The organism is Duganella sp. Dugasp78 (assembly GCF_059491455.1).
This window is the reverse complement of sequence record NZ_CP168506.1, coordinates 797,831-855,501: the sequence shown is the minus strand read 5'-3', so window position 1 is coordinate 855,501 and position 57,671 is coordinate 797,831. Positions and strand designations below refer to the sequence as shown.

The following is a 57,671-nucleotide window of genomic DNA, read 5'->3' as shown; positions in this document are numbered from 1 at the left end:
TGCATCCCATCGTTTTATAACCAAGAGAGAAAAACATGAAGCACTTCAAAGTGTCTTTCCTCGTCACGTTCCTCTGCCTGGCCGCAGCGGGCTGGTGGGGCTACGAACTGACAGGATGGAGCGGCGCCTTGTCCGCCGTGGGTATCGCCGCGATCCTGGCCGCGATGGAAGTGTCGCTGTCGTTCGATAACGCGGTGGTCAACGCCTCCGTGCTGAAGACCTGGGACGCCTACTGGCAGAAGCTGTTCCTCGGCGTCGGCATCATCATCGCGGTGTTCGGCATGCGCTTGCTGTTCCCGCTGGTGATCGTGGCGGTGGCTGCGGACATCGGCATCATGGACGTGTGGCACCTGGCGCTGAACGATCCGAAAACGTATTCGATGCACCTGACGAATCACCACGCGGAAGTGGCGGCATTCGGCGGCATGTTCCTGCTGCTGGTATTCCTGAACTTCCTGTTCGATGACGAGAAAGAAGTCCACTGGCTGGGCAACGTCGAGAAGAAACTCGGCTCGCTGGGCAAGGTCTCCTCGATCTCGGTAATGATTGCGCTGGCTGTCCTACTGGGCTCTATGGGCCTGGTAGGCGAAGCGCAAAAGCTGGTGGTGCTGGTGTCTGGCCTGTGGGGCATCCTGATCTACGTCGGCGTCGACGCGGTCAGCAACCTGCTGGAGAAGGAAGAAGAAGGCAGCAATGTCGGTGACCTGGTCAAGAAGGGCGGTATCGGCGGCTTCCTGTACCTGGAAGTGCTGGATGCTTCGTTCAGCTTCGATGGCGTGATCGGCGCGTTCGCCATCACCACCGACGTCGTGATCATCATGCTGGGCCTGGCGATTGGCGCGATGTTCGTCCGCTCGCTGACGGTGTACCTGGTGAAGAAGGGCACGCTCGACGAATTCGTCTTCCTGGAGCACGGTGCGCACTATGCGATCGGTATCCTTGCCGCGATCATGTTGGCGAGTATGAAGTACCACATCCCGGAGCTGTTCACCGGTCTGATTGGTGTGGCCTTCATCGGCGCCTCGCTGTGGTCCTCGGTGCGTCATCGCCGCCAAAAGGAAGCCGCTGTCGCCATCGCAGCATAAACATATTCAAGAATTCGGCGGGCCGTTAATTACGGACACGGCCCGCCGCCTGTAGTACGGAAGTAAGCAATAAAGTCCGGTTCTCTTTTTAGGAGCATCACATCATGGCAATCAGTCTGCAAAAAGGCGGCAACGTTAATCTGAGCAAGGAAGCTCCAGGCCTGTCGAAAATCGTGGTTGGCCTGGGTTGGGACGTACGCAACACCGACGGCAAGGACTTCGACCTGGACGGCTCGGCCTTCCTGCTGAAAGTGGACGGCAAGGTCCGCGCCGACAACGACTTCATCTTCTACAACAACCTGAAATCGTCGGATCAATCGGTGAGCCACTCCGGCGACAACCGCACCGGTGCCGGCGAGGGCGACGACGAAACCGTCACCATCGACCTGACCAAGGTCCCGGCCGACGTGGAACGCATCGCCATCTGCGCGACGATCCATGAAGGCGACGAGCGCCGCCAGAACTTCGGCATGGTGCAGAAGGCCTTCATCCGCTGCGTCAACGGCGCCGGCAACGACGAGATCGCCCGCTACGACTTGTCCGAAGACGGCTCGACCGAATCGGCGATGATCTTCGGCGAGGTGTATCGCAACGGTGGCGATTGGAAGTTCAAGGCCGTTGGCCAGGGCTTCAAGGGCGGCCTTGGTCCGCTGGCCACGTCGTTCGGTGTGCGCGTTTAATTTTTAACCCGAAGAAGAGAGGACTCAATCATGCCTAAATTTTCGATCACCGGCGACATCGATCCCTTCCTGCACGTCTCGCTGGCTCACGGTGAAAAAATCTACTGCGAGTCGGATGCGATGGTGATGATGGAAGCGGCGCTCGATTTGAAGGGCAAGGTCACCGGCGGCATCGGCGCGGCCATCATGCGCCGCTTCGCCAACGGCGAGTCCTTCTTCCAGCAGCACATCGAGGCAGTGCGCGGCGAGGGCGATTGCCTGCTGGCGCCGCGCCTGCCGGGAGCGATGCAGGTGCTCGACGTCGGCCAGCGGCAGTACATGCTGAGCGACGGCGCCTTCGTCGCCGCCACCTCCAGCGTCGAGCTGAAGGTGCGTACCCAAAGCCTGGGCAATGCGCTGTTCGCGCAGAGCGGCGGCTTTTTCATCACCGAGACCGCTGGCGTGGGCCAGGTGGCGGTATCGGGCTTCGGCTCGATGTCGCAGCTGGACGTCACGCCGGGTCGCGATGTGATTATCGATAACTCGCACGTGGTGGCATGGGATAGCGCGCTGCGCTACGAAATCTCGGTCACCACCGGCGGCAGCAGCGGCTTTCTGAGCAATCTGGTCAACAGCCAGACCAGCGGTGAAGGCATGGTGCTGCGCTTTTCCGGTCACGGAAAAATCCTGATCTGCTCGCGCAACGGCGCGGCATTCCAGGCTTGGGCGCAGCGCGGCGTTGCGCAGTAAATTTAAAGGAGTACCACGATGACAGTCAGTTTAAGCAAGGGCCAGAAAATCTCGCTGGCCAAGGAATCGGGCGGCGCATTGGGCCGCGTGACCATGGGCCTGGGGTGGGATGCGATCAAGACCAAGGGCTTTTTGGGCTTCGGCTCGAAGACCGAGCCGGTTGACCTGGACGCCTCGTGCGTGATGTTCAACGAGTCCGGCGCGCCGGTCGACGTGATCTGGTTCCGCCAGCTGAAGAGCAGGGACGGCAGCATCCAGCACACCGGCGACAACCGCACCGGCGCCGGCGATGGCGACGATGAGCAGATCAACGTCGACCTGAACGCCGTGCCGTCTACGGTCAAGAGCCTGGTGTTCACGGTGAACAGCTTCACCGGCCAGACCTTCGCGCAGGTGGAAAACGCCTATTGCCGCCTGCTGGACGCCAGCGGCGGCCAGGAAGTGGCGCGCTTCAACCTGTCCGTGCAGGGGCCGCACTCGGCGCAGATCATGGCCAAGTTGTATCGCCACAACGGTGAATGGAAGATGCACGCCATCGGCGAAAACGGCAAAGGCCGCACCTTTGACGAGCTGCTGCCGCAGATCGCCGCGCATTTGTAACCCGCACCCCCAGGCGGGGTCGGACCCCGTACGGGGTCCGACCCCTAAGCCGACCCCTAAGCGGCGTGGCTGGCGTATCGTTTGGGTACACGGGGTGGCGGCGTTAGCGCTATAATGTTTCCATGGAAAAACTAAAAGACTACGCCGAGATTGTTGCCCAGGCTTCGAAAGGGGAGCTGGTTTTTCCTACGAGCGTCAATGCCGCGCTGCGGCTGCAATTGGCGCTGGCCGATCCCGATTGCGATACCGAGGACGTGATCCGCAAGGTGCTGGGCGAGCCGCTGCTGGCTGCACGCACCGTGGCGCTGGCCAATGCGGTGGTGTTCAACCGCAACGGCGGGCCGGTCACCAGCGTGCGCGCGGCGGTGCAGCGCGTCGGCTTCCGTAACCTGTACACGATGGCGGCGGCGATGGTGGTGCGCCAGTTCGGCAGCCGCATCCGCGACGCCGCCCTGCGCGCCCAGGCCGAGCAACTGTGGCGCCACTCGGCCCACGTGGCCGCGCTGTCCCACGTGATCGCCCGCAAGCTGACCCGCACCGACGCCGATACCGCGCTGTTCGCTGGCATCGTGCACGAGGCAGGGGGCTTCTACCTGTTGTCGCGGGCCGACGATATCCCCGGCCTGCTCGACGATCCGGAAGACTGGATGGGCGCGGCGCAGGAAATCATCACCCGCGAAATCATGAAGAAGATGGCGATCCCGGAGCCGGTCAGCCAGGCCATCGTCTCGCTGCGCGGCGCCACGCTGACGCCGCCCCCGCTGGGCCTGCGCGATACCCTGCTGATCGCCAAGCACCTGGCCCCCGTGCCGTCGCCGCTGGCGCCGGAGCGCGAACACGCCAGCCTGGCCGGCTTCTTCGACGACAACGCCGCGCTGGAGCAAATCCTGTTCGAATCGGCCGACGAGGCCGCCTCCATGAGCGCCGCGCTGCTGGCCTGACTGTTCTGAGTGTTGTTTAAGGTTTGGTTCGAACTAGGCTATACCCACTAATTGTGTCGAAAATAGTGTCTAAGGCACAATTGTTGCCAAAAGTCTGGCAATATGCGGATCGTGCGACACGCCAGAAGCGTGTATGCTTACAGTCGTCATACAACAGTAAAAGACCATGAACCAGACCGCTGCAGCTCCCATGTCCGCTCCTACCGTCCTCGTGCCGAAGAAGAAGCATCGCAACCTCGCCCAGGGCGTGGTCGAGGCGTTCACCAACAGCATCCAGGCTGGCGCCCTGAAGCCGGGCGAAAAGCTGCCGACCGAGTCGGTCATCATGGAGATGCACGGCGTCAGCCGCACCGTGGTGCGCGAGGCCATCTCGCACCTGCAGGCGGCAGGGCTGGTGCAGACCCGCCACGGCATCGGCACCTTTGTGCTGGAGCCGCAGCCGGCCAACCTGCGCATCTCGGCCGACACCATCCGCACCATCGGCGACGTGCTGGCCATCCTGGAGCTGCGCATCAGCCTGGAGACCGAGGCGGCCTGGCTGGCGGCCACCCGTCGCACGGAAGAGCAGGTGCAGGAGATGGGTGCGGTGCTCAAGCGCATCCAGCACGCGCAGGGCCGTCCCGGCTCGGTCGAATCGGACGTGGCCTTCCATTTGCTGATCGCGCAGGCCACCGGCAACCGCTATTTCGTCGACATCCTCAGTGACCTGGGCAACGCCATCATCCCGCGCGCGCGCGTCAATTCGGCGGAGCTGGCAAATGACGATCCGGCCGTGTACCTGGAGCGCCTCAACCGCGAACATGACGATATCTACAACGCCATCCTGCGCAAGGACGCCGAGGCGGCCCGCGCCGCCATGCGCACCCACCTGAGCAACAGCCGCGAGCGCCTGCGCCGCGCGCAAGAAGGCATCGCCGCCGGCGCGACGGCCTAAGCCCCACCCCTCAACCTAAGCGAGACGCATGCGCACCACTTAGGGGTCAGACCCCGTACGGGGTCTGACCCCGGCGGGCCCCTTAACCTTAGCGAGACGCATGCGTACCACGTAAGGGTCTGACCCCGTACGGGGTCAGACCCTGGCGGGCCGTGCGGGGTAAAAATAAATCGCTTGCCCACAATCGCTTATGGTTGTACGATGTCATACAACAGATGGCGCCAAGCTGTCGAATTCCCCGTCCTGAGCTGTCGATTATTGGAGACCTTATGCAACCGAATGACCTGAAAAAAATCCTTTCCTCCGGCCTGCTGTCGTTCCCGGTCACCGACTTCGACGCCGAAGGCAACTTCCGCAAGTCGACCTACATCAAGCGCCTGGAATGGCTGGCTCCCTACGGCGCCAGCGCGCTGTTCGCCGCCGGCGGCACGGGCGAATTCTTCTCGCTGACGGCCAACGAATACACCGACATCATCAAGACCGCCGTCGACACCTGCGCCGGTCAAGTGCCTATCCTGGCCGGCGTCGGCGGTCCGACCCGCGTTGCTGCGGCCTACGCCAAGGAAGCCGAGCGCGTTGGCGCGCAAGGCCTGCTGCTGCTGCCGCACTACCTGACCGAAGCGAGCCAGGACGGCCTGATCGAGCACGTAGCCCAGGTCTGCAAGGCCACCAACCTGGGCGTGGTGGTCTACAACCGCGCCAACTGCCGCCTGACGCCGGACTCGCTGGCCAAGCTGGCCGACCGTTGCCCGAACCTGATCGGCTTCAAGGACGGCGTCGGCGACATCGAGCTGATGGTCTCGATCTGGCGCAAGATGGGCGACCGCTTCAGCTACCTGGGCGGCCTGCCGACCGCCGAAGTTTACGCCGCCGCGTACAAGGCTTTGGGTACTCCGGTATACTCATCGGCGGTATTCAACTTCATGCCGAAACTGGCGATGGACTTCTACCATGCGGTGGCCTCGGATAATCACGCCGAACAAAACCGCATGCTGGACGAGTTCTTCCTGCCATACCTGGAGATACGTAACCGCAAGGCCGGCTACGCAGTGAGTATCGTGAAAGCGGGTGCACGCCTGGTGGGCCATGATGCAGGCCCGGTGCGCGCACCGCTGACCGACCTGACTGCGGAAGAATGCGACATGCTGGATAAACTGATCCGCAAGCAAGGCGCTCAGTAATCCCTGCGGCAGCGAACAATATAAAACAAGCGCGGCTCGTCCGCGCTTTTCACACATTGAGGAGTCATTATGCAAGTTGCTGGTGAAATGGTTATCGGCCGCAGCGCGGTCTTGGGTAAAGAAGGTACGACGAAGGCGATCGATCCATCGCGTAACGTGGAAATCGAACCGGCCTTCGGCCTGGCCGGCGCCGCCGACCTGCAACGTGCCTGCGAACTGGCTGACCAGGCTTTCGACATCTACCGCGCCACCGGCCTGGAAGCGCGCGCCAAGTTCCTGGAAACCATCGCCGACCGCATCATGGACATCGGCCCCGCGCTGATCGAACGCGCGATGCAGGAAAGCGGCTTGCCGCAAGCCCGCCTGGAAGGTGAGCGTGGCCGCACCTGCAACCAGCTGCGTTTGTTCGCGAAGGTGGTACGCGATGGTCGCTTCCAGTCGGCCACGCTGGACAGCGCGCTGCCGGAACGCACGCCGCCGCGCAGCGATCTGCGCCTGCGCAAGATCGGCCTGGGTCCGGTCGCCGTGTTCGGCGCGTCGAACTTCCCGCTGGCGTTCTCGGTGGCCGGCGGCGATACCGCATCGGCACTGGCAGCCGGCTGCCCGGTCGTGGTCAAGGCCCACTCGGCCCACCTGGGTACTTCTGAACTGGTCGGCAAGGCCGTCGCCAAGGCCGCCGCGGAATGCGGCATGCCGGAAGGCGTGTTCTCGATGCTGATCGGCTCCGGCCAGACCATCGGCCAGAACCTGGTCAGCCATCCGGCGATCAAGGCCGTGGGCTTCACCGGTTCGCGTTCCGGCGGCATGGCGCTGATGCGCACCGCCGCCGCGCGTAAAGAACCGATTCCGGTCTACGCCGAAATGAGCTCGATCAATCCGGTGTTCCTGCTGCCGGGCGCCCTGGATAACGCCAAGCTGCCGCAAGCCTTCGCCGATTCGCTGACGCTGGGCTCCGGCCAGTTCTGCACCAACCCGGGCCTGCTGGTCGCCCTGAAGAGCGACAAGCTGCAAGCCTTCGTCGCCGCCGTGTCGGGCACGCTGGGCGCGAAGAACGCCACCACCATGCTGACTCCTGGCATCTACAAGGCCTATGTCACCGGCGTCAGCGGCCTGGCCGCCGTCGACGGCGTGCAGCAGGTAGCCGCAGGCCAGGGCACCGACGCACCATGCGCGGCGCAAGCCTTCCTGTACCAGGTGGACGCGAAGTCCTTCCTGACCAACACCGCGCTGGAAGGCGAGATCTTCGGACCGACCTCGTTGCTGGTGGTCTGCGACGATGAAGCGCAGATGCTGGCCGTGGCCGAGCACGTGGAAGGCCAGCTGACCGCGGCCGTCCACGCCACCGCCGACGACCGCGAACTGGCCGCGCGCCTGATGCCGACGCTGGAACGCAAAGTGGGCCGTATCCTGTTCAACGGCTTCGGCACCGGCGTGGAAGTGTCGCATGCGATGGTGCACGGCGGCCCGTTCCCGTCGACCTCCGACAGCCGCACGACGTCGGTTGGCGCATCGGCCATCGACCGCTTCCTGCGTCCGGTGTGCTACCAGGACGTGCCTTCGTACCTGCTGCCCGAGTCGCTGGCCGACGCCAATCCGCAAAACATTCCGCGCGTTGTCAACGGCGACCTGGCGTGGAACGCGTAAGCGACATTCGCTGCACGGTGGGCGAAAGCCCAACGTGGAGCGCGGCGGAATCGGCCTGGTACTGGGTCGATATTCCCGCCAAACGCGTCTGGCGCCTGGACGGTGCCAGCGGCGCGGCGCGCTTCTGGACCACCACCGAAATGGTCGCCTGCGTGGCGGCCAAGGCGGGCGGTGGCCTGATCGCCGGCATGGAGACGGGCATCTTCAGCCTGGAGCTGGGCGAGGCGCAAGCCGCCGTCCAGATCAAGCTGGCGACACCTGCCACCGGCCTGGGCGAAGGCATGCGCTTCAACGACGGCCGCTGCGACCGTCAGGGGCGCTTCTGGAGCGGCACCATGTTCATGGATATGTCGGCCGCGCGCGCGGTCGGCGAGCTGTATCGCTATGATGCGGCGCGTGGGATTTCGGCGCCGGTGGTGTCGGAGCTGATCACGCAGAACGGCCTGGCGTTCTCGCCGGATGGCCGCACCATGTACCTGTCGGACTCGCATCCGGCGCGGCGCATGGTGTGGGCCTTCGACTACGACATCGACGACGGCATGCCGTCGGGCCGCCGCGTGTTTGCGGATATGTCGACGTATGTGGGCCGTCCCGACGGCGCCGCCATCGACAGCGACGGCTGCTACTGGATCTGCGGTAACGATGGCGGCTGCGTGCTGCGCTTCACGCCGGACGGCAAGCTGGATCGCCGCGTCGACGTGCCGATGCTCAAGCCAGCCATGTGCGCGTTCGGCGGCAAGGATCTGGATACGCTGATGGTGACTTCCATCGTCTCCGGCAAGCCGGAGGATGCGGAGTGGGGCGGCGCCGTGGTGCTGCTGCGGCCGGGCGTGCAAGGCGTTGCGGAAACGCCGTTCGGACTGTAATGACGGGGCGGATGCTGAACAGGCTTCTGCCCTTGTTGTTTGTGGCCTTGCTGGCCGCATGTGGCGCCGCGCCGGTGGCGTCGCCGTGGATGCCCGACCTGGGCAACGGCCAGTATCAAAACCCGGTGCTGCACGCCGACTATTCCGATCCCGATGCGATACGCGTCGGCGACATGTACTACCTGACTTCCTCCAGCTTCAACAACGCGCCCGGCCTGCCGCTGCTGCAATCGCCGGACATGGTGAACTGGACGCTGGTCGGCCACGCCTTGCCGCAGCAGGTGCCGTTGGACGTCTTCGCATCGCCGCAACATGGCAAGGGCGTGTGGGCGCCTTGCCTGCGCTACCACGACGGCAAGTTCTGGATCTTCTACCCCGATCCTGATTTCGGCGTCTACGTGATGACGGCGACCGAATTCGCGGGGCCTTGGAGCGCGCCGCGGCTTCTGCTGGCGGGCAAAGGGATCATCGATCCCGCGCCGCTGTGGGACGACGACGGCCAGGCTTACCTGCTGCACGCGTGGGCCAAGAGCCGTGCCGGCATCGCCAACCAGTTGACCCTGCGCCGTATGGCGCCGGACGCTACCCGCATGCTGGACGACGCGGGCAAGGTCGTCATCGACGGCAACCGGCTGCCCAACTACACCACGCTGGAAGGCCCCAAGCTGTACAAGCATGATGGCTACTACTATGTTTTCGCGCCGGCGGGCGGCGTCGAATTCGGCTGGCAGTCGGTGTTCCGCTCTCGCAGTATCGATGGGCCTTATGAAGACAGGATCGTGATGGCGCAAGGGCGCACGCCGGTCAACGGTCCGCATCAGGGTGCGTGGGTACGCACGCAGGCGGGGGAGGATTGGTTCATTCACTTCCAGGACAAGCGCGCATATGGCCGCGTGGTGCATCTGCAGCCGATGCGCTGGCGCGACGGTTGGCCGGTGATCGGTGAGGACATGGACGGCAAAGGCACCGGACAGCCGGTCCTGCGATATCGCAAGCCGGTGCCGGGTCATACCGCTGCGGCGCCGGCCACCAGCGATGAATTCGATGGCGCGTCGCTCGGCCTGCAATGGCAGTGGAATGCGAACTGGAAGCCGGAGTGGTATTCGCTGTCCGCGCGCACGGGATATCTGCGGCTGTACGGCCAGCCGGCGGGGCGCAATCTGTGGGAGACTCCATCGCTGCTGCTACAAAAACTGCCGGCCGAGTCGTTCACCGTCACGACGCGGATGGACGTGAGCGCGTTGGGCGAAGGCGGCAAGGCGGGCCTGATCATGTACGGCGCCGATTACGCGTGGCTGGGTGCGCGCCGCGAGGGCGGGGAGACCAGGCTGGCGCTGGTCAGCTGCTACAAGACCGAAGCCGCATGCGCTGAGCGAGAGGAGGCCAGCGCCGGGCTGGCGGGAGCGCAAGTCTGGCTGCGCATGCAGGTGCGGCCGGGTGGTGTAACGACCTTCTCATACAGCGGCGATGGGCAGAGTTATTCCGAGATCGGCCATCCGTTTGTCGCCCGCATGGGCCGTTGGGTAGGCGCGCAAATGGGCCTGTTCGCCACCAACAGCGGCCATGCCGACATCGACTATTTCCACCTCACACCATAGTTACTGCTTCTTCAGCACCAGCTTGAACTGCGTAACCCATTTTTCCTTGATGTACATTTCACTGAAGGCCTCGTAGGCGTCGGCGCCGGAGGGCGTCCAGCGGACGCGGTAGGTGAGGGACTGTCCGTCGGCCACATATTGCGTCGCGGGGAATTCCAGGCCGGTGGCGCTGGGCGTCATCGTGCCGCGGCTGTAGCCGCCGCCGTTTTCCACGTACAGGAAAGCCACCTGTTTGGCCGCCGAATCGTAGTAGTAGATCGTCTCGCCAACATAGTCCGGCTTGCCCGGCGTGCGCACCGTATGCACGTCGCGCAGCACATTGCCTTCGTACTGCCACTGGAAGCAATGCTCGTCGCTCTGCTTCCCCTCCGGGAAATCACCCTTCCAGCAATGCCCGGCCAGGAAGGCCATCGGCTTGAGCGCTTCAACGGGCGCCGCCTGCACGGCGGTGGCAGACAACAACAGCAGCATGAACAGTGGACGCATGGCGGACTCCGAACGTGTAAGTCGCGCCAGTATATGCGAATCTCAGGCGGACAGCGTCGTGTTGTGGACCTTGCCGCCGATGGCGACGTTCTTCAGCGTCAGCCCCTGCACGTTGTAGAGGTACCAGGGCTGCGCCATGTTGGCCGGCGTGCCGAAGTCGCAGTCGGTGATGGTGACGTCGGTGACGGGAAGGACCGCCGGCATCGGCAGCGGTCCATTATAGTCCGACGCCACCGGGCCGAGGATCACGATGGCCTGATAACACGACACGATCTTGTCATCCCTGGTCTTCACGTTGCCGACCTTGACGTTGGAGATGTGGACGTTGCCGACCACCGGCGGCCGCGTGCGGACGTTGTCGCTGAGCGGCGTGTAGTCGCAATCGAAGGTGACGATGGCGCCGGCCGCCGTGGCGACAGTCTTCGATTGAATCGGCGATCCTGGCAGCGATGCGTAGAACGAAGGGCTGGTCTGCACGCCGTTCGGTATCGAGATGTCGCGCACGTGGAAGTTGCGCAGGTAGCCGCCGCGATTGAGGTTGGTCTTCAGGCGGATCGCCGTGTTGAGCGGATTGGTGGCCCAGTTGATGTTCTGGAAAACCAGCTTCTGCGCGTACACGTTCTGGATGCCGCCCGCCATCTCGCTGCCCAGCGTGACGGCGCCGTGGCCGCTCTGCATGGTGCAGTTCTGGATCACGATGTTCTGCGACGGCCCGTATTGCGTATCGAGATCCTTGCCGGCCTTGATGGCGATGCAATCGTCGCCGGTGTCGAAGGTGCAGCCGTCGATCAGCACATGGTCGCAGGCTTCCGGATCGAAGCCGTCGCTGTTCGGTCCCAGGCTTTCGCAGTGCACCTTGCGGATGACGATGTTGCGGCAATGGACAGGATGGTGCTGCCAGAACGGTGTGTGCGTGACGTGGTAGCCCTCCAGCAGCACGTTGGTGCAGCCGATCAGCTGTATCATCGGCGGCCGCAGGAAGTGGCCCAGGCCGAACACGCGCCGGGACAGCGGCACGCCAGCCTCCGACAACGCCGGCAGATACTGCGCGTCCGCGCGCCAGCGGGCGTCTTCGCCTTGTATCAGCTGGCGTTCCGCCTCGGTCAGTTGCGGCGCGATGGCGGACAGCGACTCGGCGTTCAACGGGTTCTCGGTATTCTCCGACATCTTCCCCTTGGCGAAATTGGGCGTTGAACCTTGAGCCACCGCGTTCAACGTTTTGAGTTTGCCTTTCCAGGTCCACCAGCAATCGCCTTGCTCGTTGAATGGCACGCCGCCCTGGCCGTTCAGGGTGCTGGTCCAGTCGTCGCCGGTCAGGGCGATGTTGTCCTGGCCGTAGGCGTAGATCATCGACGAGAAGTTCAGGCAGTCGTTGCTCTGCCAGCGCGAGATCGACAGCTTGCCTTGTTTGCCGCAATCGATGTCGCCGTATTTGGCGTAGTCGGCCGGGTTGTTGCTGAAGTAGATGTGCGCGCCCGCGCTCAGGTGCAGGTTCACATTCGACAGCAGTACTATGGGGCCGGCGCAGTACCAGTTCCCGGCCGGGACCAGCACGCGGCCGCCTCCCGCTTCGTGGCAGGCTTTGATGGCGGCCTTGATGGCGGCGTAGCAATCGGGCGCGCCGGCAGCCGGGGTATCGACGGTATCCTGTTCTTCGAACGAGATCCAGGCTTTGACCTTGACCAGCTTGCAGGTCCGCGCGCCGTAGGCGGTGATGACGAAGTCCTGCTTGCGGAAGGTGAGCGGCCGCGAAACGCGGTCGACGATGGCCTGCGCTTGCAGCCACGGATCGGGCGCGGTGGCTGCACGCGCCGGCATGCCGAGCGACAGGCCGGCGGCGGCCGGCAGTGCTTTCATCAGGCTGCGGCGCTGGGTGTTGATAGTCATGCGGTGTTCCTTATTCGTCCGAATTGTTGAACTCACCGAGGAAGACTTCCGCCGGCGATGGTTTTGCGGTGTAGCCGAGATCCGCGACGGGATCGATGCCGGCTTTAATCAGGTTGTACCAATGGTCGTCGGAGTTGTATTGGACCGGGCGGTAGGCCAGCGTGCCTTTCTTGTTCCAGTCCGACCATGGCGATGTGCGGTTGATATGCGCCCCGATGCGCGAATTCATGACCACCATCTTGCCGACCGCTTCCAGCGAGTTCCTGGCGACGGTGCCTTTTGGCGCCTGGTAGACGTTGGCGGGACCGAAGGTGCAGGCATAGCCATCGACCGCGACTTTGTCGTACGGTGTACAGCGCGAGTTGTGGAACCATTGGCGCAGCAGGTAGAACGCGCCCGCGTTGGCGTTGGGCGAGCCATCGCGCGTGAAGCGGCAGTTGTCGAAGACGAAGCCGTATCTGGTTTTGACATGGGTATCCGGCGCGGCCGCGTAGGACAGGCCACGGTCGCCCAGCGATTTGATTTCGGTCTGGTGGAAGTAGGCGGTGCTGTCGCCGAAGATGAAATCGACGTCGCCTTCGATGTAGGACTTGTTGAAGAAGCTGCGCGAGGTGCTGGCTACCCGCGGGGCCTTAAGGTACAGCGTATCCTGGAAGCCGATCAGGCGGATGTTTTCGAATTGCGCCTTGTCGGCGCCATCCACTTGCAGCGCCAGCGCCTGGTGGTGGATATTGTTGACGTTGGGGAGTGCCTCGGCACGGGCATTGCCGGTGGCTTTGTTGTAGGCGTTTTCAAACGTCAGGTTGCGAGCCTGGAAGCCGTTGTCCTGCACCCAGACGGTGGCGGTGCCGAATGTGCCGATCTGGGCGCGGTCCTTGATGGTCGCGTACATGGCCTGCACTGCCGGAACTGCCCTGGCGAATTGCGCGTCGTACTGCCGGGCGTAGTCTGCGCCGGTGTTGGAGGCGTCCAGTTTTGCGGTGATCTGCGTGACGCTTGCATCCTTGCCTTCACCGTACATCGTAATCGGCGCGGCGGAGGCGGGGATGTAGACCAGTTCCTGATAGGTCCCGGGCTTGAGCAGCATGTAAAGCCGTTTGGCAGGATTGTTTTTACTGTCGATGACCGCGCGGCTGACGGCTTCCTGCACGGTATGGAACCACTTTACGCCATCGGCCTTAGAGGTTTTGTCGACGATGTAGTCGGGAGCGAAGACCGCACCTTTTGCCAGCGGGTCGGCCAGCGGGTCCCACGGATCGATGGATTCGTTGCCGGCGGCGCCCACGTACTTCAGCACTTCGCTGTAAGCGTACTGTCTGGATTGTTCGATGCTGAGTTGCGGGCGCGTGGCCATCGTTGCGGCGGCAGGGAATGCGGCAAAACGATCGACGCAGGCGGCTGCCGGCACGGTGGCGACGTCGCCGGTCAGCGCCGCGAACTCCATCCGCCTGTCGGCCTTGCCGGCAATGCCGACGTCGTGCAGCGTGGCCTGCAGCTGGTGCTGTGCGTCGTAGCCCTGCATGATCACGCGGCCCGGCGTCACGCTATGCACGCCGTCGAAAGCGATATTGGTGTAGACCGGAATCTGCGTACCTTCGGCGTTGGGATTGTAGTGGGTACTGATGTCGATCGGGGTTTTGACGTCGCGCATGCAGACGTTCCGGTAGCTGATCTGGTCCACCTCGCCGCCTCGCGAGACGTCGCTCTTGATGCGCAGGCCGGAGGTGGTGCTGTCCATGCTCAGGTCCTCCACCAGCACGCGCCGCACGCCGCCGTTGGTCTCGCTGCCGATGGACATGCCGTGGCCGCTGTAGAAGTGGTTGTGCAGGATGGAGATGTTCTCCGTCGGCCCGTTGTTGCCGGCCTTGATGGCGACGTTGTCATCACCGGTGCGGATGTAGCTGTAAGCGATGGTGACGTTGCGCGACGAGATAGGATCGATGCCATCGGTATTGCGCGCGGTAGCTGGCGTGTCGATGCGCATGCCCCATGCGGTGAAACCGTCCACGTTGTTCAACGTGACGTGAAAGTTGGGGGAATTGCGCAGCGTGATTTTGTGCAGCGTGAAATCCTGCGAGCCGGTGACTTCGATCAGGCGCGGCACGTTCTGGCGTGCGTCTTCCTTCTGCGCGCGGCGGGCCAGCTGCCACCACGATTCGCTGATACCGTCGACCACGTGGCCACCCTGGCCGTCGATGCTGCCCTCGCCGAAGATGCCGCTGCCCTTGGTCTTGTCGACCGTGACGAAGGGCTTGCAGCCTTTACCCAGCTTGTCGACAGTGCCGCAGGTGCCGGCGCCGCGATCGAATAGTTTGGGATTGGTGCTGGCGTACAGCGTGGTCGCGGCGTCGATCAGCAGGCTGACGCCATTGTGCAGCGTCAGCGGGCCGGCGACGAAACCGCGTTTCTCATTTTGAGCGGACAGTCGCACCGCCTGGCCGGGAGCGCAGTGGTCGATGGCGTGCTGGATGCGGGCGGTATCGTTCTTGTCGGGTGTGTCGCCGGCGGCCGTCAGCACCGTGCAGGAAGCCGGTGCGACAGGTTCGACGACCTTGCGCAGGTCCTGCGCCTGGGCCGCACCGACGCCGGAAGCGGCCAGCAAAAAGGCGATACCTGCGGGCGATAGCTGTTTCGTCATTGCTCGCTCTCCGGCTTGAATTGGCTGGCCGTCTCCGGCAAGGCGCGCTTCATTTCTTCCATCACCATGCGCGAGAAGTAGGCTGCGCCTTTGGCGCCGACGTGGGTGCGGTCGAAGGCGGATTTGGCGGCGCCCGCCACTTCCACCTTGCCGGCCGCCAGTGCGGCCTCGGTGAGCTTTTCGGGACGCGGCGCCACCGCCAGCGTATCTGCTTCGTCTTCGCCCATTGCTTGTACTGCGGCGTAGCTGTCGGCGTTCAGGTCCAGCAGCGTTGTGTGTTGCGCGGTGGCGACGGCGCGGATCGCATCGGCCCACGGCAGCAGATTGTTTTCCAGGACCTTGTTGGTGAAGCTGCGGCGCGTCAGCGGCGTGACCAGGACCGGAATGCCGCCCAGTGCCTTCACCTCCTGCACGTAGCGCGTCATATTGACGGGGAATTCGGTTTTCAGGTCGGTCGAGCGGCCAGGCTTGCCCGGCTGGTCGTTGTGGCCGAACTGGATCAGCACATAGGTGGCGCGGTAAGCGGCCGAGCCGCGCAGCAGGCCTTCCACTTCGTCCCAGCGGCCTTCGGCGCGGAAGCTGCCGGAGCTGCGGCCGCCCTTGGCCAGGTTGAGGCAGGTGTTGGCGCGGTTGACGCGTGCGCAGAAGGCATCGCCGTAGCCGCTGCTGTTGGCCATCGTGGAATCGCCGACCAGGATCATGCGGATTGGCTTGGCGGGCGTTTCGGCGGCGCAGCAGGCGGTGGTCAGGGCGAGGGCGATGGCAAGGGTCTGAAATTTCATGGCGATAGGCGCGAGTGAAAGGGCGATTCGAATTCCGACCCCGTGTCCCTAAGCGAGACGCCGGCTGTACCACTTAGGGGTCGGACCCCGTACGGGGTCCGACCCCGCCTGGCTGTGCGGGGTAGCGGTCGCGTCTCAGGCGGAGAAGCTTTGATTGACGGCCTTGCCGGCGATCTTGACGTTCTTCAGCTTCAGTCCCTTGACGTTGTACAGATACATAGGCTTGTCGGCGTTGACCGGCGTGCCCAGATCGCAGTCGCTGACTTCGATGTCGGACACCGGCAACACCACCGGCTTGCCCGGACCGTTGTAGTCCGACGCCACAGGCCCCAGGATCACGATGGCCTGATAGCAGGAGTAGCTGCCTGCCTTGGTCTCGACGTTGGCGCAGGTGACGTTGGAGATCCGCACATGGCTGACGCTCGGCGGACGGATACGCACGTTGTCATTGATTGGATCGTAGCCACAGTCGATGGTGATGATGCCGCCGGCCGACGTGGCCACCGATTTGGTCGGGATCAGCGATCCTGGCAGCGTCGAATAGAACGCCGGCGTGGTGCGGATGCCGTTCGGGATATGCACGTTACGCACATGCATATTGCGCAGGTAGCCGCCACGGCTCATATTGGTCTTGAGGCGGATCGCGATGTTCAGCGGGTCGGTTTTCCAGTTGCTGTTCTCGAACACCAAATTCTGCGCGTAGATGTTCTCGATCCCGCCGGACATGATGCTGCCCAGCGTGAGCGCGCCATGACCGCTCTGCATCTTGCAGTTCTGGATCACGATGTTCTTGGCGGGGCCGAACTGGATGTCCGGACCCTTGCCCGAATCGATGGCGATGCAGTCGTCGCCGGTGTTGAAGTGACAGTCCTCGATCAGCACATTGGTGCACGACTCCGGATCGAAGCCGTCGCTGTTCGGCCCCATGCTGTTGGCATAGACCTTCTTCACGTGCATGTTGTGGCAGTTAACCGGGTTGTGCTGCCAGAACGGCGTGTTGGTGGTCTGGTAGCCCTCGAACAGGACGTTGGTGCAGCTGATGAACTGCACCATGTGCGGCCGCAGATAGTGGCCGATGCCGAAGATACGCTTCTCCACCGGCACGCGGGCTTCCGCCAGCGAACGCAGATAGTAGGAGTCGGTGCGCCACTTGTCGTTCGGGCCCTGGATGAACAGGGCTTCCGCTTCGCTCAGGTGTGGCGCGATCTCGCGCAGCGAGACCGGGTTGGCCGGATTGACGTGCACTTCGGTCTTGCCCTTGGTGTGCTTGACGTAGCTGCCGGCGCCGGCGGCGATGTCGCCGGCCCAATTCGGCTTCTCGCGGCCTTTCCACGACCACCAGCAATCCGGATCGCCGTCGAAGGCGACGCCGGCCTGGCCGTCCAGGATGCTGGTCCAGTCCTCGCCGGTCAGGGCGATGTTGTCCTGGCCGTGCGCGTACACCAGCGACGAGTAGTTCAGCAGGTCGTTGCCTTCCCAACGCGTGATCGACAGCTTGCCGTTCTTGCCGCAATCATAGGCGCCGTACCTGGCGTAATCGGCCGGGTTGTTGCTGAAGTAGACGTGGGCGCCGGCCTTCAGGTGCACGTTCACGTTCGACAGCAGCACGATAGGGCCGGCGCACAGCCAGTTCCCGGCCGGGATCACCACGCGGCCGCCGCCGGCCTTGTGGCAGGCCTCGATGGCCTTCGCTATCGCCGGGTAGCAGTCGTGCGAACCTGCCACCGGGGTTTGCAGCGTGTCCGACTCGGTGAACGAGGTCCACGCCATCACCGGTTTCACTTCACAGGTGGCGGCGCCGAAGGCCGTCACCACAAAGTCTTCATCGCGGAACTTCAACGGCTTCTTGAAGCGGTCGATGATGGCTTGCGCCTCCTTCCAAGGATCGGCCGCCTTGGCGCTGGCCGCCAGCGCTGCCGGGCCGGCGGCGCCCGTCAGGCCGGCCGCCGACAAGGCTTGCAGGAAGCGGCGGCGGCCCAGGCCACCGCCTTGCTGTTCGTCTTTATGCATCAGTGCTCTCATCAGAAGGTGTAGGTAGCGCGGACGTTGTAGGCGCGGCCGATCGGGCTGGCGGCACTGCTCAGGTAACCGAAGCTATACAGGCTGCTGTTGGTCACAGGCGGATTCACGTTGAACAGGTTGGTGATGCCGGCGGTAACCTGGATGTTCTTGAAGCCGTTGTAGGTCGTGGTCCAGTTCCATACCTTGTACGAGTTGATGTTGCGCCAGTACTGCTGCGCCACCAGGTTCTGGTCGGTGTATTTGGAGTTGTAGTTCTGGGTCAGCTGGGTGTTCCAGTTGCCGGCGGCCCAGTTCAGCTTCAGCGTGTGCTTCCAGCGGAAGGTGATGATGGGCAGGCTGCTGGTGGTGCCGTTGCTGGCCAGGCCGAACTGGCCGATGTTCGACACGTAAGGGCTGCCGTTATCGAGCTGGTTGTCGAACTGCGTCAGGTAGGTGCCATCGAGCGAAACCTTGAAGTCGCCATACGGGGTATGCGGGAATGCGTACGAACCCGATACGTCGATGCCGGCCGCCTTCTGGCCGCCCAGGTTCATCGTGGTGTTCTTGATGTAGTTGATGGTGCCGTCGGCGTTACGCACGAAGAACGATACGTACTTGACTGGATCGAGGAAGTAGACCTGCTCCGGCAAGTTGGCCAGCATATTGGTCATCTTGATGTTCCAGTAGTCGATCGAGATCATCGACGACTTGTTCGGCTCGAACACGGTGCCCAGCGTGAAGCCCTTTGATTTTTCCGGCACCAGCTCCGGATTGGAGCCGGTCTGCTTGGGCAGCGTGGTGTTGCAGACGGTCGAAGCGACATAGCCCGCCAGCGGCTTGCCGGTGCCTGCCACGCCTGGCGTGCCGCCAGGGCAGAGGACTGGATCGTCCCACTTGGCGGCGGTCAGACCGGTGGCGCCGGGCAGGCGGTAGCCGTAGCGGTCGAACAGCGTCGGTGCGCGGAAGCCGGTGTTGGCCGAGCCGCGGAACATCAGCTGCTTGGTCGGCTCGTAGCGGAAGCTGATCTTCGGATTGATGGTGTTACCGAAATCGCTGAAATGGTCGTCGCGCACGGCGGCGTTCAGTTCAAGCTTTTGAGTCAGCGGCACATTCAGCTCGGCGAACAACGCGGCGACATTGCGCGAGCCTTCACCGTGCGCCGGCGATGAGCTGGCGTAGGTGACCTCGGCGCTGATCGGCAGCTTGGTGTCTTCGGTGGTGTCGCGATGGAAGTCCGCGCCCAGCGCCAGCGCCATCGAGCCGCCCGCCAGTTCCATCAGCGAGCGGCTGGCCGTCAGGTCGACGCCGGTGAAGGTGGACTTGGATGTGCGGTTCTTGGCGCCGTCGACCTTGATCGTGTCGAGGTAAGCCTGGCCGGCGGCGTCCTGCAAACCGAATGGATTCAGCGCGCCGCTTTTCAGGCCGTCCAGCAGGCCCTGGCCTTTGGCGTAGCCGGATTGGTAGTAGTTGTCGCGGTTCGAAATGCCTACCACGAGGCCGGCCTTGTAGTCCCAGCCTGCCAGCGTGCCTTCATCCATGACGGACAGGCGCTGGTTCAGCTGCACGTCCTTGGTGGTGGCCAGGCCCAGGTCTGCCACTGCCCAGGTCAGGATCAGCGGTGCGTTATTCAAGCCAGCGACGGCGGGCACGCCGCCGCTTTTACCCGGATACCATTTGCTGGTCGAAGGCAGCGTGGCGCTGACGCCGTTGACGGCCAGCGCATTGGTCGGGTTCTTGGTGCCGAGGATGAATTCCTCGCCGCGCGAGTAGTCGATGCTGACGACGTGGTCTTCGCTCAGCTTCTTGGCGGCGCGGGCGTAGAAAGTGACCTGCTGGTTGGCGTACAGCGCGGTGCCGTATTCGTTGGCGTCGAGGACGCAGGTGCCTTTCTGGCCGCTGATCGAGTAGGGCGCCAGGCAACCGGTGGTGCCGTATGGGTTTTGCGCGGTCTTGTTGGTGGAGGTGGTGAAGTTGGCCGGCGTGGCGTTGCCACCAGTGCCCAGCGTTGGCGCACGGCCGATGGAAGTCAGCAGGGCGGCAGAGCTCAGGTCGGCGCGGTCGCGCGCAGCCAGGCGGGTGCGCTGGTGGGCGTCGATGGTGCCGTAGATGCTCCAGCCGTCGCGTTCCAGGTTGCCCTTGCCCCAAGTGATGCTGGCGCGCTGTTCGTCGCCGCCGCCGTTCTTCTCCGGCTGGACTTCCTGGCCCGTCAGCGACAGGCCTTCGAACGAGGTCTTGGTGATGAAGTTGACCACGCCGCCGATCGCGTCTGAGCCATAGATCGACGATGCGCCGTCGCGCAGGATCTCGACGCGCGACAGGGCGCTCATCGGAATCACGTCCAGGTTGGCGTAGCCGTCGGCGATCGCCTCGTTGGCCATGCGGCGGCCGTTGAGCAGCACCAGGGTGCGGTTCACGCCCAGGCCGCGCAGGTTGATGTTGGTGCCGGAACCGGCGTTGGACGGCGCCAGCGATGCGGACTGCGGCAGCGACATCATGACGTCGGCCAGCGTGGTGATGCCTTGCTTGATGAAGTCCTCGGCCTTGACGGTGCTGACCGGCAGCGATGCCTCGGTGGCCAGGCGCTTGATGCTGGAACCGGTCACTTCGACGCGGGTCATCGCCGGTTCTCCGCTCTGTTGTGCCGATGCCTGGTTGGCCAGCGTCAGCACGGCAATGGTGATGGCCGACAGCAGCAGGCGAGGCTGGGCGCAACGGTTCCGGACCGAGTGATCGGACTTGTTCATACTAGTCTCCTTAATCTTTTTGAATAAAGTTATGCGCCGTGCTGGTAAAGCACCGGACGTGATTGGAGCACCTCGCGTACTCCGTGCCGTTGAGACGAGGGTCGTCGTGGTGGACACGCGCCGAGGTCGCAAAACGGTCGATAACTTATTGCTTTGTTCGCGGACCGGCATCGAGGCCGGCCCTGCGTTACTACCTTGCTGCTACTGCTTTGTTATCCGCGCGAGAAGGTGCGGGTCACGCGTTCCAGGTGGGCGCGCATGGCTTTGCGCGCGGCCGCCGGATCGTGGGCGGCGATCGCCTCCAGGATGCGACGGTGATCCTTCAGCGTTTCCTGACGCAGTTCCTCGGTCTGGAAGTGTTCTTTTAATTTGTGCCACAGGCGGCCGCGCTGGTCCCACAGGTAGTTCAGCGATCCGACCAGCGCGCTGTTGCCGGTGGCGCGCGCGATGGCCAGGTGAAAGTTGCGGTCGGCCTGCTCGTTGCTCGAATAATGGTGGTGGTTCTGTTCCATCTCGACGACGGCCTTGAGGATGGCGTCGATGGCGCCGTCGGTGGCGACGCGGGCGGCGATGGCGGCGATTTCGGATTCGATCAGGCGGCGCGCGGACAGCACTTCGAATGGACCGGGGCCGGCTTCGGGCAGGTCGGCGGCCGACGGTTCCTCCACTTCGCTGACGTAGACGCCGGAGCCTCCGCGCACTTCAATCACGCCGCCCAGCTCCAGCGCGATCAGCGCTTCGCGCAGCGAGGCGCGGCTGACGCTCAACTTGATGGCCAGATCGCGTTCGGACGGCAGCCGTTCGCCGCCGGCGATTTTCTCCTCGCGTATCAGGTCCTGGATGCGGTCCGCCACTACACGGTACAGGCGCGGTTCATGGGCGTTGCTATCGGCAGGGGCGGAAGTCTTTTTCAGCATCTGTGTCTCGTTCGTAGGGTGGCTTTGATATTGCCATCTGGTCAGGCCATTCTAAGGTGGTCAGACCAAATATGCAATGTGGACTAGCCAAATTAATTTTTAGCTGTCATACTAAAATCGTCAAGCAGCTGCGGGAAGGGGGAGTTTACAGAGCTGTAGCCCCGCAAACAAGCCGTTTCAGCCTGTGGTGCCAAGGCCACAAGCAGCCTCTGGCCGGCCACCGGAGAAGTGGCCTGACCACTTCGCAGTGCATTAAATCAACGCGAAAACCAACGCGAAAAACAACGTTCGCCGGGACGCAGGGCCCGGAACAGGAAGACAAGGAATACACATGCCGACACCGATCATCACAGGTACGCCGCGCTACATCCTCATGCACGACAACGATAACGTCGCCATTGTCGTCAATGACGGCGGCCTGCCTGCCGGCGCGGTCTTCGCCAATGGCCTGGCATTGCGCGAGGCCGTCCCTCAGGGCCACAAGGTGGCGCTGTGCGATATCGTCAAGGGTGAGCCGGTGCGGCGCTATAACGTCACCATCGGCCACGCCGCGTACGACATCGCCGCCGGCAGCTGGGTCGCCGAACCGCAGGTGGAGATGCCGCCCGCGCGCGAACTGGTCAACCTGCCGATATCGACCAACTTGCGGCCGCCGGCCGAGCCGCTGGAAGGCTATACGTTTGAGGGCTTCCGTAATCCCGACGGCAGCGTCGGCACGCGTAACATCCTGGCCATCACCACCACCGTGCAGTGCGTGGCGGGCGTGGTGGAGTTTGCGGTCAAGCGCATCAAGGAGGAGCTGCTGCCGAAATATCCCAACGTCGACGACGTGGTGGGCTTGGAGCACACCTACGGCTGCGGCGTGGCGATCGACGCGCCGGGCGCGATGGTGCCGATTCGCACGCTGCGCAATATCAGCCTCAATCCGAACTTCGGCGGGCAGGCGATGGTGGTAAGCCTCGGTTGCGAGAAGCTGCAGCCGGCGCGCCTGTTCCCCAAAGGCTCGATCCCGATCCAGAACGGAGGCGGCGCCGATCCGGCGCTGGTCTGCCTGCAGGACGCGGGCCATGTGGGCTTCATGTCGATGATAGCGTCGATCATGAAGCAGGCCGAGATCAACCTGGCCGCGCTGGACCAGCGCCGCCGCGAGACCGTGCCGGCGTCCGAGCTGGTGGTCGGCGTGCAGTGCGGCGGCAGCGACGCCTTCTCCGGCGTGACCGCCAATCCGGCCGTGGGCTATGCCACTGACCTGCTGGTGCGCGCCGGCGCCACGGTAATGTTCTCCGAAGTGACCGAGGTGCGCGACGGTATCGACCAACTGACCTCGCGCGCGGCCACGCCGGAAGTGGCGCAGGCGATGATACGCGAGATGGAGTGGTACGACAGTTACCTCAAGCGCGGCGGCGTGGACCGCAGCGCCAACACTACGCCCGGCAATAAGAAGGGCGGCTTGTCGAACATTGTCGAGAAGGCGATGGGCTCCATCGTCAAATCCGGCAGCAGCCCGATTTCCGGCGTGCTGTCGCCTGGCGAGAAGCTGACGCAGAAGGGCCTGATCTATGCCGCCACGCCGGCCAGCGATTTCATATGCGGCACGCTGCAGGTGGCGGCCGGCATGAACGTGCATATCTTCACCACCGGCCGTGGCACGCCGTATGGGCTGGCCGAAGTGCCGGTCATTAAAGTCGCCACACGCAACGAGCTGGCCGCGCGCTGGCACGATCTGATGGACGTCAACGCCGGCCGTATCGCCAGCGGAGAAGCGAGCATCGCCGATGTCGGCTGGGAGATGTTCCAGCTGCTGCTCGATGTCGCCAGCGGCCGCCGCACATGGGCGGAAAAGTGGAAACTGCATAACGCACTGGTGCTGTTCAACCCGGCCCCCGTGACCTGATAACCAGAGACTGAATCATGACCAAACCATTCAAACGATTGCTGCTGACCGGCGCCGCCGGCGGCCTGGGTAAAATCCTGCGCGACCGCATCAAGCCCTGGGCCGATGTGGTGCGCCTGTCCGACATCGGCGACATGGGCGCGGTGCGCGAGGGCGAGGAGATCGTCCAGTGCGATCTGGCCGACAAGGCCGCTGTGCTCAAGCTGCTGGAAGGCGTGGACGCGGTGCTGCACTTCGGCGGCATCTCGACCGAGAACACGTTCGAGAACATCATGGCGGCCAATATCGCCGGTACCTACAACCTGTATGAGGCGGCGCACAAGCACGGGGTCAAGCGCGTGGTGTTCGCCAGTTCCAACCACACCATCGGCTACTACAAGACCACCGACTACATCGACGCCGACAGTCCGATGCGGCCGGACAGCTTGTACGGCGTGAGCAAATGCTTCGGCGAGTCGTTGTCGCGCTATTACTACGACCGTACCGGTATCGAGACGGTGTGCCTGCGCATCGGTTCCTCGTTCCCTGAGCCGGTCAACCCGCGCATGCAGGTGACGTGGTTCAGCTACGATGATCTGGTGGAGTCGCTGCGGGTTTCGTTGTTCACGCCGCGCGTGGGACATACGATATTGTTTGGCGCCTCGGCCAATCCGGGCAGCTGGTGGGACAACAGCAAGGCGTCGCATCTGGGCTTCAAGCCGAAGGACAGCTCGACGCGGTTTGCGGCGAGCTTCCCGGACACCGGCGCCTATCCGCCGAAGGATGATGTGGCGACCATTTACCAGGGCGGCGGCTTCCTGACGACCGGCCCGCAGTACAAGGACTAATTCAGCGCCCCGCCGGGTTTTGCACCTATAGCCAGAACTGCCAGGACAGGACCACGGCGTTGTACACCGCGTGCACCAGCATGGGACCGAGCAGGGTTTTGCTGCGCTCATAAGTCCATGCGGCGCACAGGCCGAGCACGAAGACTGGCAGCATCGAGATCGGCGGATGCACGACAGCGAAGATGGCGGCGCTCATCACCATGGCCGGCGTGGCGGGCATCGAGCGGCGCAAGCCACCGTAGATCAGACCCCGGAAGATGAACTCTTCGCACAGCGGCGCGGCCAGCACGGCCAACGCCAGCAGCCAGCCGCGCGAGAATGTCGATGCCGATGTTGATGCCGACGACTGCTTGGCGATGTCCGCCCACAGCGCCGAATGGTGCAAGCCGGTCAGGTAGGCAAGTCCCACGATGCAGGCGATGAAGGCGGCCATCGCACCATAGCCCAGTGTCAGCCTGATGTCGCCGCCGCGCAGGATGGCCGGCACGCCGGCGGTCTTGCTGCGCCAGTAGATGAAGCGTATCAGTATGTAGACCAGCAGGCCGGATGCGGCGAAGGCCAGCGTCACCGCTTGCTGTGCAGGGAGCTCCATGGCGCGGATCATGAACAGTGCCAACAGTCCCTGCATGATGAAGAACGCGGTGGCGGCGATCAGGCCGTCGGATGTGGAGACGCGCGGCGGCGGCGCGGCCGCAGGGTCCAGCAGATACGGCAGGGCGTCGCGCGCTTTCTGCCACAGCGCTAGCGCCAGCGATGCGACCAGTACCATCACCACCAGTTTTTGCGACCACACGTCGCTGTAGATCGACCAAGTGTAGAAGCTGGCCAGCAGCATGTAGAGGTAGATGTAGGTAGGCCGCACGCGCGCGCGCACGTCGACCGCTTGCGGGTCGCAGGCGAATACGCCGAGCGAGACGGCGATCAGCGAGTAGATCGGTATGCCGGCGAAGACGATCAGCATCAGCGCCAGCATGCTCCAGTCGAAGTGCGTGGTGTACCAGACGCTGATGCCGACCACGATCAGCGGGTAGATCATGGTCAGCATGCCCCATAGCTGGGCCTTTTCCTTCAACACGCTTTCGATCGAGCGCGGCACGGTGTAGAGCAGCCAAAGCACCTGGCCTTCGTTGTTCAGGGTCTGGAAGGCCGACAGCATCAGCATGTAGACGCCGATGCCGAAGGCGATGGCGGCTGCGGTGGTGTGGTGCTGGCCGAGCTCCGCGAAGCTATTCAGCTTGCCGTTGAAGACCAGCTGGCTGACCACGATAATCACCGGCAGCAGCAGGGTTTGGAAGAGGAAGTTGCGGTCGCGGCTCAACAGCCGCAGTTCGCGGCGCTTGATCGGGGTGAACGCGCTGGAGAGCCATCCGGCGTTGTCGGCCGGCGCTTGCGGCTTGCGCCGCACGCTTTCCCGCGCACCGGAGTTGACCACGCCGTTGCGCAGCTGGTAGCGCATCAGCGCCACGCCGCACCACAGCAGTATGGCGGTTTGCGCGAGCAGCAGTGCGATCGCTTGCCCGGCTTGCGCCAGGCCGTGCGCCTGCATCGCCTGCAGCACCAGTCCGGGCGGTGTCCAGACGGGCCACGCCGGGAAGGCGCGTGCCCACTCCATCACGAAGCCGCTGGCGCCTGGCGTGCCGAGTGCCATGACGAAGTAGATCAGGGGCATGCTGAACATGCCGGTGACGGCTTGCAGGTTGCGCAGCTGCGACGCGGGCAGCCACATACGCAATCCGGTGTCGGCCAGCGTATGCAGCAGCGCGGCCAGCGGCAGCAGCACCAGCAAGGCCGCCAGTGCCGCCAGCGGGGCGAGCCAGCCCATGCCCGAGTACCATCCGATGATGCCGAGCGGCGGCATCAGCGCGAACACGCCGGTGAAATTGGCCGCGCTGCGTTCCAGCACGCGTCCCCACAGCAGCGTGGGACGCTCGACCGGCATGGTCACCAGCCACTCCAGATCCCAGTCGGGCTGCGCCAGCTCCTTGCTGCCCAGTGGGAGCAGGATGGCGAGTCCGAACAGCAGCGTGAGGACCATCGTCAGGCCGCGCGCCAGCTCCGGCTGGAACGGCGCCTTATGCAGCGCGGCGGCGGCCCGTTCGAGATCCTGGTGAGGGTCTCCGTCCTTGTCGACCATCTGACAGGCGCTGTCGGCCACCAGGTGGCAGTCCATGTTGAGCACCACGTTGCGCGACAGGGTGACAAAGGAGAACGCCATGAACAGCGCCATGACCGCGGTCAGCACCCACAGGCTGCTCTTTTTGCCGGCGATGCCGTCGCGCGGCTTCTTTTTTTTGAAGGAACGGAGCAGGTTATTGGCCACCATGTTGCGCTGGCGGGTCAGGCGCATCTTGGTCATCAGCCAGATGGCGCGCGCCTGCGACAGCGGCTGTGCTGCGGGCTGCGTCATGCCGCGCCCTCCGCCGCCGCTTCGTCGGTGATCTTCAGGAACACGTCTTCCAGCGAGCCGCTGGCCGAGGCTTCGGCGCGGATCTCGTCGAGCGTGCCGGTGGCCACCAGCTGGCCATGGTGGATGATGCCAACGCGGTCGCACAGCTTCTCGGCCATGTCCAGCAAGTGGGTGGAGACGAAGATGGTGACGCCGCGCGCGGCCGCCGCCAGCAGGCGTTCCTGCACGTCGCGCGAGGCGCGCGGATCGAGGCCGTTGATCGGTTCATCGAGGATCAGCACCGCCGGATCGTGAATCAGCGCGCAGGCCAGGCCGAGGCGCTTCTTCATGCCCAGCGAGTAGTTGACGGCGTAGTCCTCGGCCGCTTCTTCCAGGCCGAATTCGGCCAGCAGGCGCGCGCTGCGCTCCACCGCTTCGGCATGCGGGTAGCCGTGCATCTCGCCGACGAATTGCAGGATTTCGCGGCCGCGCAGGTAGTCGTAGAAGATCGGAGTATCAGGCAGGTAGCCGACGCGGCGTTTGACCTCGGCCGGCTCGCTGTGGCAATCGAGACCGTCGATCAGCACGTGGCCGGCGCTCGGCACCAGAATGCCCATCATCATGCGGATGGTGGTGGTCTTGCCTGCGCCGTTGGGGCCGAGGAAGCCGAATACCTCGCCGCGCCTGACGGTCAGGTTCAGGGGTTTGACGGCATTGAAGCCGCCGTAGATTTTGGAGAGTCCCTGGAATTCAATCATGTTTGGTCCCGACAATGTTATGAGATTCTCTACTCATCATAACATTGCCGGGAGGGGGAGGGAACTGGCGCTTATGGCGTCGGGTAGAGGCTCATGCCGAAGCGTTCGGTGCGCGGATGCCAGTTGCCGGTGATGTCGGCCGAGGCCAGCACGCGCTCGGCGCGGCCGATCAGCAGGGCGCGCGGCACCAGGCCGATGTAGCGCGAGTCTTCGCTGTTGTCGCGGTTATCGCCCAGCATCATGTACTCGCCCGGCGGCACGGTGAGCGGCGCGAAATCGCGGCGGGCCTGCACCTGCGGCATCAGCTGGATGGAGTGGGTGCGGGCGTCGGCGATGGCCTCGCCGAGATGCAGCGAGGCCAGCTCGCCCAGGCCTTTGACGGCTTCGGTGCCGCGACCCAAGGCCGAGTAGCCGGCCTGCTGGCCGTTGATGATGAGCTGTTCGTTGCGCATCTCGACGCGGTCGCCCGGCAGCGCGATCACGCGCTTGATCAGCCGCGTGCCGTCCTTGGGCGACGAGAAGGTGACGATGTCGCCGCGCTGCGGTTCGCCGGTGGTGCCGATGACGACGTCGGTCAGCGGTACTTTGATGTTGTAGGCCAGGCGGTTGACGAACACCACGTCGCCTTCCAGCAGGTTGGGGTGCATGGAGGCGGAGGGGATGGGGTTCCAGTCGGCGATGGCGGTGCGGAAGATCCCGAACAGCATCAGGAAGAGTAAGAAGCCTTTGTTGGCGCGTGCCCAGTTTTTCATTTGCGGTCCCCAGTGTGGTATCGGTGACTTAGTTTGTCGGCCGATTCTTAAACACGGCTTAGCGGCGGCCTTACTTCGGCGCGGGCCTAACTATCGCGGCGAAAACGGTGGCATGCTGGCGACATGAATACTACCTATCCCCAACACGCGCTGGCTGCGGTGACGCATGACTATCCTTATCCATATTACGACGCTTTGGCGGCAGAACAAGGCTTGCGTTTCGACGCGGACCTTGGGCTGTGGATCGCCGCCAGCGCCGCCGACGTGATGGCGGTGATGCGGCATCCCGATTGTCGCGTGCGGCCGCTGGCCGAACCGGTGCCGGCGGCGATCGCGGGCGGCGTGGCGGGGCAGGTGTTCGGCGCGCTGGTGCGCATGAACGACGGCGAGCGCCATGCGCTGCCCAAGCTGGCCTTGCAGCGGGCGCTGGCCGGCGTGAGCACGCAAGTCGCGCAGCAGCGGGCGGCGCTGATCGGACGGAGCTTGTGGCGCGACGATGGGTTGGCGTCGTGGATGTTCGAGGTGCCGGTGTCGGCGATGGCCAGCCTGCTGGGGTTCGCGGACCACCAATTGCCGGCGGTGGCGGCGTGGATGAGCGAGTTCGTGGCCTGCCTGTCGCCGTACAGCGACGCGTCGCAGATCGAGCGTGCGCATGCGGCGGCGCTGGCGCTGCTGGACAGCTTCAAGGTATTGCTGCGCGATGCCGCGTCGTCGGCGGCGCCGGACAGCTTGCTGTCGCAGGTGATAGCCGAGGCACGAGCGGTGGGATGGAGCGAGTCGCACGGCCTGCTGGCCAATCTGGTCGGCCTGCTGTCGCAGACGTACGAGGCCACGGCTGGGCTGATCGGCAATAGCGTGCTGGCGCTGGTGCGTCAGCCGGAGGAGGAGCGCAGCGGGGTGGACGATGTCGCCGCCCTGGTGCGTGCGGTCAGCCGCCTCGATCCGCCGATCCAGAACACCCGCCGCTTCGTGGCGCGCGATTGCGAAATCGGCGGCGCGCCTTTACTGGCGGGGCAAACGGTCTTGCTGGTGCTGGCCGCCGCCGGCCGCGATCCGCGCGGCGCGGGACACGAGTTCGGCTTCGGCTACGGCGCGCATGCCTGTCCGGGACATGCCCTGGCCTGCGCTTTCGCCACCGGCGCGATGGCGGCGTTGATGTCCGCGCTGGCGGCGCAAGCCGAACCGACTTTGCTGCGGACGCTGAGCTGGACTTATCGCCGTTCGCCCAACGCCCGCATACCGGTCTTCAGTTGAACGCTTAGTGCGCCGACTTCTGCACCAGCGCGCTGCCGGCGCCGTGGCGGTGGCCTTCGCTGACGGCGGTGATGGTGCCGTCCGGGTTGAACACCAGCGCGTTGGCGGCGCCGATTTCCTCCGGCTTGTTCCAGTGTTGGCCGGTCTTCTCCAGCGCCTTGGCCTGCTCGGTGCCGGCGAAGCCCGGTTCGACGTCGGTCGCCATGCCGTTGCGCTCGGACAGGCGCGGCGCGTTGACCGCGTCCGGCATGCTCATGCCCAGGTCGACGTAGTTGAAGATGGTCTGCAGCACGGTGGTGATGATGGTGGCGCCGCCCGGGCTGCCGATCGAGAACGCCGGCTTGCCGTTCTTGAAGGCCAGCGTCGGCGACATGCTGCTGCGCGGACGCTTGCCCGCTTCCGGCACATTGGGCGCCGGGCCGGAGAAGTCGAAATCGGTCATCTCGTTATTCAGCAGGAAGCCGTAGCCCGGCACCACGATGCCGCTGCCGCCCCAGGACTCGATCGTGTAGGTGTAGGACACGATGTTGCCGCTCTTGTCCGACACGGTCAGGTGGGTGGTGTGTGCGCCCTCGGCCAGCAGCTTGTTGGCGTTGGGGCGCAACGGCACGCTGAGGTCGTTCTGGAACGGATACGGATCGCCGGCCGGCGCCTGCATGCTGGCCTGGTTCGGATTGATCAGCTCGCGGCGGCGCGCGGCGTAGTCCTTGTTCAGCAGGCCGGCCACCGGCGCGTCGACGAATTCCGGATCGGCCAGGTAGGCGTTGCGGTCGGCGAAGGCCAGGCGGCTCGCTTCCAGGTACAGGTGCTCGGCCTTTTCCTTGGGCATGGCCTTGAGGTCGTAGCCTTCGAGGATGTTCAGCGCTTCGGCGATGGCGATGCCGCCGCTGCTCGGCAAAGGCATGCCGTACAGGTCGTAGCCGCGGTAGGTGCTGTGCACCGGCTGGCGCAGGCGCGCCTCGTAGTTGGCCAGGTCGGCCATCGTCATCTGGCCGGCGCGCACCTGCACGCCGCTGGCGACCTTGGGCTGGTTCACCGCATCCACCACGGCGCGGCCGATCTTGCCTTCATAGAACACCTTGACGCCGCCGGCCGCCAGTTCGCGGTAGGCCTTGGCCAGGCCGGGGTTGCGCAGCGTGCTGCCGGGCTGGATGGCCTTGCCGTTCTTCAGGTAGAGCGCGGCGGTGTCGGGGAACATGCGGAACTTGGCTTCGCTGTCCTCGACCAGGTGGGTGAAGTTGGCGTTGACGGTGAAGCCGTCGCTGGCTACGGCGATGGCCGGCGCCAGCACCTGCTTGAACGACATCGAGCCGTAGCGGTCCAGCGCTTCGTGCCAGCCGCGCACGGTGCCGGGCACGCCGACCGACATGCCGCTGGCGACCACGGTGTCGAAGTCCAGGATCTTGCCGTCCTGCTGGAACACGGTGGGCGTGAAGTTGGCCGGCGCCGTTTCGCGGTGGTCGATGGTGATGACGCGCTTGTCCCTGGCCAGGTAAATGACCATGAAGCCGCCGCCGCCGATGCCGCAGCTGAACGGATCGGTCACGCCCAGCGTGGCGGCCGCCGCGACGGCGGCGTCGATGGCGTTGCCGCCCTGGTTGAGGATGGCCAGCGCCGCCTTGGACGCCGGTTCGCTGATGGTGGCGACGGCGCCGCCGCTGCCGGTGGCGACCGGGGTCTTGGCCCAGGCCGCCGGCGGCAGGATGATCGTCAGGATGAGGGAGGAAACGAGAACGGTGCGGGCGGGGCGGCGGGGCTGGGTCATGGGTGCGCTGGGTCCGGGTTAGGATGAAGGTGCGTTGCTCACCCTCAAGCTTACCCGATAATCCGGCGTGCCTTCATTCTTGGCTGGGACCGCCTGCGGTTCGACGCCGGTCAGCGTGAACGTCAGGCCGTTCTGCGTGACGCTGGGACTGGCGTTCGGCATGCTGTCGGACAGCACGAAGTTGCTGGTCGTGCCGTCGGGCGCGGTCAGCGCGAAGCTGTAGCTGATGTAGCCGGCCCAGACGCAGACTGCGCCGATGCGGCAGCGGCTGTCGTTGACGCGCTCCAGCTTGAGGCTGGGCGCGCTGGCAGTGGCGCCGCTGACGCCGGGCGTGGCGGCCGGCGCGATGGCGACGCTGGCGCCCTGCGTCAGCACATAGGTTCGCGAGAACGGCTGCGGCGCGGCGGTGGCGTGGCTGATGGCGGCCGCGGAACCGCAGGCGTGCAGCATGGCCAGCACGGCCACCAGCAGCGGCAGGATGATCAACTGCCTTAATAATGGAGATTGCATAAATACCTCTTCCCTCGAAGTAGATGGCAAGCTTAGCAAAAAGATCACGGTTGCGGCGCACGAACCGCAGCTTTACAGCGCTGGGTCAAACTATGTGCCGTAGAATGGGGGCCCTGAATCACATTGACTGAACAAAATGAAAAAGACCGGCATGGCGAAAAGCGACGCTAAAAAATTAATGGGCCAGATGTCCGCCCCTGGCGCCGCCAGCTTCGGCAAGGTAGCCGAGGTGGTCGACAAGCGGGAGCAGCGCAAGCGCGATCAGGCGTTGGGACTGGTGCCGTTCGCGGTCAAGCTGAACGGCGACCTGGTGCAGCAGCTGCATGCCAAGGCGACGGAACGTGATATCGACCTGAACCAGCTGGTCGGCGAGCTGCTGGCGCAAGGCCTGGCAGCGTAAAAAAACCCCGTGTGCGCATGCGACGCTCAAGATCGTCGCATCGCCACACGGGGCTTTTTGTGCTTTTTGTGTTAACGCGCGGCCGCTTACACGTAGGCGGCCAGCGCGCCCTTCATTTTCTTCAGCGCGGCCACTTCGATCTGGCGGATGCGCTCGGCCGATACGCCGAATTCTTCCGCCAGCGTGTGCAGCGTGGCGCCGGAGCCGTCGTCGTTGGCCAGCCAGCGGCTTTCAACGATGCGGCGCGAGCGGGCGTCCAGCTTGCCCAGCGCTTCCTCCAGGCCTTCCGATTGCAGGCGGGTCACCTGTTCGGCTTCCAGCACGCGGGTCGGCTCGCTCGCTTCCGACGACAGGTAGGCGATCGGCGCGAACTTGTCGTCCTCGTCGTCGTTTGGCGATTCCAGCGCGATGTCGCGGCCGCTCAGGCGGGTTTCCATCTCGATCACTTCTTCGCGCTTGACGTCCAGCAGCTTGGCCAGGCTGTCGATCTGCGTCGGCGTCATCGCGTCCAGGCCGGTCTTGTGGCTGCGCAGGTTGAAGAACAGCTTGCGCTGTGCCTTGGTGGTCGCCACCTTGACCAGACGCCAGTTTTTCAGGATGTACTCATGCATCTCGGCCTTGATCCAGTGCATCGCATACGACACCAGGCGCACGCCCTGGTCCGGGTCGAAGCGCTTGACCGCCTTCATCAGGCCGATATTGCCTTCCTGGATCAGGTCGGCATGCGGCAGGCCGTAGCCCAGGTAGCCGCGGGCGATCGACACCACCAGGCGCAGGTGCGACAGCACCAGTTCCTGGGCGGCGCCCAGGTCGTTCTTTTCCTGCAGGCGCTTGGCCAGCGAGATTTCATCGTCGTGCGTCAGCATCGGCAGGCGATTGACGGCCGAAATGTAGGCGTCCAGGTTGCCCAGGTTGCCCGTGAACCCGAGTCCCAGGGCGCTATTGGTCGCAGGTACCAAGGCGTTCGGTGCGGACATCATAGTCATATTCATTCCTTCGCTCGATGATATTGCTTGTTCTTAATGTTTCTTGATGCTGTAGAGAACTTTTGCTCTTCAGTTCACGTATATTAGCACTCTCCTTCGTTGAGTGCCAATCACCGGATATTAATTACGTCAATAGCAAAAGACTATGAGGTTTTTAAGCCTCATGATGCGCTTAAATCAAGCATGCGCGTTGGAGCTTAGGCAGGACTTAATGCTAAGCGGGCGGGGAGGGCGCCTTCCGTGCGCGGACGCACGGAAGGGCGGTGGATCAGTTCAGGCGGGACAGGTGGCGCTGCACCGACAGCAGCGCGCCGGCCAGGCCGAGGCCGGCCGACAGCGCCAGCAGGCCAGCCATGGCCAGCGGCGGCAGCGGCGCCAGCTGGAATTCGGACGCGTACAATCTTGCGAATTCGGCAATCGCGACGTTCAGCGGGCGCAGCGCCAGCGACACCGCGCCCAGCGCCACCCCGCCCGCGCACAGGCCCAGCAGCGCGCCGGTGTAATAGAAGGGGCGGTGGATGAAGCTGTCGGTGGCGCCGATCAGCTTGGACACCAGGATTTCCTCGCGCTGGGTCATCACCTGCAGCCGGATGGTGTTGAAGATGACCGCGATCACCACCGTGCCCAGCGTGGCCGCCAGCAGCAGCAGCGCCAGGCGCAGCACGTTGAGCAGGGCCGCCAGGCGCTTGACCCAGGCCGAGTCGACCTGCACCGTGTCGACGCCGGGCAGGGCGCGGATCTGCTCGGCCAGCTGGTCGACGTCGCCGCCGGCCTGGGCGTTGCGGAAGGCGTCCAGCTTGAGCACATAGCTGTCCGGCAGCGGGTTGTCGCCCAGCGTGGTCAGCACGTCGGCCAGGCCGCTCTTGTCCTTGAGCTGGTCGAGCGCCTTCTCGCGCGGGGTGAAGATGATCTTGGCCTGCGGGTCGTGCGCGGTCTGGCGCACGGTCTGGCGCAGCGACACGGCCAGCGCCTCGGCCTGCTCGCGCGGCGTGTCCTGCTTGAGGAAGACGCTGATCTCGGGATCGACCGACAGCTGCTCGGACATCGGGCGCACGTTGTCGAGCAGGGTGACGCCGGCGAACGGCAGCGCCAGCGCGATCGCCACCACTAATATATTGAATACAAAGCCGCCCGGCGAGCGGCGCAGGTGGACCAGCGCCGCGGCCAGCGCGTAGCGGTGTTGCCGGAACCAGAGCGTCATGCCGCCACCTCCAGTTGGCCTTGCTTGAGATGGATGACGCGCGCGGCCGCATCCAGCATCTGCTCGTCGTGGCTGGAGATCAGGCAGGTGACGCCGACCGAATGGAAGGCCTTGAGCGCGTCCAGCACCTGGTTGGCGCTGGCGCGGTCCAGGTTGGCGGTCGGCTCGTCGGCCAGGATCACCTGCGGCCGGTTGACGATGGCGCGCGCGATCGACACCCGCTGCTGCTCGCCGCCGGACAGGGCCAGCGGCTGGGCGTCGGCGCGCTCGAGCAGGCCGACCTTGTCGAGCGCGGCGCGCGCGCGCTGCTCGGCCTGGACGCGCGAGGCGCCCGTCACCAGCAGCGGCAGCATGACGTTGGCCAGGATGGAGCGGTCGGTCAGCAGACGCTGCTGCTGGAAGATCAGGCCCAGGTTGCGCCGCAGGAAGGGCACGGCGGCCGGCTTGATGCGGGCGATGTCCTGGCCGTTGACGATCACCTGGCCGGCGCTGGGGCGCTCGACGGCGGCGATCATTTTCAGCAGGGTGGACTTGCCGGCGCCCGAGGGGCCGGCCAGGAACACCAGCTCCCCCTTGGCCACCGTGAACGAGACGTCGCGCAGCGCCGTCGCGTCGGGGGAGTACTGTTTCGAGACGTTGCGGAATTCGATCATGAAGGGCGCTTATCCGTAGGTTTAGCCCAACAGGGCTTCGACAAATTCGGCCGCGACGAAGGGCTGCAGATCCTCGATCTTTTCGCCGATGCCGATGAAGTACACCGGCACCGGACGCACGCGGGCGATGGCGGCCAGCACGCCGCCCTTGGCTGTGCCGTCGAGCTTGGTGATCACCAGGCCGGTCAGCTTGAGCGCGTCGTCGAAGGCTTTGACCTGGGCCAGCGCGTTCTGCCCGGTGTTGCCGTCGATGACCAGCAGCGTTTCATGCGGCGCGCCTTCCATGCCCTTGCCGATGACGCGCTGGACTTTCTTGAGCTCTTCCATCAGGTGCAGCTGGGTCGGCAGGCGGCCGGCGGTGTCGATCATGACCACGTCCAGGCCCTTGGCCTTGCCGGACTGCACGGCGTCGAAGGACACGGCGGCCGGGTCGCCGGAGGCCTGCGAGATCACGGTGATGTTGTTGCGCTGGCCCCAGACCATCAGCTGCTCGCGGGCGGCGGCGCGGAAGGTGTCGCCGGCGGCCAGCAGCACGGACTGGCCGTGGGTCTGCATGTGCTTGGCCAGCTTACCGATGGTGGTGGTCTTGCCGGCGCCGTTGACGCCGGAGATCATCATCACGGTCGGCTGGTGGCGGCCCAGCTCGAACGGGCGCTGCAGCGGGGTCAGGAGCTCGGTCAGCAGCTGCTTGAGCGCGGCCTTGACGGCGGCGGCGTCGAGCAGCTTGTCGTCCTTGACCTTTTGCTTGAGCGCGTCCAGCAGGTACTGGGTGGCGTCGACGCCGGCGTCGGACATCAGCAGGGCCGCCTCCAGCTCCTCGTACAGGTCGTCGTCGATCTTGGCGCCGACGAACAGGATGGACAGGTTGTTCGAGGTCTTGGACAGGCCGGCCTTCAGGCGCGACATCCAGGATTGCTTGGGCGCCGGTTCCTCGATCGGCAACAGGTCGGGCAGCGATGCGGGCGGTTGGGGCAGGTCGGGCGCCGGGGCGCCTGGGGTGGGGGCCGGTGCCGGGGTTTTGACCTCGGGCACTTCCGGGGCGACGGGTTTTTTCTTGAAGAAACTAAACATGGACATGTGGTTGGGGGCGCTTCAAGCGGATGGCCGGCAGCGCCGGACACGGGGAAATCCGGCTATTTTACCAGAGCGCGGCGCGGCCGCCCGCCGATGCTACCGGAATGACAACGTTTCAGCCGGCTGCGGGAACGTGGCGCTGGCGCCATTCGGCGATGGCGGCGCTGATGTCGGACAGGGCGTAGACCCGCACGTAAGGCGGCCGGCGCCGCTTGAAGGCGGCGTTGCCGCCGCCGGCCCACAGCTCGGTGCTGCCGCCCAGGCGGGTGTGCAGCTCGGTCAGGGCGTCCAGCGCCTGGCGCGCGTTCATGCCGACCGAGAAGGACAGGGCGATGATGTCGACCCGCTGCACGCGCGCCGCCTCGACGATGTCGAGCAGCGGCGTCTGCACGCCCAGCGAGATGCAGTGCGCGCCTTCGGCCACGCACATCGCCTCGGCCATCAGCAGGCCCAGGCCGTGACGCTCCTGCGGCAGGGTGGTGAGCATGATGCGCGGCGCGCCCAGGTTGCTGGCGTTGGCCTGCGGCATGGCGAAGATCGCGCTGCGCATGACCACCGTCAATGACTCGGTATATAAGTGTTCCTCGAACGTGGCGAGCGCGCCGCTGGCCCAGGCTTCGCCGATGAGCGCGGTCAGCGGCGCCACCAGCTCGATCACGAAGCTTTTCAGGCCCATCATCAGCAGCGCCTGCGACAGCTTGCGGCGCAGCGCCTCCATTTGGTGGCTTTTGCACAGGTCCAGATAGCCTTGCAGCGCCGGCGGCGTCACGCTGGCGCCGTGCAGGTTGCCGGTGGCCTGGCCGGTCAGCGCCTGCAGCTCGGGGGTGGTGTACTGGATGACCTTGCCCGGACGGAAACCCAGGTCGATCAGGCGCTTGACCAGGCGCAGCTTGTGGACCTGCTCGATCGGGTAGACCCGTTCGCCGTTCGGATCGCGCAGCGGCTGCGGGAAGTCGTAGCGCCGTTCCCACACGCGCAGGGTTTCCTTGGCAACGCCGGTGTCGCGCTCGACGTCGCTGATCGTGCTGGGAACTGTTTGTGAGGAAACTTTAATAGTCATCAGGCATAAGCGCCCGCCATTTATTTGACAGTCGCGAGGGTTGGCACGGGGTCCAGGTGCACAGTGCGCGAACAGGCCGGGCCGGCATCACGCGACCTGCATTTTACATTCGATTTGCGCCCGAAAGTATGGTGCGGCCAATCGGGTTTTGCTCTGTTTTCGCTATGAAAAAGTGCTTGTCCACGACACACAGTTGACATACAGAACTAATGAACTGAATATCGGCTTTCCCCTTGTTTTGTCTTGGACAAGATATTTTGCAATCATGTGAAAAAATATCGCGATCGTTGTTGCAAGCGCGCCGGCCGGGGGCGCCGCATGCATGGAATTCATGCGGATGCCACGCGATTCGCACAGCATCCCATCGTATTTTGCAAGACTTGTCGCTCAAAATGTCTCCAATGTGCAACACGTAGCAATTTCTTACAAATTGCTGATGCAGCGCAACACCTTGCCGATGTCACAAAATTTCCTACACAAATAAAGGGTTAACACTATGAGCAAAGTTGGTCTGAAGGCTATTTCACCGACATAAACTGCCAAACAAAGTCCTGAGTTGTAAGCTTATTACCATTGAGTCGAGGCGAACGACGGGGTGCTTCAGTATAAAATGGCGCCAGAAATAGCAAAGTGGCTATTTTTCCTTGGTCCGACAACGATGTAGTCACGCATGCCTTGCGCTTGCATTTGTCACTCGGGCAGCCCGCACAACGGGATGCCGCAATGGATGCATCGGGCGGAAAACACCGGGCTAGTTAGGCTTACTCGGCAGGAAATATTGCGATGCGGTAAAATGCTGTGGTTTTGAAAACGGGCAGGGGTAAAGGCAGGCAAGATGAACGTTTTTACACTTGATCGACAAGCAAAGCATCAGTATAGTGCCGCCTCTGGCGCATTTTGCGCCGCGATAAAGCCGGCGTCGATTTAATCGGCCGCAATTTAAGTGAACGCGTCCCGCAGCCGGGTCCGCATAGTGGCAGCTGGGGAGTTGCCCTCACGCACAGACGGCGCTGCAGAAGGCGCCGATAAGCACCGAACACGCCGCAATACTAGCTTTACCTTTTTACAGCAACACAACTGAAGGAAACACGTAATGAAAAAATCCCTTATCGCCATGTCCGTCCTGGGCGCAATGAGCTCCGCAGCCTTTGCACAATCGAACGTAACGATCTACGGTATCGTCGATGCCGGTATCGTCAGCGAGCGCGGCGGCGTTGCCAACACCACCAAAGTCACCAGCGGCGTAGGCTCGGCCTCCCGTCTGGGCTTCAAAGGTACGGAAGATCTGGGCGGTGGTCTGAGCGCTGTCTTCGTGCTGGAATCGGGCGTTAAAGTTGACACCGGTGAGTCCGATGTTGCTGGTTCGATCGCTAACCGTCAGTCGTACGTTGGTCTGAAGTCGACCACCGCCGGCCAACTGACCCTGGGCCGTCAGTACACCCCGTACTACGAAACCCTGCGTGACGTAGCTGACCCGTTCGCACTGGGCTACGCTGGTACCGCCAAGAACCTGTTCGGCGTGGCTGGCAACAACACCCGCAACAGCAACGCTATCGTGTACCAGTCGCCTTCGATCGAAGGCTTCCAGGGCGAAGTGTCCTACTCGGTAGGCGAGCAGGCTGGCGACGCTTCGGCACAACGTCAACTGGGCACCTGGGTTGGCTACTCGAACGGTCCTCTGAACGTTCGCGTTGCTTACAATGCGCGCAACAACGACACCGTGGCTCCTAAGCTGAGCACCGACATCGGCCGCAACACCCTGATCGCTGCCAACTACGACTTCGTCGTGGTTAAAGCTTTCGCTGCTTACAGCAAAGACAAGGGCACCAACAGCTCGGCTCTGGCTAACGCCACCAACCCATTCGGCTACGCAGTTGCTCCTACCGCTACGCGCGACAGCAGCGTTGCTCTGATCGGTGCTACCGCTCCTATCGGTCCTAACGGCACCCTGATGGCTTCGTACACCCGCAAGAACGACAAAGAAGTCGCTAACCACGATGCAGATCAGTGGGCAGTTGGCTACTCGTACGCTCTGTCGAAGCGCACCAGCACCTACGTTGCTTACGCTAAGATCAAGAACAAGAACGGCGCCAGCTACACCGTTGGTAACAACACCGAAGCTGGTTCGGGCGACAAGGCCTTCAACATCGGCATGCGTCACTCCTTCTAATCTGATCTGATCAGTTAGTATCCACAACGGCTGCCTGGTGCAGCCGTTGTTCATTTCTGAAAGCCGTTACCATGACGACCTCCCGACGCGCCGTGCTGGCCGGCGCCATTTTGCTGGCTTCCTGCGCGGTGATCGCCGCGCCCAGGCTGGCGCGCAAGCCGGCGCCGACCGGCAGCCTGCCGCGCTATGGCGTGCTGGTGTACTCGGACCTGTGCATCCACCCGGACAGCGGCGAGTTCGGCGGGCAGCGCATCACCTTGCAACGGTTTTCAGAAGTCGATACGGTGCTGTATGAATACACGGCCGGCGGCCTGAGCTGGCCGGTGGTGGCCAGCGACGTCAACATCGACCCGCGCGGCAAGCAGCTGTACTTCACGGTGCAGCCGCCGGACGAGGACGAGCGCACCATCAGCGGCAAGCTGGCCGACGGCGGCAAGACGCTGGTGCTCGATGGCGGCTATTGCGGCGACGCGGCGCTGCCGATGCGGCTGTCGCTGGTGACGGATTTCGGCCGCAAGGCCGGCGCCTGCCGCGCCTGTCCGGCGCCCAAGCAGAAAAAAGAAGAATTGGAAGAAGAGGCGCCGGCCCCGGTCATCGAGGCCGGCAAGACCACCACCGCCGGCCTCTGAGTTGTCGTCGTTCCCGCGCAGGCGGGAATCCATACCGGGCGTGCGGTCAGGCGTTCTATGGATTCCCGCCTGCGCGGGAATGACGTTTACTTCGCGGCCTTGGCGGCTTGCGCGTTCTTGCGGATGGTGTCCAGCGTGGCGCCCGGCGTGATCAGGTTGCCGTCGTAGCGCAGCTCGATCACGGCCGGCAGCTGCTCGCTGTTGGCGTAGGCCAGCGCGCGTTCCAGCGCCGGCGCGAAGTCCGCCGTCGCGGTGACCACCTCGCCGTGGCCGCCGTAGGCCATCGCCAGCGCGGCGAAGTCCGGGTTGTGCAGCTGGGTGCCGGACACGCGGCCAGGGTAGTGCAGCTCCTGGTGCATGCGGATGGTGCCGAACATGCCGTTGTTGAACACGATGATGACCACGCCCGCGCGGTACTGCACCGCGGTGGCCAGCTCCTGGCCGTTCATCATGTATTCGCCGTCGCCGGCGAAGGTGATCACGGTGCGCGCCGGATCGATGATCTTGGCGGCCACGCCGGACGGCACGCTGTAGCCCATGGCGCCGCTGGTCGGCGCCAGCTGCGTGCGCATGCCGCCGTAGCTGTGGAAGCGGTGCGCCCAGGTGGCGTAGTTGCCGGCGCCGTTGGTGATGATGGTGTCGTGCGGCGCGATCCTGTCGATCTGCTGCACCACCTGCCACAGGTCCAGCGGCGCGCTGCCGTCCTGGAAGATCGGCGGCTGGCGCTGCCACGCGGCCAGGTCGGCCCTGGCTTCGGCCACGCTGGCGCGCCAGGCGGACGAATCGAGCGGCGCCATCGCCGCCAGCATCGCCGTCATCTGCGGCATGCCGCTGTTGATCATCAGCTCAGCCTGGTAGACGCTGCCCAGTTCCTCGGCGTCGGCGTGCACGTGGATCAGGCGCTGGGCCGGCAGGGGCGCGGCGATCAGCGCGTAGCCGCCGGTGGTCATCTCGCCCAGGCGCGGGCCGATGGCCAGGATCACGTCGGCCTCGCGCACGCGCGCGGCCAGCTTGGGGTTGATGCCGATGCCGACGTCGCCGATGTAGTTGGGGTGGGCGTTGTCGAGCAGGTCCTGGAAGCGGAACGCGCATGCCACCGGCAGGTGGTTGGCTTCGGCGAAGGCTTGCAGGTCGGCGCAGGCTTGCGCGTTCCAGCCGCCGCCGCCCAGCAGCACCAGCGGTTTTTTGGCGCCGGCCAGCAGCGCGCGCACCTGGTCGATCTGCGCGGCCGAGGGCGACGCCTGCACCGGCTGGTAGCGGCGGGTGTCGGCCACGGTGGCGACGGCGGTCAGCATGTCTTCCGGCAGCGCCAGCACCACCGGGCCGGGACGGCCGCTGGTGGCGATCTGGAAGGCGCGCGCGATGTATTCCGGCACCCGGTCGGCGCGGTCGATCTGCGCCACCCACTTGGCCATCTGGCCGTACATGCGGCGGTAGTCGATCTCCTGGAACGCTTCGCGGTCGACGAAGTCGTTGCCGACCTGGCCGATGAACAGGATCATCGGGGTCGAGTCCTGGAAGGCCGTGTGCACGCCGATCGAGGCGTTGGTGGCGCCCGGGCCGCGGGTGACGAAGCAGATGCCGGGCTTGCCGGTCATCTTGCCGTAGGCGTCGGCCATGAAGGCGGCGCCGCCCTCCTGGCGGTTGATGATGAAGCGGATGTCGGAGTCGTGCAGCGCGTCGAGCACGTCCAGATAGCTTTCGCCGGGTACGCCGAAAGCGGTGTCCACGCCGTGGATCTTCAGGGCGTCGACCAGGATCTGGCCGCCGGTGCGGGATGGTTGCGTCATGTCTGGCCTTATGGGTATAGGTATCCTGCATTCTACGGCCGGGAAAAGGCGGCGGCTTTTCTAATGGCGACACCAAATTTCAGATTTACAGGCGTTGACCCCGCAAACCGGAGACGTGGGGTCGGACCCCGGACGGGGTCCGACCCCTGCGGCGCTTTGCGGGGTGGGCGGGTCTGTTACAATAGCGGCTGAAGCAAGCCAGACAGCCGCTGGCCAGCGCGTAATGCCTGGCGGGAGGAAGGTCCGGACTCCATAGAGCGGGGTGACGGTTAACGGCCGTCCGCTGAAAGCCGCAAGCGCAAGCCCAAGGTATAAGGCGAGGAATAGGGCCACAGAGACGAGCGTATTAAGTTACGGTGAAACGCGGTAACCTCCACCTGGTGCAATTCCAAATAGGCACGCGATGATGCTGCTCGCGGAGCGTGCGGGTAGGAAGCTTGAGCGCTGGAGTAATCCAGCGCCTAGAGGAATGGCTGTCATAGCGCAGGTTCGCCTGCGCCGTAACAAAATCCGGCCTATCGGCTTGCTTCAACTAATAACGATGTTCGCGGCTGCCGCGGGACCGACGCGCACGCCGCGGCGCTTCCGGGGACTTCGCCGATGAAAAAATACATACTGGCCTTGGATCAAGGCACCACCAGCTCGCGCGCCATCCTGTTCGATCACCAGGGCCACATCTGCGGCAGCGCGGCGCAGGAATTCCCCCAGCATTTCCCGCAGCCCGGCTGGGTCGAGCACGACCCCAACGAGATCTGGAACAGCCAGCTCACCGTGGCGCGCAAGGTCCTGCACGACAACCACGTCGACGGCAGCCAGATCCTGGCGATCGGCATCGCCAACCAGCGCGAGACCACCGTGGTGTGGGACCGCAAGAGCGGCGAGCCGATCGCGCCGGCCATCGTCTGGCAGGACCGCCGCACGGCCGACACCTGCGAGGCGCTGCGCGCCGACGGCAAGGCCGCGAAGATCACCGCCATCACCGGCCTGGAGCTGGACGCCTATTTTTCCGCCACCAAGCTCAAATGGCTGCTCGACCAGGTGCCGGGCGCGCGCGAGCGGGCCCGCCACGGCGCGCTGGCCTTCGGCACCATCGACAGCTGGCTGACCTACAAGCTGACCGGGCGCCACGTGACCGACGTCAGCAACGCCTCGCGCACCATGCTGTTCAACATCCACCTGATGCGCTGGGATCACGACCTGCTGCACCTGTTCGATATTCCCGAGGAGATGCTGCCGCAGGTGGTGTCGTCCAGCGAGGAGGTGGGCCATACCAAGGCCGCGCTGTTCGGCGCGGAGATTCCGGTGGCCGGCATCGCCGGCGACCAGCAGGCCGCCACCTTCGGCCAGGCTTGCCTCAAGCCGGGCATGGTCAAGAACACTTACGGCACCGGCTGCTTCATGATGATGCACCTGGGCCGGCATCCGGTGGCCTCGCACAACCGGCTGCTGACCACGGTTGGCTGGCGGGTCGACGGCGCCACCGATTATCTGCTGGAGGGCAGCGTGTTCATGGGCGGCGCCACGGTGCAGTGGCTGCGCGACGGGCTGGGCATCATCCAGCAGTCCGGCGACGTCGAGGCGCTGGCCGCCAGCGTGCCCGACAGCGGCGGCGTGTTCATGGTGCCGGCCTTTGTCGGGCTGGGCGCGCCGCACTGGGATCCGTACGCGCGCGGCACGCTGGTCGGCCTGAGCCGGGGCAGTAACCGCGGCCACATCGCCCGCGCGGCGCTGGAGGCGATCGCCTATCAAAGCGCGGAGCTGATGGCGGCCATGCAGAAGGATGTCGAGGCCTCGCACCGCGCGATTCCATTGACCGAGGTGCGCGCCGACGGCGGCGCGGCCCGCAACGATCTGCTGATGCAGTTCCAGGCCGACCTGCTGGGCGTGCCGGTGGTGCGGCCCCAGGTGACCGAGACCACGGCGCTGGGCGCGGCCTATCTGGCCGGGCTGGCCGTGGGCTTCTGGGAGACGCAGGAAGAGATCGCCGCGCAATGGTCGTGCGAGCGCCGCTTCGAACCGGCCATGCCGGCCGAGCGCCGCGCCGAATTGCTGGCGCAGTGGGGACGCGCGGTCGAGCGCTCGCGCGCTTGGGAGGTGGCGCGCTAGCAGCCTGACCAAGGGCAGGGCAAGACAGGCCTACTCCCTATAGCAACCGCGCTGCTCTCCTTACTGAAATCTACTGGATTCTGCTTGTCCTTACTGAGTTGGGCGGCGGCAGACCAGGGAAGTCCAATTCAGCAGGATTCAGTAAAAATTTCAGCAGGTTTGCTACAAGGAGAGTGCCGATACACCCGGTGTGTGTATTCTCACGGCAAGGTTCCAGTGTGCGCGAGGATAAGGTAATATTGGTTGTCTTGTCACCTAAGCAACTGGAGCAGCGATGCAAAATGTCGAGCTGAATGCGATCGAAATCCTGTTCGATGAACTGAGCGATGTCGCCTTTTTCGTCAAGGACCGCGACGGCCGCTACCTGGCCGCCAACCGCACGCTGGTGCGCCGCTGCGGCCTGCGCACCAAGCAGGAGATCGTCGGCAAGACGGTGCTGGAGGTGCATCCGCGCCACCTGGCGCAGAACTACATGGCGCAGGACCGCGAAGTGATCGAGGCCGGCCACACCATCAGCAAGCACCTGGAACTGCACCTCTATCCCAACCGCCGCCACGGCTGGTGCCTGACCCACAAGACCCCGCTGCGCGACGACGCCGGCGCCATCGTCGGCCTGGTCGGCACCTCGCACGACCTCGGCCTGGCCGACGACCACCACCCGGTGTACCGCCAGATCGCCAGCATCGCCCAGCACATCCGCGACAACTACAAGGAACCCCTGTGCCTGAACCAGCTGGCGCAGGAGGCCGGCCTGCCGCTGGCGCGCGTGGAGCGGCTGTTCCAGCGCGTGTTCCATTACAGCCCGCGCCAGCTGCTGCTGCAATCGCGGCTGAACGGCGCGCTGGCGCTGATCGAAGCCGACCAGACCCGCAGCATCGCCGACATCGCCAACGACTGCGGCTATTCCGACCACAGCGCCTTCAGCCGCCAGTTCAAGGCGCTGACCGGCATGACGCCGGTGCAGTACCGCGCGCAGCACCACGGCGCGCGCGCGCAGGCGGCGCCTGCCGTGCCCTTGTGGCAGGAACTGGGCGCCTGAAGCCCGTCCGCGCGCGCCGACTGTGGTTTTTCGGCGGCAGCGCTGTGCCGTTCCCGCGCCCCCGGCTGCCTAAATAGAGCGAACCGTCCGCGCAGCTCCGGAGCGGGCCATGATCTGCAAACTTGTCAAGCTAGTATTTCCTAGCCGCCCAAACATGGCGGCAAAGACCAATAACTATTCTTGAAGAAAAGAGGCAGACATGTCGTTATCGAGGAACATCCTGTATCTGGGCGGCCTATGCGTGGCCAGCCTGACCTTTGCCGCCCATGCGGACCAAAGCACCGATCCCGCCGCGGACCAGCACGGCCGCCTGAAGCAGGCGCCCATGCCGCACCAGCGTCAAAACCTGCCGCCGTCGATCGAACAGCAGAAGTACCAGGTGGCGCCGACCACCAAGCCGCGCTATGACCTGTTGCCGCGCCATCAGCGCAACAGCCTGACGCCGCTGAGCGCCACGCCGGACTGCCAGGACATGAACAAGCTGGCCGGCTACAGCGGCGCCGCGCTGGCCGACTACCTGGTCAACCTGCCGGACTACGAATGCACCTACGGCCTGTTCTCGCTGACGCCGGAGCAGGGCGCGACGGTCTACTCGGCCGCCAACATGAGCGCCATCGCCAGCCGCTTCACGCAGGAAGCCGGCAGCTACAACGCCAGCAATATGGCGCTGGTCAACCTGACGCTGTACCTGCGCGCCGGCTACTACCTGGCCGAAGGCGGCACCATCGCCCAGCCGGCCGCGTCGCTGAAGACCGCGCTGCGCACACCGATCAAGCAGCTGGCCGATGGCACGGCGCTGTACCTGCCCAACGCGGTGGCCAGCAGCACCGCCGGCGAGGCGCTGCGCCTGATCACCAATATGCATGACGAACCGTTCTACCTGTCCAGCGTGAAGTCGCTGGTGCAGCGCTACACCAACAGCGCGAGCAATCCGCATGCGGTCGACGCGCTGCGCAACCCGAGCACCAGCGGCGCCCTCACCTCGGCGCTGACGGTGATGTTCTACGCCCACTACCGCGCCGACGGCGTGCCACTGCTGCAAAACGACCTGTCGTATGCGACCGCGCTGAACGCCTTCGTCACCTCCAACAAGGCGGCGCTGCTGGGCGATTACTACGGCTACGAGCTCAACGATGCGACCAACGAGGCGTTCCGCTTCATGCAGTATCCTGCGCTGAAGGCCGGCGTCAAGCCGATGGTGCAAGCCATGCTGGCCAGCTCCAGCATGACCGGCGCCGACAGCGACCTGTGGCTGGCGGCCGCCTCCGCCGTCAAGTACTACGACAACGCCAACTGCGCCGAGTACGGCACCTGCGACTACGTCAACCAGCTGGCCAATGCCGTGCTCAAGTACAGCAAGGACTGCAGCCCGACGCTGCACATCCGCGCCCAGGACATGACGCCGGAACAGCTGCAGGACAGCTGCGACAAGCTGGCGGTGGAGGAGGGCTATGTGCACGAGATGTTGAAGACCAACCGCACGCCGGTGGCCAACGACTACAACACCTCGCTGGAACTGGTGGTGTTCGACGACTACGCCAACTACAGCAAGTACGCCTCCGTCATCTACGGCATCAGCACCAACAACGGCGGCATGTACCTGGAAGGCGAGCCTGACCAGCCGGGCAACCAGGCCCGCTTCATCGCGCACGAGGCCTCGTGGCTGCGGCCGACGTTCCAGGTGTGGAACCTGGAACACGAGTTCGTCCACTACCTGGACGGCCGCTTCGACATGCTGGGCGACTTCAACATGGGTACCTCGGTGCCGACCGTCTGGTGGATCGAGGGTATCGCCGAGTACATGTCGCTCAAGAATAACAACCAGGTGGCGATCGACATCGCCAAGACCGGCACCTACCGCCTGAGCCAGATCTTCGGCAACACCTACAGCATGAACGACTATGTGACCCGCGCCTACCGCTGGGGCTATATGGCGACCCGCTTCATGATCGAGCGCCATCGTTCCGACGTCGACACTGTGCTGGGTGACTTCCGTGTCGGCAACTACAGCGGCTACCAGGACTTCATGGGCCGCATCGGCACCAGCTACGACGCCGAGTTCGCCGACTGGGTCAACAACGCCACCACCGCCGGCCAGCCGCCGCTGCCGGAGCCGCAACTGCCGCGCTGCGCGTCGACCAGCTACCTGGGCAAGAACTGCGGCATCACCGGCCTGTCCTCGAGCGGCCAGGCGTATGTCTACCTGATGGTGCCGGCCGGCGCCAAGAACGTCAAGGTCTACAGTCGCGGCGGCAGCGGCGACGTCGACCTGTACCTGGCGCTGGACCGCTACCCGACCGTGGCCTCGTTCGACATGGTGTCGGCCAGCGCCGGCAACGCGGAAAACCTGTACCTGCCCAATCCGGTGGCCGGCCACTGGTACTACATCATGCTGAACGCTAAAACCAGCTTCAGCGGCGTGACGGTGTATGCCACCTACGAGTAATTCTTGATTAGGAAGCACTTAAAACGGCAGCCGCACGGCTGCCGTTTCTGTTTTTTGCCGACGGATTTCGTATAATACGGGCTGGCGGCGCAAGCTCGATTTGTCTATACAAGTTGGCCGGTGCCGCGGTAATGTCCAACAACGCACCCAGGTTTCCCCATCCGCTTAATTGCGCCGCCGGCGCGACTTGCCGCAAGAAATCCCCTCCGCACGCACATTCCCGGCCCCGCCCAGTCCTTGTTCATTTGCTATCGCAATGTTGGCGCTTTGCAACTATATGCATTTAATTCAATTATTTTATTCCGCCGTTTTCACCGTTTTAGTGCACTGAAACACATGTGCATAGATGAGGTAGCACATTCACACTCTGACATAAGTACTTAATTTGCCTGACTATTTTATTTCTACCCGGCTTCAAGGAATCACGCTAAGTCCTTAATTTCATTACTAAAATCGCTGTTTCGTTTGCCTGAAAGCGCTTGACCACTATTCTTGCTTCCTCTAAAGTGGGCATCTGTGTGAAAAAGTGTCTTTTTGTGGGAGATTTCACCCGACTTAGCGGCGGGGGAGATGCGAAACGGAAAACGCCGATCATGCTCCGCTAACCCTACTGAGGTCAAAAGGTAATCCCGTGTTTCAAGGCGCGTCCGCAATCAATCTCGATGCCAAAGGCAGGATGTCTATCCCCGCCAAGCACCGTGACGCGCTCTCGATCCAGTGCGAAGGCCGCCTCACGCTGACCCGCCATCCCGACGGCTGCGTCATGCTGTTCCCCCGCCCCGTGTGGGAACAACACCGCCAACAGATCGCCCAATGGCCGATGCAGGCCCGCGCCTGGCAGCGCATCTTCCTCGGCTACGCCACCGACGTCGAAATGGACACGGCCGGCCGCATCCTGATTTCGCCGGAGCTGCGCAGCGCCGTCGGCCTGGAGCGCGAAGTCATGATGATGGGCATGGGTTCCCATTTTGAAATCTGGGATGCCGCCAAGATGGCGGAAAAAGAGCAGCAGGCGATCGAAGCCGGCACCCCCGATGTACTCGCCAATTTCTCCTTCTAAGGCTCCGTGATGACTACTACATCGGTGCCGGAATTTCAGCATCGGACGGTGCTGCTGGACGAAGCGGTCGACGCGCTGGCGATCGACGGCGCGCGCGCCGACGGCGTCTACGTCGACGGCACCTTCGGCCGCGGCGGCCACTCGCGCCTGATCCTGTCCAGACTGGGCGCCAAGGCGCGCCTGATCGCCTTCGACAAGGACCTGCAGGCGATCGCCACCGCCGGGCAGATCAACGACCCGCGCTTCACCATCGTCCACGACAGCTTCGCCACCATGCACGCGGCGCTGGCCGAGCGCGGCGTGGCGCAGGCCGACGGCATCCTGCTCGACCTGGGCATCTCGTCGCCGCAGGTGGACGACGCCGCGCGCGGCTTCAGCTTCCGCAACGACGGCCCGCTCGACATGCGCATGGACACCACGCGCGGCATGTCGGCGGCGGAGTGGCTCGCCACAGAAACTGAACAGACACTGGAAAAGGTGATCAAAGAATATGGGGAAGAACGGTTTGCTTTTCAGATTGCAAAGGCGATTGTTGCTCGCAGGGCAGTCGAACCAATTTCAAGCACACGACAGCTTGCCGGCATCGTGGCAGGCGCGGTCAAGACTCGGGAAAAGGGCAAGGACCCGGCCACCCGCACCTTTCAGGCTATCCGGATTTTCATCAATAAAGAGCTTGAAGACCTCGAGATCGGTCTGAACCAGGCCTGGAACAGCCTGGCGCCGGGCGGCATCATCGCCATCATCAGCTTCCACTCGCTGGAAGACCGCATGGTCAAGCGCTTCTTCGCCTCCAAGGCCAACGTCGAGCAGCCGGACCGCCGCCTGCCGATCCGCGCGGTCGACCTGCCGCAGCCGGAACTGAAGCTGCTGGCCAAGTTCAAGCCGTCCGACGCCGAGATCGACGCCAACCCGCGCGCCCGCTCGGCCGTGATGCGGGTGGCGCGCAGGCTGCCGTTCCCTGCGAAGGACGCGGCATGAGCGGCAAGATCAACCTGGTGCTGGCCGCGCTGCTGGTGGCCTGCGGGCTGTCGCTGGTGAACGCCCAGTACCAGGCGCGCCATCTGTTCATCGAGCTGGAACGCACGCAGTCGCAGGCGCGCCAGCTCGACATCGAATGGGCGCAGCTGCAGCTGGACCAGTCGACGCTGGGCAAGCACGCCCGCATCGAGGAAATCGCCCGCCGCGACCTGAACATGACGCCGTTGACCGCGGCGCGCACGCAGTACCTGACGCCGGAAGGATCGAAATGAGCCGCGGCAGCAATGTGAACACCTCACGCGTGGCCCGCTCCAAGGGCGTGCCGTTCTCGAAGAACCCCGTGCTGGCGGTGCGTCTGCCGGTATGGCGTTCGCGCGTGGTGCTGTTCGTATTGTTTGCCGCCTTCGCCGGCCTGGCCGCGCGCGCCCTGTGGCTGCAGGGCCTGTCGACCCAGTTTCTGCAAAAGCAGGGCGAGATCCGCTACGCCCGCACGCTCGACCTGCCCGCCACGCGCGGCAAGATCACCGACCGCGACGGCCAGGTGCTGGCATCGTCGGTGCCGGTCAAGGCCATCTGGGCCATCCCGGACGACGTGCAGGACGCGCCGCCGGCCAAACTGAAAGAGCTGGCGCGCCTGCTCGACATGAGCAACGCCGAGCTGCAAAAGAAGCTCGACTCCGACCGCGGCTTCGTCTACCTGAAGCGCCAGGTCGAGCAGGACGTGGCCGACCAGATCACCAAGCTCGGTATCGACGGCATCCAGACCCGCAAGGAATACAAGCGCTTCTACCCGCAGGGCGAAGTGACGACCCACGTGGTGGGCTTCACCAACGTCGAGGACGTGGGCCAGGAATCGATGGAGCTGGCGCAGCAGAAGACGCTGGTGGGCCAGCCGGGCAGCCGCCGCGTCATCAAGGACCGCCTGGGCCACATCGTCGAGGACATCGAGTCGGTGCGCGAGCCGCACGACGGCAAGGACCTGACGCTGTCGATCGACAGCAAGATCCAGTACATCGCCTTCACGCAGGTGAAGGAATCGGTGGAGAAGTTCCACGCCAAGGCCGGCGCCGCCGTGGTGCTGGACGTGCACACGGGCGAGGTGCTGGCGCTGGCCAACTGGCCGACCTACAACCCCAACGACCGCTCCAAGCTGACCGGCGAACAGCTGCGCAACCGCGTGATGACCGACACCTTCGAGCCGGGTTCCTCGCTCAAACCGTTCACCGTCGGCCTGGCGCTGGACGAGAAGCGCATCACGCCGCACACCATGTTCGACACCGGCGCCGGCTCGATGGTGATCGCCGACCACGTGATCCACGACACCCACCCGCACTACATGATCGACGTGCAGGGAATCATCCAGAAGTCCTCCAACATCGGCACCTCGAAGATCGCGCTGAGCATGCCGCCGCAGGAGATGTGGGAGATGTTCACCAAGGTCGGCTTCGGCCAGCAGCCCAAGTGGGGCTTCCCCGGCGCTGTGGCCGGCCGCGTGCGTCCATATAAATCGTGGCGCCCGATCGAGCAGGCCAATATGAGCTTCGGCCAGGGCATCTCGGTGTCGCTGATCCAGCTGGCGCGCTCCTACATGATCTACGCCCGCGACGGCGACATCATCCCGCTGTCGTTCCAGAAGGTGACCGAGGCGCCGCACGGCACCCAGGTGGTCAGCGCCAAGACCGCGGCCGATATGCGCGAAATGCTGGAGATGGTCACGCAGCCGGGCGGCTCGGCCGTCAAGGCGCAGGTGCCAGGCTATCGCGTGGGCGGCAAGACCGGCACCGCGCAGAAGTTCATCAACGGCCACTACTCGCAAACCAAATACATCGGCAACTTCGTCGGCATGGCGCCGATGTCGAACCCGCGCTTCATCATCGCCGTCATGATCGACGAACCGGGCGGTCCGGTGCACGTCGGCGGCGACGTGGCCGGCCCCGTGTTCTCCGCGCTGGCCGCCAACGCGCTGCGCGCCAAGAACATCACGCCCGATTCCACCCTTACCCATATCATCATTCCTGATAATGCATCACAGGAGAACATGTGACGACTTCTGACTTCGACCCGCTGGCAATCGCCGCCGCCATCCGCAAGCTCGCGCCATCCGCGCAGCTGGCGTCGGATTCGCGCCGCATCAAGCTGGGCGATGTGTTTTTCGCTTACCCCGGCGACGCCGGCGACGGCCGCAGCTTCATCGGCAGCGCCGTCGAGCAGGGCGCCGCGCTGGTGGTGTTCGACCCGGCCGGTTTCACCTGGGACGACAGCTGGGCCGTCCCCTACATCACCGTCGAAAAGCTCAAGCAGCACGCCGGCGTGATCGCCCACGCGTTTTATGAGCAGCCGGATGCGGCCATGTTCACCGTCGGCGTCACCGGCACCAACGGCAAGACCTCCAGCGCCGTGTGGCTGGGCCACGCGCTCTCGCGCGGCGCCGAGCCGGCCGCCGTCGTCGGCACGCTGGGCGTGGGCCTGTTCCGCGCGCGCGGCGATGTCGAATACGACGTCACCGGCTACACCACGCCGGACGCGGTGCTGCTGGCGCGCACGCTGGCCGACCTGCGCACGCAGGGCGCGGCCTCGCTGGCGATCGAAGTATCGTCGATCGGGCTGGAACAAGGCCGCGTGGCCGGCATGCACTTCGACGTCGCGCTGTTCACCAACCTAACGCGCGACCACCTGGACTATCACGGCACGATGGAGGCCTACGAGGCCGCCAAGACCAAACTGTTCGACTGGCCCGGCCTGAAAACGGCGGTGGTCAACCTGGACGACCCGATGGGCCTGCGCCTGATCGCGCACCTGAAAGCGAAAGCTCCGCTGGCCGGCGACATTCCATTGATCGGCTACACGCTGCTCGACGCAGCCGCGCAACCTGACATCGAGGGCGTGCTGATGCTGCGCGCCAGCCAGATGCGCGCCAGCCGCAGCCTGGGCACCGAGTTCCACCTGGAGTGCGCGCTCGGCGTGGCACTGGTCAAGACTCACCTGGTCGGCAACTTCAACATCAGCAACGCGCTGGGCGTGATGGGCGCGATGCTGGCCAAGGGCCTGGGCCTGCGCGCCGCCATCGAGGCGGTCGAATCGCTGCAGCCGGCGCCTGGCCGCATGCAGCAGGTCGGCGGCCAGGACGCGCCGATGATCGTCATCGACTACGCCCACACGCCGGACGCGCTGGAAAAAACCCTGGCCGCGCTGCGCCCCGTAGCCACCGACCGTGGCGGCCAGCTGTGGTGCGTGTTCGGCTGCGGCGGCGACCGCGATCCGGGCAAGCGCCCGCAGATGGGCAAGATCGCGCAGATGGCCGACCACGTGCTGGTCACCAGCGACAACCCGCGCAGCGAAGACCCGCACGCCATCATCGAGCAGATCGTCGCCGGTATGGACCGCAACAACCCCGCATCGACCGTGCAGACGCTGGACGACCGCGCCGCCGCCATCCTGTCTGCCATCAAGCACGCCGGCAAGCCGGACGTGATCCTGCTGGCCGGTAAGGGCCACGAGCCGTACCAGGAAATCAAGGGCAAGAAGCTGCCATTCTCGGACGCCGACCACGCGCAGCTGGCGCTGTCGGCCCGCTTAACCATGATGAGGACGAATTAATGCGTGCAGCACTCGCACAGATTCTGCCTTCTGTGACCGGCGCCCAGCTGATGGGTTCCGGGGAAGTTGTATTCAACGGCGTCTCCACCGACAGCCGTAATGTATTTGCAGGTTCGCTGTTCGTCGCCCTGCGCGGCGAGGTTTTCGACGCCCACAACTTCCTCGCGCAGGTCGCGGAGAAGGGCGCCGCCGCGGTCGTCGTTGAAGAACTGCCGGAGGGCTGGGCCGCATCGACCGGCGTCGCGGCCATCGTCGTGCCGAACACGCTGGTGGCACTGGGCCAGATCGCCAACCACTGGCGCCGCCAGTTCGCCATGCCCGTCATCGGCGTCACCGGCAGCAACGGCAAGACCACGGTCAAGGAAATGATCGCCGCCATCCTGGCCGCCGCCCATGGCGAAGACGGTCGCCTGGCCACGCGCGGCAACCTGAATAACGAAATCGGCGTGCCGCTGACGCTGTTCCGCATGGAAGCGAAGCAGCAGTCCGCAGTGGTCGAACTGGGCATGAACCATCCCGGCGAAATCGGCCGCCTGAGCGCGATCGCCGCACCGACCATCGCCATGGTCAACAACGCCCAACGCGAACACCAGGAATTCATGCACACCGTGGAAGCGGTCGCGCGCGAGAACGGCGCCGTGCTGGCGAGCCTGCCCGCCGACGGCGTGGCCGTGTTCCCGCATGGCGACGAGTTCACGCCGATCTGGGAAGAGCTATCGGCCGGCCGCCGCGTGCTGCGCTTCGGCCTGACCAAGGACGCGGAAGTAAGCTGCACCTTCCGCGCCAACGATTTCGGCAACGAGATGTTCGTCACCATCCGCGAGGGCAGCGCAGAGCCGGAACAGTTCTTCGTCAACCTGCAGGCGGCGGGCGACCATAACGTCCGCAACGCGCTGGCCGCCGTGGCCTGCACATACGCCGCCGGCATCGCGCTGGACAAGATCAAACTGGGCCTCGATACCTTCGCACCGGTCAACGGCCGCTTGCAGAAGAAGGCCGCGGCCAACGGCGCCGTCGTCATCGACGACAGCTACAACGCCAACCCGGACTCGGTGCGCGCCGCCATCGACGTGCTGTCCAAGGCCGCCGCCCCGCGCGTGCTGGTGCTGGGCGACATGGGCGAAGTCGGCACGCAGGGCCGCGAGTTTCACGAAGAAATCGGCGCTTACGCGCAGAGCAAAGGCATCGAACAGGTGCTGGTAACCGGCGAACTGGCCGCGCATATGAAAGGCGCGTCCATTCGTCATTTTGAAAACTTCGGCGATTTGCTGGCTGCTGTCGAAGCAGCCGTCGCGCCGGATGCAACCGTATTAATCAAGGGCTCCCGCTTCATGAAAATGGAACGGGTCGTGCAGCATTTGATTGGATCGCAACAAGCTAACAAGGAAAGTCACTAATCATGCTGCTCTGGCTCGCTCAGTATTTTCAGCAGGACCTCGGACCACTCCGGGTCTTCAACTTCATCACCTTCCGCGCGGTGTTCGCCACCGCGACCGCGCTGCTCATCGGCCTGTCGGCCGGTCCGGCCGTGATCCGCAAGCTGACCGCCATGAAGTACGGCCAGGCCGTGCGCATCGACGGTCCGCAGACCCATTTGAAAAAACACGGCACCCCGACCATGGGCGGCGTGCTGCTGTTGATCGCTATCGGCGTCTCCACGCTGCTGTGGTGCGACCTGTCCAATCGCCTGATCTGGCCGGTGCTGGTCGTCACGCTGGGCTTCGGCGCCGTCGGCTGGGTCGACGACTACCGCAAGGTGGTGCGCCAGGACCCTGAAGGCATGCGCTCGGCGGAAAAGTACTTCTGGCAGTCGCTGGTCGGCATTGGCGCCGCGCTGTACCTGGCGTTCTCGGTGTCCGCGCCCAACGGCAGCAAAGTGTTCGAGCTGTTCTTCGCCTGGGTGCAGTCGGGCTTCTCGATGGACCTGCCGCCGAAGGCCGACCTGATCGTCCCGTTCTTCAAGACCATCAGCTACCCGCTGGGCGTGTGGGGCTTCATCGCGCTGACCTACTGTGTCATCGTCGGCACCAGCAACGCCGTTAACTTCACCGACGGCCTGGATGGCCTGGCGATCATGCCGACGATTATGGTCGGCTCCGCGCTCGGCCTGTTCGCCTACCTGACCGGTAGCGCCACGTATTCGAAGTACCTGTTCATCCCGCACATTCCCGGCGCGGGCGAACTGATTATCTTCTGCGGCGCGCTGGCCGGTGCCGGCCTGGCCTTCCTGTGGTTTAACACCCACCCGGCACAGGTGTTCATGGGCGACGTCGGCGCGCTGGCGCTGGGCGGGGCGCTGGGCACTATCGCCGTCATCGTGCGCCAGGAAATCGTCCTGTTCATCATGGGCGGCATCTTCGTCGCCGAGACGGTGTCGGTCATTATCCAGGTGGGCTGGTTCAAGATCACCAAGAAGCGCTTCGGCGTCGGCCGCCGCGTGTTCCTGATGGCGCCACTGCACCACCACTTTGAGCAAAAAGGCTGGAAAGAGACCCAGGTCGTCGTGCGATTCTGGATTATCACGATGATGCTGGTGCTGATCGGTCTCTCTACTTTGAAACTGCGCTGATGATCTACGAAGGCAAAAACGCACTGGTACTGGGACTGGGTGAATCCGGTCTGGCGATGGCGCTGTGGCTCGCCCGCAGCGGCGCGCGCGTGCGCGTGGCCGATACCCGTGAATCGCCGGAGCGCATGCCCGCGCTGCGCGAGGCCGTGCCGGAAGTGGACTTCGTCGCCGGCCCGTTCGGCGCATCGCTGCTGGAAGGCGTGGACTTCGTCGCCGTCAGCCCCGGCTTGGCACCGTACCGCGAGCTGGCCGAGATCGCGCCCGCCGCCGCCGCCGCCGGCGTGCCGGTGTGGGGCGAGATCGAACTGTTCGCACAGGCGCTGGAAGCGCTGGAGCAGGAACGCGGCTACACGCCCAAGATCATCGCCATCACCGGCACCAACGGCAAGACCACCGTCACCACGCTGGTGGGCCAGCTATGCGAACGCGCCGGCAAGACCGTGCGCGTGGCCGGCAACATCAGCCCAGCCGCGCTGGACGTGCTGCGCGAAGTGATGGATGCCGGCACCATGCCCGAAGTGTGGGTGCTGGAGCTGTCGTCCTTCCAGCTGCAAACCACCTTCACGCTGGAGGCGGATGCCGCCACCGTATTGAACGTCACCCAGGACCACCTGGACTGGCACGGCGACATGCCGTCCTACGCCGCCGCCAAGCACCGCATCTTCGCCGCCGACACCGTACGCGTGTTGAACCGCGACGACGCCACCGTGATGCGCATGGCCAGCGCCACCGGCGTCAACGTCACCTTCGGCACCGACGCGCCGACGCTGCGCGACGACCTGGGCCTGAACAGCGAACGTGGCGTGCTGTGGCTCGCCACCGCCGTGCCGTCGGAGGAAGAGGGCGAACCGAAGAGGCGCAAGAAGAACGATCCGCCGCCGCCACCGGTCGAATGCATGGTCAAGAACCTGATGCCGGCCGACGCGCTGCAAATCCGCGGCGTGCACAACGCCGCCAACGCGCTGGCCGCGCTGGCGCTGTGCCGCGCCATCGACCTGCCACTGGCGCCGCTGCTGCACGGCCTGCGCGAGTATCGCGGCCAGCCGCACCGCGTGGAACTGGTCAGCGCCATCAACGACGTCGAATACTACGACGACAGCAAGGGCACCAACGTCGGCGCCACCGTGGCCGCGTTGAACGGTTTGGGCAAGGCCTTCACCGGCGCCAACCAGCGCCTGGTGGTCATCATGGGCGGCGACGGCAAGGGCCAGGACTTCACGCCGCTGGCCGAACCGGTATCGCGCTACGTGCGCGCCGTGCTGCTGATCGGCCGCGACGCGCCACAGATCCGGACCGCGCTGGAAGCGTCCGGCGTCGAGCTGGAAGACTGCGGCACCGACCTGCCGCAAGCCGTCAAGCGCGCCAGCGAACGTGCGCAAGCCGGCGATGCCGTGCTGCTGTCGCCAGCCTGCGCCAGCATGGACATGTTCAAGAACTACGCGCATCGCGCCCAGGTGTTCATCGACACCGTGCGCGAAATCGCCCTCGACGCAGGACAGGAGCTCTGATGGCCTTCCAGATGCCGTTCCGCTTTGCTGACAAGTCGACGCCGCCGTCGATGGACAGCCGCGCGCGGCAATCGAAGATGATGGAATACGACCAGCCGCTGGTCTGGGTCACGTTGTTGTTGATGTTGCTCGGGATGGTGATGGTGTACTCGGCCTCGATCTCGCTGCCGGATTCGCCCAAGTTCGCCAACTACGTGCGCTGGCAGAACACCTACTTCCTGCAGCGGCAGGCGATGTTCATCGGCGTCTCGCTGCTGGCCGGCCTGTTCGTGTTCCGCATCCGTGTCTGCGACCTGCAGAAGGCCGCGCCGTATCTGTTCATCGCCACCCTGGTGCTGCTGGTGCTGGTGCTGATCCCCGGCCTGGGCGTGGTGGTCAACGGCGGCCGCCGCTGGCTGTCGCTCAAGGTCATCAACGTCCAGCCGTCGGAACTGATGAAGGTGGTCGCCGTGCTGTACGCCGCCGACTACACCGTGCGCAAGCAGGAATACATGCACAAGCTGACCAAGGGCTTCATGCCGATGGCGGCGGCGGTCGGCTTCGTCG

The 57,671-nt window shown here is 64.4% G+C and carries 46 protein-coding genes and 1 other RNA gene (1 of these 47 cut by a window edge); 29 read left to right on the top strand and 18 right to left on the bottom strand.

The window, feature by feature from the left end; translation table 11 throughout:
- Positions 1-35 precede the first annotated feature (35 nt).
- The 10 genes from ACEN9O_RS03710 (at position 36) to ACEN9O_RS03665 (ending at position 10,258) form a co-directional block, all read left to right on the top strand.
- On the top strand, positions 36-1,085 hold the full coding sequence (locus ACEN9O_RS03710; RefSeq protein ID WP_495616304.1) for a DUF475 domain-containing protein: 1,050 nt from the start codon (positions 36-38) through the stop codon (positions 1,083-1,085).
- A 104-nt stretch (positions 1,086-1,189) separates the two neighbouring features.
- On the top strand, positions 1,190-1,765 hold the full coding sequence (locus ACEN9O_RS03705) for a TerD family protein (RefSeq protein WP_495616303.1): 576 nt from the start codon (positions 1,190-1,192) through the stop codon (positions 1,763-1,765).
- Positions 1,766-1,795: 30 nt separating this feature from the next.
- Positions 1,796-2,494: a TIGR00266 family protein gene (locus tag ACEN9O_RS03700; protein ID WP_495616302.1), complete on the top strand. Its 699-nt coding sequence runs from the start codon at positions 1,796-1,798 to the stop codon at positions 2,492-2,494.
- A gap of 18 nt (positions 2,495-2,512) precedes the next feature.
- Positions 2,513-3,094, top strand: a complete 582-nt coding sequence (locus tag ACEN9O_RS03695; RefSeq protein WP_495616301.1) for a TerD family protein — start codon at positions 2,513-2,515, stop codon at positions 3,092-3,094.
- Between the two features lie 122 nt (positions 3,095-3,216).
- A complete protein-coding gene (locus tag ACEN9O_RS03690; protein ID WP_495616300.1) occupies positions 3,217-4,035 on the top strand; it encodes an HDOD domain-containing protein in 819 nt (272 codons plus the stop codon).
- 166 nt (positions 4,036-4,201) lie between these two features.
- Positions 4,202-4,969: a FadR/GntR family transcriptional regulator gene (locus ACEN9O_RS03685; RefSeq protein ID WP_495616299.1), complete on the top strand. Its 768-nt coding sequence runs from the start codon at positions 4,202-4,204 to the stop codon at positions 4,967-4,969.
- Between the two features lie 269 nt (positions 4,970-5,238).
- Positions 5,239-6,150: a 5-dehydro-4-deoxyglucarate dehydratase gene (gene kdgD / locus ACEN9O_RS03680; protein WP_495616298.1), complete on the top strand. Its 912-nt coding sequence runs from the start codon at positions 5,239-5,241 to the stop codon at positions 6,148-6,150.
- Positions 6,151-6,219: 69 nt separating this feature from the next.
- Entirely contained in the window at positions 6,220-7,794 is a 1,575-nt protein-coding gene (locus ACEN9O_RS03675; RefSeq protein WP_495616297.1) for an aldehyde dehydrogenase (NADP(+)), read from the top strand.
- Positions 7,782-8,660 (top strand): SMP-30/gluconolactonase/LRE family protein, encoded by an 879-nt coding sequence (locus ACEN9O_RS03670; protein WP_495616296.1) that lies wholly within the window; start codon positions 7,782-7,784, stop codon positions 8,658-8,660. The genes ACEN9O_RS03675 and ACEN9O_RS03670 overlap by 13 nt, the downstream gene beginning before the upstream one ends.
- Positions 8,661-8,671: 11 nt before the next feature.
- Positions 8,672-10,258: a glycoside hydrolase family 43 protein gene (locus ACEN9O_RS03665; RefSeq protein WP_495616295.1), complete on the top strand. Its 1,587-nt coding sequence runs from the start codon at positions 8,672-8,674 to the stop codon at positions 10,256-10,258.
- On the opposite strand, the gene ACEN9O_RS03660 is transcribed toward ACEN9O_RS03665, so the two are convergent.
- From ACEN9O_RS03660 to ACEN9O_RS03630, 7 genes are all read right to left on the bottom strand, one after another.
- Positions 10,259-10,744 carry a hypothetical protein gene (locus ACEN9O_RS03660; protein WP_495616294.1) on the bottom strand — a complete coding sequence of 162 codons (486 nt, stop codon included), beginning with the start codon at positions 10,742-10,744 and terminating at the stop codon, positions 10,259-10,261.
- 42 nt (positions 10,745-10,786) lie between these two features.
- The gene (locus ACEN9O_RS03655) at positions 10,787-12,631 is read right to left on the bottom strand and encodes a glycoside hydrolase family 28 protein (protein WP_495616293.1); all 1,845 of its coding nucleotides are present in this window, start codon (positions 12,629-12,631) and stop codon (positions 10,787-10,789) included.
- A gap of 10 nt (positions 12,632-12,641) precedes the next feature.
- A complete protein-coding gene (locus tag ACEN9O_RS03650; protein WP_495616292.1) occupies positions 12,642-15,269 on the bottom strand; it encodes a pectinesterase family protein in 2,628 nt (875 codons plus the stop codon).
- Positions 15,266-16,051 (bottom strand): rhamnogalacturonan acetylesterase, encoded by a 786-nt coding sequence (locus ACEN9O_RS03645; RefSeq protein ID WP_495616291.1) that lies wholly within the window; start codon positions 16,049-16,051, stop codon positions 15,266-15,268. Before ACEN9O_RS03645 ends, ACEN9O_RS03650 begins: the two co-directional genes overlap by 4 nt.
- Before the next feature lie 135 nt (positions 16,052-16,186).
- Entirely contained in the window at positions 16,187-18,061 is a 1,875-nt protein-coding gene (locus tag ACEN9O_RS03640) for a glycoside hydrolase family 28 protein (RefSeq protein WP_495616290.1), read from the bottom strand.
- A gap of 11 nt (positions 18,062-18,072) precedes the next feature.
- The gene (locus ACEN9O_RS03635; protein ID WP_495616289.1) at positions 18,073-20,796 is read right to left on the bottom strand and encodes a TonB-dependent receptor plug domain-containing protein; all 2,724 of its coding nucleotides are present in this window, start codon (positions 20,794-20,796) and stop codon (positions 18,073-18,075) included.
- A 212-nt stretch (positions 20,797-21,008) separates the two neighbouring features.
- Positions 21,009-21,713 carry a FadR/GntR family transcriptional regulator gene (locus ACEN9O_RS03630; RefSeq protein ID WP_495616288.1) on the bottom strand — a complete coding sequence of 235 codons (705 nt, stop codon included), beginning with the start codon at positions 21,711-21,713 and terminating at the stop codon, positions 21,009-21,011.
- A gap of 331 nt (positions 21,714-22,044) precedes the next feature.
- Here ACEN9O_RS03630 and garD point away from each other — a divergent pair, with 331 nt between their 5' ends.
- Both garD and ACEN9O_RS03620 read left to right on the top strand, forming a co-directional pair.
- On the top strand, positions 22,045-23,607 hold the full coding sequence (garD, locus tag ACEN9O_RS03625) for a galactarate dehydratase (RefSeq protein ID WP_495616287.1): 1,563 nt from the start codon (positions 22,045-22,047) through the stop codon (positions 23,605-23,607).
- 17 nt (positions 23,608-23,624) lie between these two features.
- Positions 23,625-24,434: an NAD-dependent epimerase/dehydratase family protein gene (locus tag ACEN9O_RS03620; RefSeq protein WP_495616286.1), complete on the top strand. Its 810-nt coding sequence runs from the start codon at positions 23,625-23,627 to the stop codon at positions 24,432-24,434.
- A gap of 25 nt (positions 24,435-24,459) precedes the next feature.
- Here the strand turns inward: ACEN9O_RS03620 and ACEN9O_RS03615 are convergent, their stop codons facing one another.
- The 3 genes from ACEN9O_RS03615 to lepB form a co-directional block, all read right to left on the bottom strand.
- Positions 24,460-26,841, bottom strand: a complete 2,382-nt coding sequence (locus ACEN9O_RS03615; protein ID WP_495616285.1) for a CPBP family intramembrane glutamic endopeptidase — start codon at positions 26,839-26,841, stop codon at positions 24,460-24,462.
- Complete coding sequence (locus tag ACEN9O_RS03610; protein ID WP_495616284.1) at positions 26,838-27,578, bottom strand: ABC transporter ATP-binding protein; 741 nt, start codon at positions 27,576-27,578, stop codon at positions 26,838-26,840. Before ACEN9O_RS03610 ends, ACEN9O_RS03615 begins: the two co-directional genes overlap by 4 nt.
- A 71-nt stretch (positions 27,579-27,649) precedes the next feature.
- Entirely contained in the window at positions 27,650-28,330 is a 681-nt protein-coding gene (lepB, locus tag ACEN9O_RS03605; RefSeq protein WP_495616283.1) for a signal peptidase I, read from the bottom strand.
- A gap of 123 nt (positions 28,331-28,453) precedes the next feature.
- On the opposite strand from lepB, the gene ACEN9O_RS03600 reads away from it, so the two are divergent.
- Positions 28,454-29,584, top strand: coding sequence for a cytochrome P450 (locus ACEN9O_RS03600; protein WP_495616282.1), 1,131 nt, complete (start codon positions 28,454-28,456; stop codon positions 29,582-29,584).
- A 4-nt stretch (positions 29,585-29,588) separates the two neighbouring features.
- Here ACEN9O_RS03600 and ggt read toward each other — a convergent pair whose 3' ends face one another.
- Together ggt and ACEN9O_RS03590 are read right to left on the bottom strand one after the other, a co-directional pair.
- The gene (gene ggt, locus ACEN9O_RS03595) at positions 29,589-31,349 is read right to left on the bottom strand and encodes a gamma-glutamyltransferase (protein ID WP_495616281.1); all 1,761 of its coding nucleotides are present in this window, start codon (positions 31,347-31,349) and stop codon (positions 29,589-29,591) included.
- An 18-nt stretch (positions 31,350-31,367) separates the two neighbouring features.
- A complete protein-coding gene (locus ACEN9O_RS03590) occupies positions 31,368-31,859 on the bottom strand; it encodes a hypothetical protein (RefSeq protein ID WP_495616280.1) in 492 nt (163 codons plus the stop codon).
- Between the two features lie 136 nt (positions 31,860-31,995).
- Here ACEN9O_RS03590 and ACEN9O_RS03585 point away from each other — a divergent pair, with 136 nt between their 5' ends.
- A complete protein-coding gene (locus ACEN9O_RS03585; RefSeq protein WP_495616279.1) occupies positions 31,996-32,259 on the top strand; it encodes a hypothetical protein in 264 nt (87 codons plus the stop codon).
- Positions 32,260-32,345: 86 nt separating this feature from the next.
- Here the strand turns inward: ACEN9O_RS03585 and rpoH are convergent, their stop codons facing one another.
- From rpoH to ACEN9O_RS03560, 5 genes are all read right to left on the bottom strand, one after another.
- Positions 32,346-33,239: an RNA polymerase sigma factor RpoH gene (gene rpoH / locus ACEN9O_RS03580; RefSeq protein ID WP_495618422.1), complete on the bottom strand. Its 894-nt coding sequence runs from the start codon at positions 33,237-33,239 to the stop codon at positions 32,346-32,348.
- Between the two features lie 274 nt (positions 33,240-33,513).
- Positions 33,514-34,446, bottom strand: coding sequence for a permease-like cell division protein FtsX (ftsX, locus tag ACEN9O_RS03575; protein WP_495616278.1), 933 nt, complete (start codon positions 34,444-34,446; stop codon positions 33,514-33,516).
- Positions 34,443-35,099: a cell division ATP-binding protein FtsE gene (locus ACEN9O_RS03570; RefSeq protein ID WP_495616277.1), complete on the bottom strand. Its 657-nt coding sequence runs from the start codon at positions 35,097-35,099 to the stop codon at positions 34,443-34,445. Before ACEN9O_RS03570 ends, ftsX begins: the two co-directional genes overlap by 4 nt.
- Positions 35,100-35,120: 21 nt before the next feature.
- Positions 35,121-36,170, bottom strand: a complete 1,050-nt coding sequence (gene ftsY, locus ACEN9O_RS03565; protein WP_495618421.1) for a signal recognition particle-docking protein FtsY — start codon at positions 36,168-36,170, stop codon at positions 35,121-35,123.
- 118 nt (positions 36,171-36,288) lie between these two features.
- Complete coding sequence (locus ACEN9O_RS03560; protein ID WP_495616276.1) at positions 36,289-37,233, bottom strand: MerR family transcriptional regulator; 945 nt, start codon at positions 37,231-37,233, stop codon at positions 36,289-36,291.
- A 1,093-nt stretch (positions 37,234-38,326) separates the two neighbouring features.
- On the opposite strand from ACEN9O_RS03560, the gene ACEN9O_RS03555 reads away from it, so the two are divergent.
- Positions 38,327-39,403 carry a porin gene (locus ACEN9O_RS03555; protein WP_495616275.1) on the top strand — a complete coding sequence of 359 codons (1,077 nt, stop codon included), beginning with the start codon at positions 38,327-38,329 and terminating at the stop codon, positions 39,401-39,403.
- A 71-nt stretch (positions 39,404-39,474) separates the two neighbouring features.
- Positions 39,475-40,032 (top strand): hypothetical protein, encoded by a 558-nt coding sequence (locus ACEN9O_RS03550; RefSeq protein ID WP_495616274.1) that lies wholly within the window; start codon positions 39,475-39,477, stop codon positions 40,030-40,032.
- Between the two features lie 86 nt (positions 40,033-40,118).
- Here ACEN9O_RS03550 and ACEN9O_RS03545 read toward each other — a convergent pair whose 3' ends face one another.
- Entirely contained in the window at positions 40,119-41,822 is a 1,704-nt protein-coding gene (locus ACEN9O_RS03545; RefSeq protein ID WP_495616273.1) for a thiamine pyrophosphate-binding protein, read from the bottom strand.
- A gap of 190 nt (positions 41,823-42,012) precedes the next feature.
- On the opposite strand from ACEN9O_RS03545, the gene rnpB reads away from it, so the two are divergent.
- From rnpB to ftsW, 13 genes are all read left to right on the top strand, one after another.
- Positions 42,013-42,356: RNase P RNA component class A (gene rnpB, locus ACEN9O_RS03540), an RNA gene on the top strand.
- A 66-nt stretch (positions 42,357-42,422) separates the two neighbouring features.
- Positions 42,423-43,928 carry a glycerol kinase GlpK gene (glpK, locus tag ACEN9O_RS03535; RefSeq protein ID WP_495616272.1) on the top strand — a complete coding sequence of 502 codons (1,506 nt, stop codon included), beginning with the start codon at positions 42,423-42,425 and terminating at the stop codon, positions 43,926-43,928.
- A gap of 274 nt (positions 43,929-44,202) precedes the next feature.
- On the top strand, positions 44,203-44,967 hold the full coding sequence (locus ACEN9O_RS03530) for a PAS domain-containing protein (RefSeq protein ID WP_495616271.1): 765 nt from the start codon (positions 44,203-44,205) through the stop codon (positions 44,965-44,967).
- Positions 44,968-45,166: 199 nt separating this feature from the next.
- A complete protein-coding gene (locus ACEN9O_RS03525; protein ID WP_495616270.1) occupies positions 45,167-47,413 on the top strand; it encodes a M9 family metallopeptidase in 2,247 nt (748 codons plus the stop codon).
- 631 nt (positions 47,414-48,044) lie between these two features.
- Positions 48,045-48,473, top strand: coding sequence for a division/cell wall cluster transcriptional repressor MraZ (gene mraZ, locus ACEN9O_RS03520; RefSeq protein WP_495616269.1), 429 nt, complete (start codon positions 48,045-48,047; stop codon positions 48,471-48,473).
- 9 nt (positions 48,474-48,482) lie between these two features.
- Positions 48,483-49,451, top strand: a complete 969-nt coding sequence (gene rsmH, locus ACEN9O_RS03515; RefSeq protein WP_495616268.1) for a 16S rRNA (cytosine(1402)-N(4))-methyltransferase RsmH — start codon at positions 48,483-48,485, stop codon at positions 49,449-49,451.
- Entirely contained in the window at positions 49,448-49,723 is a 276-nt protein-coding gene (gene ftsL / locus ACEN9O_RS03510) for a cell division protein FtsL (RefSeq protein WP_020705059.1), read from the top strand. Before rsmH ends, ftsL begins: the two co-directional genes overlap by 4 nt.
- Entirely contained in the window at positions 49,720-51,495 is a 1,776-nt protein-coding gene (locus tag ACEN9O_RS03505; RefSeq protein WP_495616267.1) for a peptidoglycan D,D-transpeptidase FtsI family protein, read from the top strand. Before ftsL ends, ACEN9O_RS03505 begins: the two co-directional genes overlap by 4 nt.
- The gene (locus ACEN9O_RS03500) at positions 51,492-53,048 is read left to right on the top strand and encodes a UDP-N-acetylmuramoyl-L-alanyl-D-glutamate--2,6-diaminopimelate ligase (RefSeq protein WP_495616266.1); all 1,557 of its coding nucleotides are present in this window, start codon (positions 51,492-51,494) and stop codon (positions 53,046-53,048) included. Before ACEN9O_RS03505 ends, ACEN9O_RS03500 begins: the two co-directional genes overlap by 4 nt.
- Positions 53,048-54,445, top strand: a complete 1,398-nt coding sequence (locus ACEN9O_RS03495; protein WP_495616265.1) for a UDP-N-acetylmuramoyl-tripeptide--D-alanyl-D-alanine ligase — start codon at positions 53,048-53,050, stop codon at positions 54,443-54,445. The genes ACEN9O_RS03500 and ACEN9O_RS03495 overlap by 1 nt, the downstream gene beginning before the upstream one ends.
- Before the next feature lie 2 nt (positions 54,446-54,447).
- Positions 54,448-55,617, top strand: coding sequence for a phospho-N-acetylmuramoyl-pentapeptide-transferase (mraY, locus tag ACEN9O_RS03490; RefSeq protein ID WP_495616264.1), 1,170 nt, complete (start codon positions 54,448-54,450; stop codon positions 55,615-55,617).
- Positions 55,617-57,125 carry a UDP-N-acetylmuramoyl-L-alanine--D-glutamate ligase gene (murD, locus tag ACEN9O_RS03485; RefSeq protein ID WP_495616263.1) on the top strand — a complete coding sequence of 503 codons (1,509 nt, stop codon included), beginning with the start codon at positions 55,617-55,619 and terminating at the stop codon, positions 57,123-57,125. Before mraY ends, murD begins: the two co-directional genes overlap by 1 nt.
- Positions 57,125-57,671, top strand: partial view of a putative lipid II flippase FtsW gene (gene ftsW / locus ACEN9O_RS03480; RefSeq protein WP_495616262.1) — the start only. Its footprint extends 674 nt past the window's final position; the window shows 547 of its 1,221 coding nt (coding positions 1-547); the start codon lies at positions 57,125-57,127; its stop codon lies off the right edge, out of view. Before murD ends, ftsW begins: the two co-directional genes overlap by 1 nt.

What these genes read in the sequence shown, in the direction of transcription:
- rpoH (WP_495618422.1), bottom strand. Translation starts at nt 33,239, where the DNA reads ATGATGTCCGCACCGAACGCCTTGGTACCTGCGACCAATAGCGCCCTG.
- ACEN9O_RS03590 (WP_495616280.1), bottom strand. Translation starts at nt 31,859, where the DNA reads ATGCAATCTCCATTATTAAGGCAGTTGATCATCCTGCCGCTGCTGGTG.
- ftsY (WP_495618421.1), bottom strand. Translation starts at nt 36,170, where the DNA reads ATGTTTAGTTTCTTCAAGAAAAAACCCGTCGCCCCGGAAGTGCCCGAG.
- ACEN9O_RS03610 (WP_495616284.1), bottom strand. Translation starts at nt 27,578, where the DNA reads ATGATTGAATTCCAGGGACTCTCCAAAATCTACGGCGGCTTCAATGCC.
- ACEN9O_RS03650 (WP_495616292.1), bottom strand. Translation starts at nt 15,269, where the DNA reads ATGACGAAACAGCTATCGCCCGCAGGTATCGCCTTTTTGCTGGCCGCT.
- ACEN9O_RS03585 (WP_495616279.1), top strand. Translation starts at nt 31,996, where the DNA reads ATGAAAAAGACCGGCATGGCGAAAAGCGACGCTAAAAAATTAATGGGC.
- kdgD (WP_495616298.1), top strand. Translation starts at nt 5,239, where the DNA reads ATGCAACCGAATGACCTGAAAAAAATCCTTTCCTCCGGCCTGCTGTCG.
- mraY (WP_495616264.1), top strand. Translation starts at nt 54,448, where the DNA reads ATGCTGCTCTGGCTCGCTCAGTATTTTCAGCAGGACCTCGGACCACTC.
- ACEN9O_RS03545 (WP_495616273.1), bottom strand. Translation starts at nt 41,822, where the DNA reads ATGACGCAACCATCCCGCACCGGCGGCCAGATCCTGGTCGACGCCCTG.
- ggt (WP_495616281.1), bottom strand. Translation starts at nt 31,349, where the DNA reads ATGACCCAGCCCCGCCGCCCCGCCCGCACCGTTCTCGTTTCCTCCCTC.
- ACEN9O_RS03705 (WP_495616303.1), top strand. Translation starts at nt 1,190, where the DNA reads ATGGCAATCAGTCTGCAAAAAGGCGGCAACGTTAATCTGAGCAAGGAA.
- ftsL (WP_020705059.1), top strand. Translation starts at nt 49,448, where the DNA reads ATGAGCGGCAAGATCAACCTGGTGCTGGCCGCGCTGCTGGTGGCCTGC.
- ACEN9O_RS03600 (WP_495616282.1), top strand. Translation starts at nt 28,454, where the DNA reads ATGAATACTACCTATCCCCAACACGCGCTGGCTGCGGTGACGCATGAC.
- ACEN9O_RS03660 (WP_495616294.1), bottom strand. Translation starts at nt 10,744, where the DNA reads ATGCGTCCACTGTTCATGCTGCTGTTGTTGTCTGCCACCGCCGTGCAG.
- ftsX (WP_495616278.1), bottom strand. Translation starts at nt 34,446, where the DNA reads ATGACGCTCTGGTTCCGGCAACACCGCTACGCGCTGGCCGCGGCGCTG.
- ACEN9O_RS03530 (WP_495616271.1), top strand. Translation starts at nt 44,203, where the DNA reads ATGCAAAATGTCGAGCTGAATGCGATCGAAATCCTGTTCGATGAACTG.
- glpK (WP_495616272.1), top strand. Translation starts at nt 42,423, where the DNA reads ATGAAAAAATACATACTGGCCTTGGATCAAGGCACCACCAGCTCGCGC.
- ACEN9O_RS03525 (WP_495616270.1), top strand. Translation starts at nt 45,167, where the DNA reads ATGTCGTTATCGAGGAACATCCTGTATCTGGGCGGCCTATGCGTGGCC.
- ACEN9O_RS03690 (WP_495616300.1), top strand. Translation starts at nt 3,217, where the DNA reads ATGGAAAAACTAAAAGACTACGCCGAGATTGTTGCCCAGGCTTCGAAA.
- lepB (WP_495616283.1), bottom strand. Translation starts at nt 28,330, where the DNA reads ATGAAAAACTGGGCACGCGCCAACAAAGGCTTCTTACTCTTCCTGATG.
- ACEN9O_RS03655 (WP_495616293.1), bottom strand. Translation starts at nt 12,631, where the DNA reads ATGACTATCAACACCCAGCGCCGCAGCCTGATGAAAGCACTGCCGGCC.
- ACEN9O_RS03560 (WP_495616276.1), bottom strand. Translation starts at nt 37,233, where the DNA reads ATGACTATTAAAGTTTCCTCACAAACAGTTCCCAGCACGATCAGCGAC.
- ACEN9O_RS03645 (WP_495616291.1), bottom strand. Translation starts at nt 16,051, where the DNA reads ATGAAATTTCAGACCCTTGCCATCGCCCTCGCCCTGACCACCGCCTGC.
- ACEN9O_RS03505 (WP_495616267.1), top strand. Translation starts at nt 49,720, where the DNA reads ATGAGCCGCGGCAGCAATGTGAACACCTCACGCGTGGCCCGCTCCAAG.
- rsmH (WP_495616268.1), top strand. Translation starts at nt 48,483, where the DNA reads ATGACTACTACATCGGTGCCGGAATTTCAGCATCGGACGGTGCTGCTG.
- murD (WP_495616263.1), top strand. Translation starts at nt 55,617, where the DNA reads ATGATCTACGAAGGCAAAAACGCACTGGTACTGGGACTGGGTGAATCC.
- ACEN9O_RS03665 (WP_495616295.1), top strand. Translation starts at nt 8,672, where the DNA reads ATGCTGAACAGGCTTCTGCCCTTGTTGTTTGTGGCCTTGCTGGCCGCA.
- ACEN9O_RS03695 (WP_495616301.1), top strand. Translation starts at nt 2,513, where the DNA reads ATGACAGTCAGTTTAAGCAAGGGCCAGAAAATCTCGCTGGCCAAGGAA.
- ACEN9O_RS03570 (WP_495616277.1), bottom strand. Translation starts at nt 35,099, where the DNA reads ATGATCGAATTCCGCAACGTCTCGAAACAGTACTCCCCCGACGCGACG.
- ACEN9O_RS03710 (WP_495616304.1), top strand. Translation starts at nt 36, where the DNA reads ATGAAGCACTTCAAAGTGTCTTTCCTCGTCACGTTCCTCTGCCTGGCC.
- garD (WP_495616287.1), top strand. Translation starts at nt 22,045, where the DNA reads ATGCCGACACCGATCATCACAGGTACGCCGCGCTACATCCTCATGCAC.
- ACEN9O_RS03630 (WP_495616288.1), bottom strand. Translation starts at nt 21,713, where the DNA reads ATGCTGAAAAAGACTTCCGCCCCTGCCGATAGCAACGCCCATGAACCG.
- ACEN9O_RS03675 (WP_495616297.1), top strand. Translation starts at nt 6,220, where the DNA reads ATGCAAGTTGCTGGTGAAATGGTTATCGGCCGCAGCGCGGTCTTGGGT.
- ACEN9O_RS03555 (WP_495616275.1), top strand. Translation starts at nt 38,327, where the DNA reads ATGAAAAAATCCCTTATCGCCATGTCCGTCCTGGGCGCAATGAGCTCC.
- ACEN9O_RS03635 (WP_495616289.1), bottom strand. Translation starts at nt 20,796, where the DNA reads ATGAACAAGTCCGATCACTCGGTCCGGAACCGTTGCGCCCAGCCTCGC.
- ACEN9O_RS03685 (WP_495616299.1), top strand. Translation starts at nt 4,202, where the DNA reads ATGAACCAGACCGCTGCAGCTCCCATGTCCGCTCCTACCGTCCTCGTG.
- ACEN9O_RS03700 (WP_495616302.1), top strand. Translation starts at nt 1,796, where the DNA reads ATGCCTAAATTTTCGATCACCGGCGACATCGATCCCTTCCTGCACGTC.
- ACEN9O_RS03615 (WP_495616285.1), bottom strand. Translation starts at nt 26,841, where the DNA reads ATGACGCAGCCCGCAGCACAGCCGCTGTCGCAGGCGCGCGCCATCTGG.
- ACEN9O_RS03620 (WP_495616286.1), top strand. Translation starts at nt 23,625, where the DNA reads ATGACCAAACCATTCAAACGATTGCTGCTGACCGGCGCCGCCGGCGGC.
- ACEN9O_RS03550 (WP_495616274.1), top strand. Translation starts at nt 39,475, where the DNA reads ATGACGACCTCCCGACGCGCCGTGCTGGCCGGCGCCATTTTGCTGGCT.
- ACEN9O_RS03640 (WP_495616290.1), bottom strand. Translation starts at nt 18,061, where the DNA reads ATGCATAAAGACGAACAGCAAGGCGGTGGCCTGGGCCGCCGCCGCTTC.
- ACEN9O_RS03495 (WP_495616265.1), top strand. Translation starts at nt 53,048, where the DNA reads ATGCGTGCAGCACTCGCACAGATTCTGCCTTCTGTGACCGGCGCCCAG.